Raw genomic sequence first — 57,671 nt, 5'->3', positions numbered from 1 at the left:
GGTGGACCTGGGCTGATGGCCGAGTACGGGGAGATGAGAGCGGCGATGGTCGAGGACGTCCGCGGGTTCATGGCTGAGGCGGAGGCGCTGGGGATCCGGCTCTTCCTGGAGGACGACCGACTTCAGTGCCGGGGGCCGCAAGAGCTGTTGACGTCGGATCTGCTCGCCCGGGTGCGGGAGCGCCGGGACGAGATTGTGGCGCAGCTCCGTCGGCAGGCCGGACCGGACTCGACCGGCCTGCTCACCGCCGGTCAGCGCAGCCTGCTCCTGCACCAGCGGCTCACCCCGGACAGCGTCGCCTACAACCTGGCCCTCGTCTTCCGCGCCGACGAGGTGCTCGACGCCGTGCGACTGGACGCCGCCCTCCGAGCGGTGATGGATCGTCATGCGATCCTCCGCACGAGCTTTCTCTGGAACGACGGCGAGCCGCGGCAGCGGGTCCGTGAGGTCCCCGAGTCGGTTCTCCGGGAGGAGACCACGGCGTCCGAGCTCGCGGAGGAGGTCGCCGAGGGGTTCGCCGACCTCCCATTCGATCTCGAACGGCACGTGCCGCTGCGGGCGGCGCTCGTCCGGACCGGCCCGGATGACGAGCGTCCGGTCGTGGTGCTGGTGCTGCACCACATCGCGGCGGACCTGCGCTCCATCGATGTGATCACCGAGGAGTGGCTCGCCACCTACCGGGCCGGCACGGCTGCGCCGGCGGCCGGTCCGGACGAGGAGGGTTTCGCGCGGCAGGTGCGACGCGAGCAACGGTGGTTGTCCGGTCCGGACGCGTCGAGGAGCCTGGACTTCTGGCGTGACCAACTCGCCGACCTCCCCGATGTACGACTGCCGTTCGACCGTCCTCGCCCGTCCCTGCAGACGTTCGGCGGTGGGCGCCTGACGCTGGTTCTGGAGCCCGGCCTCAGCGCCGCCCTCGGACGGATCGCTCGTGAAGCCGACGCCACGCCGAACATGCTGTTTCTGTCCGCCCTCCAGGTGCTGCTGCAGAAGCACACCGGATCCGACGACATCGTGGTCGGGACCCCGGCCGCCAACCGGCACACGCCCGGTACGGAGGACACGGTCGGCTTCTTCGCCGACCCGGTCGTCGTGCGCACCCGGCTCGGCGACGATCCCGGCTTCACGGGATTGCTTGGGCGGACGAGGCACACGCTGCTGAGGGCGCTCGACCACCCGTACCCCTTCCCGCTGCTGGTCGAGCACCTGAATCCGGAGCGGGACCCCCGTCGTTCGCCGTACTTCCAGGTGATGTACGTCTGGCAGCAGGCGAGGGCCGGTCGCCCTGCGCTGCCGATCGAGCCGCTGGCCGCCTCCGGACAGCGTGGAGCCCCTTACGACCTGGTTCTGGCGGTACAGGAGACCGGCGGGCGCTACGTCTGTACCTGGACCTACAACCTCGACCTCTTCGAGCCGACGACCGCGGCGCGGTTGGCCGAGGGCTTCCTGAGCCTGCTGGACTCAGTCGCCGCCGATCCGGACCGGCGCGTCTCGACGTTGCCGGTGTTGTCGTACGCCGCTGAACGGGCCCTGCACGCGGAGGCCGGCGGGCCGACGGTGGAGCTGACCGGGCTGTCCTGGCCCGACCAGTTCGACGCCCAGGTGCGGAGGACCCCGGACGCGGTCGCGCTGGTCTGTGGTGAGCAGTCGCTCACCTACCGCGCGTTGGGCCGGCGGGTGGATCGCACGGCCGCGGCGCTGCGGGGGCGTGGGGTCCGTGCGGAGGTGCGCGTCGGCCTGTGCGCCGAGCGCTCGGTCGATCTGGTGGTGGCCATGCTGGCCGTGGCCCGGGCCGGCGGGGCCTACGTGCCGTTGGACCCGGAGTACCCGGCCGATCGCCTCGGCTACATGGCCGAGGACAGCGGGATAGCCCTGTCCCTCGTCGACCGGGCCGGGGCGCAGGCCCTCCGCGAGTACGCGGGGGAGACCGTCGCCTTGGACGTGCTCGCCCGCGAGGCGGCCGAACACGAGGCCGCCGATGGCGCGTCGGAGTCGCCGGGGGCCGTCCCGGAGAGCGCGCTCGCCTACCTCCTCTACACCTCGGGGTCGACCGGTCGACCGAAGGGGGTCATGGTCACTCGGCGGAACGTCGCCAATCTGTTGGCCGGGATGGATCTTTCGGTGGGCGAGCGGCAGGCGGACTCACAGCCGACGTGGCTGGCCGTGACGAGCGTCTGCTTCGACATCTCGGTCGTCGAGTTGCTGTGGACCTTGTGCCGCGGGTACCGCGTGGTCGTGGAGACGGACCGGTGGTCGGCCCCCGCGCCGCACACCCGGTCGAGCGGCTCCGCGCCGTCGAGGCCGGTCGATTTCAGCTTGTTCTACTTCGCCTCGGACTCCGGCGAACGCCGTGGGCGTGACGTCTACCGCATGCTGCTCGAAGGAGCGCGGTTCGCCGACGCCAACGGACTGCGCTCGGTGTGGCTGCCGGAGCGGCACTTCCATGCCTTCGGCGGTTCGTTCCCCAACCCGTCCGTGCTGGCCGGTGCCGTCGCGGCGGTGACCGAGCGTGTCGCGCTGAGGGCGGGCAGCGTCGTGCTGCCCTTGCAGGACCCGCTGCGGGTCGCCGAGGAGTGGGCGGCCGTCGACAACCTCTCCGACGGGCGGGTCGGACTCTCGTTCGCCTCCGGCTGGCAGCCCGACGACTTCGTGCTGGCCCCGGACCGGTTCGCCGACCGCCGGGAGCGGCTGTGGGAGGACATCGAGACCGTGCGCAGTCTGTGGCGCGGCGACACCGTGCGCAGGGCGAACGGGCTCGGCGCCGAGGTGGAGGTGGCCACGCTGCCGCGACCGGTCCAGCCCGAGCTTCCGGTCTGGGCCACTGCCGCCGGGAGCGAGGAGACGTTCCGTCTGGCGGGTGCGGCCGGGGTCAACCTGCTCACCCATCTGCTGGGGCAGAACGTTCAGGAGCTGGCTCGCAAGATCGGTGTGTACCGTGCGGCCCGAGCTGCGGCGGGGCACGACGAGGGCGTGGTGACACTGATGCTGCACACCTTCGTCCACCCGGATCCGGACGTGGTGCGTGAGGTGGTCAGGGAGCCCTTCAAGAACTACCTGCGCAGCTCGATCGACCTCATGCAAGGTCTGGCCAAGGGGCTCGGGCTGGATCCGGTTCTCCACCGGGAGTTGATCGTCGAGCACGCGTACGAGCGTTTCGCGGGCAGCAGCGCGCTGTTCGGCACACCGGAGCACTGCGCCACCATGGTCGGCGATCTCGCCGGCGCGGGCGTCGACGAGATCGCCTGCCTCGTCGACTTCGGGGTCGACGACGAACTCGCGCTGTCGACGTTGCCGCATCTGGCCAGTGTACGGCGGCTGCTGGAACCCGCTGATTCCGAGGGTGTGGCGGCCTCCTTGGACCGGCACCAGGTGACGCACCTTCAGTGCACTCCGGCCTACGCGCGCGTACTGCTGGAGGAGCGCGCCGACTGCCTCGGCTCGCTCCGCACGGTCCTGGTGGGCGGTGATGCCGTACCGCCCGACCTGGCGGAACGGCTCCGCCAGGCCGGTGTCGAGCAGCTCTTCAACATGTACGGACCGACCGAGACGACCGTGTGGTCGGCGGTGCAGCCGCTGGAGGCCGGCGAGGCGGGCCGGATCACCGTCGGCGGTGCTCTGGCCAACACCACCCTCCACGTGCTCGACCGTCATCTGCGGCCGGTGCCGCCCGGGGTAGCCGGTGAGCTCTTCATCGGCGGCGCGGGTGTGGCACGCGGCTACTGGGGCAGGCCTGGACTGACCGCGGAGCAGTTCCTGCCCGATCCCTTCTCGGATCTGCCGGGTGCGCGCATGTACCGCACCGGTGACCTGGTGCGCCCGCTCGGTGCCGGGCGGCTGGAGTTCCTCGGCCGACTCGACCACCAGGTCAAGGTGCGGGGGTTCCGTATCGAGACGGGTGAGATCGAGGCGGTGCTCGGCGCGCACCCGGAGGTGGCCGAGTGTGCCGTGGTCGCCCCGCAGTCCCGGGACGGCGACACCCTGCTGGTCGCCTTCGTCGTTCCCCGGGCGGGTACGGCGTGCGACGAGGCCGGCGTGCGGACGTATGTCCGTGGCCTGCTGCCCGCCCACATGGTGCCCTCGCGGTTCGTCGAACGCGACAGCCTGCCGCTGACCTTGAACGGCAAGACGGACCGCAAGGCCCTGGTCCGGCTCGCGGCCGAGGCGCCCTCGGCAGCACCGGCCGAGTACGTGGCGCCGCGCAACCACGTCGAGAGCTCGCTGCAGCGGATCTGGACCGAGCTGCTGGAACGGGACTCGGTGGGCGTGAACGAGAACTTCTTCGAGATCGGCGGCCACTCCGTGCTCGCCGCCAAGTTGCACGCCCGCATCGGCGGCGTCGGTCTCGGCCCGATCGAGCTCGTCGACATCTTCACCTACCCGACCATCGCCGCGCTGGCCGGCCGTCTGGGCTCGGACGGCGGAGCAGCCGGCACCGAGCGCGAGCGGGTCGACGACCGGGCGGGCAAGCAGAGGGCCGCCGTCCGACGGCAGCAGCGCAGGAGGCACAACCCGTGAGTGAACACAGGATCGACGACATTCAGCACATCGCGGTCATCGGCATGGCCGGCCGGTTCCCGGGCGCTGGTGATCCCGACCGCTTCTGGCGCAACATCGCGGACGGGATCGAGTCCGTCACCTGGCTCACGGACGAGGAGTTGCTCGCCGCCGGGGTTGCGGAGGAGCAGTTCCGCGACCCCCGGTACGTCAGGGCGGCCACGGTGCTCGACGGTCTGGACCGGTTCGACGCGGGCCTGTTCGGACTGACGCCGATGGAGGCGGCGGTGCTCGACCCCCAGCACCGCATGCTGCTGGAGGGCACCCAGGCCCTGTTCGACAACGCCGGCTACAACCCGGAGACCCTGGACACCACCACCGGGGTCTACGTCGGTGTCGGCTTCCCCTCCTACCTGGTGAACAACCTGCTCGGCCGTCCGGAGCTCATCGAGCAGGTCGGTATGCAACGGATCTTCTTCGCCACGGACAAGGGCTTCGCCCCGACCCGGATCTCGCACAAGTTCGACCTCACCGGCCCGAGCGTCGGGGTCGACACGGCGTGCTCGACCTCCCTCGTCGCCGTGCACCAGGCATGCCGGGCGTTGCTGGGCTACGAGTGCGACCTCGCCGTCGCCGGCGGTGCCGGCGCGGTGCTGCCGAACGGTGTCGGCTACCAGTACGAGGAGGGAGGCATCCACTCCCCGGACGGACACTGCCGGGCCTTCGACGCGGCCGCCGCAGGGACGCGCTTCGGCAGCGGGGTCGGGCTGGTGCTGCTCAAGCGCCTGTCCGAGGCGGTCGCCGACGGCGACAACGTGCTCGCCGTCATCCGTGGATCGGCGGTGAACAACGACGGCGCGGCGAAGGCCGGCTTCACCGCACCGAGCGTGGGCGGGCAGGCCGCGGTGATCGGCGAGGCGCTCGCCTTCGCCGAGGTCTCGCCGGACACCGTCGGCTACGTGGAGGCGCACGGCACCGGCACGGTGCTGGGCGATCCGATCGAGCTCGCCGGCCTCACCCGGGCGTTCCAGGAGCACACCGACCGTCGCCAGTACTGCGCCATCGGCTCGCTGAAGACCAACGTCGGTCATCTCGACGTGGCCGCGGGGGTCGCCGGACTGATCAAGACGGTTCAAGCGCTGCGGCACCGCCAGCTCCCGCCGAGCCTCAACTTCGTGCAGCCCAACCCGTCCATCGACTTCGCACGCAGCCCGTTCTACGTGAACACCGAGCTGCGACCCTGGCCCGCGCCCGAGGGGGCACCGCGGCGTGCCGGGGTCAGTTCGTTCGGCATCGGCGGTACGAACGCCCACGTCGTGCTGGAAGAGGCGCCCGACCGGGCCGCCTCGGGGCCGTCCCGGGAGGAGCAACTCCTCGTCGTCTCGGCGCGCTCGCCCGAGGCGCTGGAGCGGTTGAGCGCCGAGCTGGCGGAGGCGCTCCGGGCGGACCCGGGTACGCCGCTGCCCGACCTCGCGTTCACGCTCAGCAGCGGTCGCCGGGGTCACGCGCACCGTCGTGCCCTCGTGTGCCGGGACCACGCCGGGGCGATCGGGGCGCTGGACGGATCACGCCCCGCGGAGCTGCTGTCCGGGCTCGCGGCGGACGCTCCCGGCGTCGCGTTCCTGATGCCCGGTCAGGGTGCCCAGCAGCTGAGGATGCTGGCCGACGTGTTCGCCGGTGAGCCGGTCTTCCGTGAGGTCGTCGACCGGTGCGCGGAGCTCGCAGCCGGCCCGCTCGGTGTGGATCTGCGCCAGGTGATCTGGCCGGGGGCCACCGACGAGGAGCAGGCCCGGGAGCGACTGGACCAGACCTGGTTGACCCAGCCGGCCCTGTTCACCGTGTCCCTGGCCGTCGCTCGGCTCTGGCAGGCGTGGGGTGTCCGTCCCTCGGTGCTCGTGGGGCACAGCCTCGGCGAGTACGTGGCGGCGACGCTGGCCGGCGTCTTCCGGTTGGAGGACGCGCTCGACCTGGTCATCGAGCGCGCGAGGCTGATGAACGAGGTTCCCGGCGGTGCCATGCTGGCCGTTTCGCTGGACGAGCAGGCCCTGGAACCGATGCTGGGCGGGTGTTCGCTGGCAGCGGTGAACGGCCCGCGGCAGTGCGTGGCCTCCGGCCCGTACCCGGCGATCGAGGAGTTGGAGCGCCAGCTCTCCGCCCTGGGCGTCGACCACCGCCGGCTGCGCACCTCCCATGCCTTCCACTCCGCCATGTCGGACGTCGTGGTGCGCCGCTTCGAGAAGACCGTGGCCCGCTTCGACCTGGGCGTGCCGCAGATTCCGATCGTGTCCTGCCTGACCGGCCAGGTGCTCACGGCCGGGGAGATCCGCTCGCCGGTGTACTGGGCGCGGCAGCTTCGCGGCACCGTCCGCTTCGCCGATGCGGTCCGCACGGCCGGTGAGTACGGGGCAGAGGTCTTCCTCGAGGTCGGCCCGGGGCGGACGCTCACGTCGATGGTCCGCCGCAACGGCGTGCCGGCCCGGCAGGCGATCGCCTCCGGGCGGGGCGTGGGCGAGGACGGCACGGACGCCGGGGCCGTGCTGTCGGCCCTGGGTGCGTTGTACTGTGCCGGCGTGTCGGTGGACTGGGAGGGCTTCTGGGCCGGTCAGCGTCGCCACCGGGTGCCCTTGCCCGGCTACCCGTTCGAGCGGGAGCGGCACTGGATCGACCCCGCCACCGCAGCCGTCACGACATCGGCACCGCACCCCCTCACGGCTGCGGCCGACGGAGCCGTGCAGGCCCAGGGATGGCTCCGTCGCTGGACTCCCGCGCCGCGTCAGGCTCCGGAGGCCGCCCCGGAGCAGTCCGGCACCTGGCTGGTCGTGGCCGGCGACGAGATCGGACAGGAGTTGACCGATCGCCTGGAGAAGGAGGGCGCGAGCCTGGTCCGGGCACGTCGCGGTGCGGTGTTCTCCGAGCAGGATGGAGGCTACGTCCTCGACCCGGCGCGTCCCGAGGACGTGGCGGCGCTGCTGAGTGCCCTGCGGACGCGGGGCCGGCTGCCGGACCGCATCGTGCTGGAGTGCGGGCGTGGAACGGCCACGGCACACGGGGCGACGGTGCTCGACGAGCTGCGGCAGGCGGGCGTGTGGGTCGAGGAGCTGCTCGCACACGCGGAGGACGAGGAGATCCAGCTGGCGCTCGTCGCGGACGGAATGCTGGGGATCGTCGAGGGCGACGAGCCGTCGCCGGACCGGGCCGTCCTGGCCGGTTTCTCCCGCGCGCTGGCAGCCGACCGCCCTGAACTGCGGGTCGTCTGCTTCGACGTGGACGATCAGCTGAGGTCGGCGGTCGACGGGATCGTCCGCGAGCTTCTCAACGGCGTGAGTCGGCCGGTCGTCGCGTTCCGCGCGGGCGTGCGCCACACCGAGTCCTACGAGGAGCTGCCAGCCGGGGCCGCCGTCTCCGGCCGGAGCTACCTGCTCACCGAGGGGCAGGCCGGAGCGTCTCGGGTCCTCGCCCGGCAGCTGGCCGAGCAGCCCGGGGCCCGGCTCGCGCTGATGGACAGGCGGCCGCTGCCGCCCGAGGCCCAGTGGCCGGTCTGGTTCGACGACATGACCGGACCGGAGCTCGCGTTGGCCTCGGTGTCCGGGAGCGGGAGTGCGTTCGGCCTGGACCGCGAAGCGGCCGGAATCGCCGCGTTCGAATGGGAGCTCGGCGCGGCCGCGGGCTCCGGCTGGGACCGGGACGAGGTCGGCGAGGTCCTGAACCGACTCTGCGGCAGCCACGTCTACCGGACCCTGCGGGACGCCGGCGTCGATCTGCGGGCCGGTGTGGTGCACCGGCGCGCGGAGATCGCCGAACGCATGCGCCTGCGGCCCGCCTTCCGGAGGTTCCTCGACTTCTTCCTCCGCGTGCTGCACGAGGACGGGGTGGTCCGTTGCACCGACGACCGAGTCGAGATCCTGCTCGGCCCCGAGCAGGTCGAGCTGTTCGACTCCGAGTGGGCCGCCACGCAATTGCCCGGGTTCGAACCGACGCTGTCGTTCCTCGACCACTGCGTGCGCAACTTCCCGGCGGCGCTCAGCGGCGACGCCGACGCGGTCGGGGTGCTCTTTCCGAACGGAGATCCCACGCGGCTGGAGCACGCGTTCCGCGTGCTGATCGACGCCAGCAACTACCGCGTCTATGCCGAGCTGCTCGGACGCGTGCTGGCGAAGCTCGCCGACTCGGTCGAAGGGAGGCCCCTGCGGGTGCTCGAGGTCGGCGGTGGCAACGGACAGCTGACCCGGATCGTCGGCCAGGCGCTGCACGGGCGTGAGGTTGAGTACTGCTTCACCGATCTCGGTGGCTCCTTCGTCCGGCGGGCTCGGCGATGGGGGGCAGGCTGCGGTTTCGCCGAGCTGGACTGCCGGGTCTTCGACATCACCGAGAGCCCGTCCTCGCAGGGCCTGGAACCGCATTCCTACGATGCCGTGATCGGCTTCGACGTGGTCCACGCGACGCCGCGGATCGCGCACACCGTCGAGAACCTGCGCGGGTTGCTCGCTCCGGACGGACTGCTGTGCCTGGTCGAGGCCGTGGTCTCGCTGCGCTGGGTCGAGCTGCTCTGGGGTCTCGCCGAAGGGTGGTGGCTCTTCGAGGACGAGGAGGTCCGGACCGGGTCGCCGCTGGTGCCGCTGGACTCCTGGGACCGGGTGTTGCGGGAGCAGCCGTTCGCGGACGTGGTGTCCTTCCCACGGGAGGGCGCTGCCCGAGGCGTCACCGACTACGGTCTGGTACTTGCCCAGCAACAGCCGACCGTCGACTCCCCGGATCGCGGTGCGCACCTCGCCCGACGGGCGGAAGCGATGCTGCACAGCACCCGCGAGCGCATCGAGGCGGTGCGGGAGCTGGAGGCCCTGGGCGCGGAGGTGTGGCCGGTCCGGGCCGACCCGACCTCGGCCGCCCAGGTCGCGCGGGCCCTGAGCGGCGCCGCCGCCCGGTTCGGCCGCGTGGACGTCATCGTCCACGGGCCGGAACTGCCGAGCGACGACGCCGCGACCGACTGGACGGCGGCCGATCTGCCGGCCCTGGCTGCTCCGCACCTCGCGGCGGCCCGGACGCTGCGGCAGGCCGCAGCGGAGGCCGGCGTCCGCAGGCTGGCCCTCTTCTCGCCCCCGGCCGACCTGACCGGCCGTCCGGGCGCCTTGCGTGCCGCGATCGCCGGTGGCGTCTTCGACGCCGTTGCCGGCGGGGAGGTCGTCTCGATCCGCTGGAGTGCGGACGGGAACCCGGCCGCACTGGGAGCGGCCCTGCGCCGGCCGGGTGCGATGATCCTGGCCGAGGCGGTGGCGGACCCCGAGTCGGCGGATGACCGACGCCGATCGGTGCCGCAGGCGGCCGGGACGACGGCGGACGGCGCCGCAGCGAACGTCCAGGACGGGGTCCTCGCCATCTTCCGTCAGCTGTTCGGCACCGACGCCGTGGCGCCGGATGACGACTTCCACCGGCTCGGCGGCGACTCGCTGCTCGCCACGCAGGTGATCGCGCGCATCCGGCGGCGCTTCTCCGTCGACCTGGCCGTCAAGGCGCTCTTCGACGTGCCGACGGCCGCCGGACTGGCCCGGAAGGTGGAGGAGGCGGGCCGGGCGCAGGCGCATCCGGACATTCCGCTCCTGCGCGTGCCACGGCACGACCTGATGCCGCTCTCCTTCGGTCAGCAGTCCCTGTGGCTGGCGGAGCAGTTCCACGGCCCCAGCGCCACCTACAACATTCCCGGGGCCATCCGCCTGCTCGGGCGGTTGGAGTTGGAACCGCTTCGGAGGGCGCTGCGCGAGGTCGTACAGCGGCACGAGGTGCTCCGTACGACGGTTCACGCCCCGGACGGCGTACCGGTCCAGCGGGTGCAGGAGGAGTTCGCGGTCGACCTTCCGGTGCGCGAGGTCGTCGAGGAGGAGATTGACGACCTCGCCCAGGAGCACGCCCGCAGCGTGTTCGATCTGGAACGGGGCCCGCTCATCCGGGTCGCACTGCTCAGAGTGGGGGCGGCCGACCACGTCCTGCTCGTCAACATCCACCACATCGTCTCCGACGGCTGGTCGCTGGGCGTGCTGGTCGAGGAGCTGGTGACGCTCTACTCCGCGTTCGTGCGCGGTGAGGAGTCGCCGCTGCCGCTGCTCGACCACCAGTACGCCGACTTCGCCGCATGGCAGCGACGGTGGCTCGACGGCGCGGTCTTCGACGAGCAGTTGGGCTACTGGCGGCGGAAGCTGGCCGGCGCGCCGAAGCTGCTCCGGCTGCCGACGGACCGGCCGAGGCCGGAGACCCAGCGGATCCGCAACGCGGTCCACCGGTTCGTGCTGCCGGCGGAGTTGGGGGACCGGCTCGGCGCGCTCGGTCGCGAGGAGGGCGCCACCCTCTTCATGGTGCTCCTCACGGGCTTCAAGGTGCTGTTGGGACATCTCGCCCGGACCACCGACATCTCGGTCGGGACCACGACGGCCAATCGGACCCGTGCCGTGTTCGAGCAGATGATCGGGATGTTCGTCAACAACCTGGTGCTCCGTACGGACCTTGACGGCGACCCCTCGTTCCGGGAGCTTCTCGCGCGCGTGAGGGTCACCTCGCTCGACGCCTACGCGCACCAGGACCTGCCGTTCCTGACGCTCGTCGACGAACTCCGGCAGGAGCGCAGTGGAGCTCATACGCCGTTGTTCCAGGTGCTGTTCCTGCTGCAGAAGCTCAACATCACCCTCGCGTTGCCCGGGCTCACCGCGCAGACCGTCGAAGTCGACGCGCTGCACACCAAGTTCGACCTGACCCTGTTCATGGAGGAGCAGGCGCAGGGAATCGTCGGCACCTTCGTCTACAACGCGGAACTCTTCGACGCGACCACGATCGACCGGTTGGCGACCAACCTCGTGCAGCTGCTGCGCGAGGCCGCCGAGGCGCCGGACACCAGGATCGGTGAGCTGCGCGTGGAGAGCGACACCGAAAGCGGATTGCGAGAGATGAGCGAGCAGAACTCCCACACCACCAAGCTTCAGTCGCTCCGCAACGCCCGGCGCCGTTCGGTGGACATCGGCCGGATCAGTCCGGTCAGGACCGCCTTCCTGCCCGGGCTGCCCCGGGCGCCCTTGGTACTGGAGCCGGCCGTGCCCGATGTTGACCTCGTGGGCTGGCTGCGGACGAACCGCGACGTGGTCGACGGCCAGCTGCACCAGTACGGAGCCGTGCTGCTGCGGGGCTTCCACCAGGGCTCGGTGGACCGGTTCGAGGCGGTGGCGTCGGCCGTGTGCCCGACGCTGTTCCGTGACTACGGGGACCTTCCTCGGGAGGGGGAGTCGAACCGCATCTACAAGTCCACGCCGTACCCGGAGGATCGTTCGATCCTGTTCCACAACGAGAGCTCGCATCTGCACACCTGGCCGATGCGGCAGTTCTTCTCCTGCATCGTGGCGGCCCAGGCGGGGGGCGAGACGCCGATCGTGGACTGCCGACGGGTCCTGCAACGCCTCCGTCCGGAGCTGGCCGAGGAGTTCACGCGTCGCAAGCTGCGCTACGTCCGCAACTTCATCGACACGGTGGATGTGAGCTGGTCCAGGTTCTACGACACGGAGGACCGCACGGAGGTGGAGCGCAAGTGCGCCGAGGCGGGCGAGAGCTTCGTCTGGCTGCCCGACGGTACGCTGCGGACGTGGCGCGTCGCCGACGCCGTGCTGGCGCATCCCCGCACCGGGGAGACGGTCTTCTTCAACCAGCTCGCGCTGCATCATCCGTCGTGCCTCGACCCCGATACCCGGCAGTCGTTGGAATCCCTCTACGGCGAGGCCGGTCTGCCCAGGAACGTCTCCTGGGGCGACGGTGCCGCGATACCCGACGAGGTGGTCGCCGAGGTCCGCGAGGTGATGGACCGTGAAGCGCTGGTCTTCACCTGGCAGGAGGGTGACGTACTCGTCACCGACAACATGCTCGTGGCGCACGCCCGTCGCCCCTTCGTCGGGCCGCGGAAGGTCGTGGTCGCGCTGGGCGACATGATGCGCGGCCACCAGGCAGCCGCGGCCGACCACTGATCCGGACCCGAGCAGCAACCGCCCTCATGGCTGACAATGGAGAGTCACACACGATGTACGACGCCGAGCTCGACACCACGGCGGAGGCTGGATTCCGCCTGTCACCGCCGCAGCTGCTGGCTTGGCCGCACGCTGCGGGACGGCGGGTGCAGGCCCGGATTCTCGTCGAGGGTCCGGTGGCGCCCGACCAGCTCGAACAGGCGCTGCTGAAAGTGATGGAGCGTCACGAGTCGCTCCGTACCCGCCTCGTCGATGTGCCGGGCCTGTCCGCGCCGCTGCAGTCGGTGGAGGACGCCCCGGAACTGGCGTGGTGCGAGGAGCGCCTGCCGGGCGACGCCGCGGCGGCAGGGGCGTCGATCGACAGCGCGGCTGCGGCGGACCTGGACGAGCCGTGGACCGGCACCGTGCGGGCGCGTCTGTTGTCCGGCGCCGACGGAGCGGTTCTGCTGGTGACGGCGGACGGGATGTTCGCCGACCGCAGGTCCCTGGTGGTGGTCCTGGAGGAGATGGCCTCGGTCCTCGGCGGCACGGGGTCGCCGGAGACGCCGCTGCAGTACCTCGACGCCGCGGAGTGGCTCAACGAGCAGCTCGCTACCGACGAGGCGAGGTCGCGCATGGACGGTTGGCTCGCCCGCGAGCTCGTCGTCGCCGACGGGGTGAGGCTGCCTTCGGAGTCGGGCCCGGCAGGTGAGCCCACGCGCCTCGTGACGGAGCTTGAGCCCGCGCTCGTGGCTGCCGTGGACCGGACGAGCGGCGAGCTCGGGGCCGGCACGGCCGCGGTGCTGCTCGGTGCCTGGCAGTTGCTGCTCGGGAGGCTGACAGGACAGGAGGAGATCGTCACCGCGGTCCGGTCCGACACCCGAGGCATGGACGAACTGGACGACGTGGTCGGCCCGTTCGAGACGGGGGTGCCCGTGCTCGGTGCCCTGTCCGGCGCGCTTCCGTTCGCCTCGCTGGTCCGGGAACTCGACCGGGCCCTCGCCGCCGTCCCTGCCGGGCAGTTCGCCTTCGACGGCACGCGCGTCGCCGAGCCGGTTCCGTTCGGCTTCGCCTTCACCGCGTTGCCCGCCGGTGTGCGGGTCGGCGGCGTACGGCTGAGCATGACGGGCCTCCTCGCCGGGCCGGGCGGCTTGGCCCTGGACCTCGGCGCGGCGCGGACCGCCGACGGCCGTCTGGTGGTCTCGCTCGCCAGGAACGAGCAGCAGGTCTCCCACCGCCACGTGCAGGTGATGGCGGACCAGTACCTCTCGGTTCTGCGTGCGGTGGTCTCGCACCCGCACGCCCGGCTCGGCGACCTCGGCCTGGCGGATGACCCGGAGACCGCCGGCTTCCCCGGGCTGCGGGCAGCCGCGGGGGCATCGGCAACCGGCCCCGCCCTCGCTCACCTTCGGTTCGAGCGCCGAGCGGCCGAGCGGCCCGAGGCGCTCGCCGTGATCTGCGGCGAGGACGCGCTGACCTATCGTGAGGCGGAGACGCGGGCCAACCGGCTGGCGTGCGCGCTGCGAGCGCGCGGCGTGGGCCCGGACGTACCGGTCGGCCTGGTGCTGGAGCGCTCCGTCGACTACGTCGTCGGGCTGCTCGCCGTCCTCAAGGCCGGAGGGGCCTTCGTGCCGGTCGATCCGGGGCTACCGGCCGCGCGGGTGCGCGCCATGCTCGACGAGCTCCGGCCGGCGGTTCTGGTCACCCACCGTGGTCTGCTCGATCCCGAGGTGGTGGGGACGACGTCCGTGCTCGACCTGGACCGGGATGCCGCAATGCTGGGCGGCCTGCCCGACACTCCGGTCGAGCCGGCGGTCCGTCCCGAGCACACCGCCTACGTGATCTTCACGTCCGGCTCGACCGGCCGGGCCAAGGGCGTGGCCGTACCGCACCGTGCCATCTGCGCCTACGTGGACGGTGTGCTGCCGACATTGGCCCTGCCCGAGGACGAGCTGTTGGGCACCCTGGCGACACCGGCGGCCGATCTGGGCCACACCGCTGTCTTCGGCGCCCTGTGCACCGGGCGCTCGTTGTTCCTCGCCAGGCCAGAGGAGGTGCTTGACGGCGAGGCCCTGGGCGCACGGTTCCGTGATCGACCCCTGGGCCTGCTGAAGGTCGTGCCGTCGCACCTGGCCGCGTTGCTCGACGCGCCCGGAGCGGAGGCGCTGCTGCCGTCCCGGTGCCTCGTGCTGGGTGGCGAGCCGCTCCCGGAAGCGCTGTTGGAGAGGATCCGCGCGCTGCGCCCGGGGCTGCGCGTGGTGAACCACTACGGCCCGACGGAGTCCGCCGTCGGCGCCCTGGTCCACGAGGTGGGCCAGGACGAGCGGGGACCGGTCCCCATCGGCCGACCGCTGCCCGGCTACCGCGCCTACGTGCTCGATGCCGGGCTCCGGCCCGTGCTCCGGGGAGCGGCCGGGGAGTTGTACCTCGCCGGTCCCGGTCTCGCCCGCGGGTACCACGGCAGCCCCCGGACCACGGCTGAGCGCTTCCTGCCCGACCCGTTCGGCCCGGAGCCCGGTGCCAGGATGTACCGCACCGGAGACCTCGTCCGGCTGCGCCCCGACGGTGCCGCGGTCTTCCTCGGTCGTACCGACCACCAGGTGAAGATCCGAGGTCACCGGGTCGAGCTGGGCGAGATCGAGTCCGAGCTGCGCCGGGACGAGAACGTCGCGGACGCCGTGGTGGTGGCCGACGCGGACGGGACGCGCCTGACGGCGTTCGTCGCGGCGCGGCGCGGCTGCTCCGTGGACACCGACGGGCTGCGGCAGAGGCTGAGTCTCCGGCTGCCGGAGTACATGGTCCCCGCCGCGATCGCCGCACTGCCCGCGCTCCCGCTCAGCCCGAACGGGAAGGTGGACCGGGGCGCCCTGCCCACGGTCGACGCGGACGCGTCCCGCTCGGCACGGTACGTCGCCCCCGCGACGGAGACCGAGGTCCTCCTGGCGGGGCTGTGGGCCGACGTCCTTGGCCGCGAGCGGGTCGGCCGAGACAACTCCTTCTTCCAGGAGCTGGGCGGCAATTCGCTCGACGCCACCCGCGTGGTGGCCCGCATCCGTGCGGCGACCGGAGTCGGTCTGCACGTCAGCGCCCTGTTCGAGGCACCCACGGTGGCGAGCCTGGCGGAACTCGTCGACCGTTCGGCCGCGGACGCCGGGACCGAGGCGATCGTCCCGGCCGAGCGCACCGGTCCGATGCCACTCTCCTACGCCCAGCGTCGGCTCTGGGTCCTCTCGGAGGTGGACGGGGTCCGAGCGGCCTACAACATCCCGGCGGCCATTCGCATCCGGGGTGACCTGGAGCCCGACCTCTTGGTCCGCGCCCTGCGCGAGGTGGTGCATCGTCACGAGGCGCTGCGCACGAACATCGTCCTGGTCGACGAGACGCCCTGGCAGGTGGTCCGCGAACCCGCCGAGTTCGCGGTCCCGACGAGGGAGACCGCCGAGGCGGACGTGCCCGAGCGGGCGCTCGCCTTCGCGTCCCGGCCCTTCGACCTCGAGCGGGACGAGTTGTTCCGGGCCGAGCTGCTGCGGGTCGGACCCCAGGAGCACGTGTTGCTGCTCTGTCTCCATCACATCGTCTCGGACGGATGGTCGACCGCCCTGCTGTGGCGGGAGACCGTGACGCTGTACAGCGACCATCGCGCCGGGCGCGTCCCGGCCCTGGCCCCGCTGCCGATCCAGTACGCCGACTACGCGGTCTGGCAGACCGGGTGGCTGCACGACGGCGGCATGACCCCGCAACTGGACTACTGGACGCAGCAGTTGCGGGATCTGCCCGCTGCGTTGGAGCTGCCGACCGACCGTCCGCGGCCCAAGGTCCAGGGCTACGACGGCGCGTCGGTCCCGATCGAGATCGGACCTGAGACCGTCGCCGGACTGCGCGCGCTCTCCCATGAGCACCGGTCCACGGTGTTCATGGTGCTGCTGGCCGCCTTCAACGTGCTGCTGGCACGGCACAGCGGTCAGCAGGACATCGCCGTGGGCACGCCGGTGGCGAACCGCACCCGGGCCGAGGTGGAGAACCTGATCGGCTGCTTCTTCAACACGCTGGTGATCCGGACCGACCTGTCGGGTGACCCGGACTTCGCCGAGCTGCTCGGCCGGGTCCGCGAGGCGGTGCTGGGCGGGCAGGCGCACCAGGAACTGCCCTTCGAGCGGCTCGTGGAGGCGTTGAACCCGCCTCGTGACGCCGGCCGTTCCCCGCTCTTCCAGGCGCTCTTCGTCTACCAACCGGCGCCGGACGAGGGGCTGACGATGGGCGGCCTGCAGCTCGATCCCCTTTCGATCGGGGGAGACGTCGCCAAGTACGACCTCACCCTCGACCTGACGGAGCACGCGCACGGGGTGTCCGGGCGGATCGAGTACCGGACCGACCTCTTCGACGCGGAGACCGTCCAGCGGCTCGGCCGGCAGTTCCTGGAACTGCTCGACTCCGTCGTGCGGACCCCGCAGGCGCGCTTGGGCGAGCTGACGCTGCTGCCGGACTCCGAGCGGGACCTGCTGCTGCGAGGCTGGAACGCCGGGTACCGCGGCCGGCCGGAGGCTCCCCGGGCGGCCGACGCCTTCGAGGAGCAGGTGCGGCGCGCCCCGGAGGCCACCGCGCTCGTGCACGGCAACCGCAGCCTGAGCTACGGGGAACTCGACCGGGCCGCGAATCGGCTGGCTCACGTCCTGCGCTCCGAAGGAGCCGTCGGCAACGAGCTCGTGGGTCTGTGGCTGGACCGTTCGGTGGAGATGGTCGTCGCCATGCTCGCCGTGCTCAAGGCCGGTGCCGCCTACCTCCCGCTCGATCCCGCCGCCCCGACGGCGCGCAACCAGGACCTGATCGCGGACGCGCGACTCGGCTTCGTGATCACGACCCGGGAGCGCTCGGCGGACCTGCCCCCCGGGGTGATCCCCGTCGACCCGGTCCAGGACACCGGCGAGGACTCCGCCCCGGTCCGCCGGAGCGGCTCCGACGACCTCGCCTACATCATCTACACCTCGGGCTCGACCGGTCGTCCCAAGGGTGTCATGGTCGGGCAGCAGAACCTCGCCGGCTTCTTCGCGGCCATGGACGAGCAGCTCGGCGGGGATCAGCCCGGCACGTGGCTGGCGGTCACCCGGTACACCTTCGACATCTCGGTGCTGGAACTGCTGTGGACTCTGACGAGGGGCTTCAAGGTCGTCCTCGCTGACGACGAGTTGGTGCTCAGCGCCGGGAGGCCCGGGCCGCGGCGCCGGACGCCGGACTTCAGCCTGTTCTACTTCGCGAGCGACGCCGGAGACCGTGAGCCGGACAAGTACCGCCTGCTGCTGGAGGGCGCGCAATGGGCCGACCGGCACGGCTTTGCCGCCGTCTGGACCCCGGAACGCCACTTCGGAACGTTCGGCGGCCTGTACCCGAATCCCGTCGTCACCTCGGCCGCCCTCGCCACCGTGACCAGCCGGATCGGCCTTCGCACCGGAAGCCTCGTCCTCCCGCTGCACGATCCGATCCGGGTGGCGGAGGACTGGGCGGTTGTCGACAACATCTCGGTCGGCCGGGTCGGGCTCTCGGTCGCCTCCGGGTGGCAGCCGCACGACTTCGCCCTCGCGCCGGGCAATTTCGCGGACCGCAAGGAGATCATGTTCCGTGATCTCGAGGTGGTTCGCAGGCTGTGGCGCGGTGAGACCGTGCGCACGGTCTCGGGGACGGGTGAGGAGATCGAGGTGCGCACCCTGCCGCGCCCGGTTCAGTCGGAACTCCCCGTGTGGGTCACCGCAGCCGGCAACCCCGAGACCTTCCGCCGCGCGGGTGCCGTCGGTGCCAACGTACTGACGCATCTGCTGGGTCAGTCGGTCGAGGAACTCGCGGAGGCCGTCCGGGTCTATCGCACCGCGCGTGCGGAGGCGGGGCACATCGGCTCCGGCCACGTCACGCTGATGGTGCACACCTTCGTCTCCCAGGACGACGACGTCCGCCGCACCGTGCGCGAGCCGTTCAAGAACTACCTGCGTGAATCGGTGGACCTGGTCCGTCCGTTCGCCCGAGCACGCGGCCTGGAGCTGGAGGACTTCGACGAGGGCGACCTCGACGCGCTCCTCGACCACGCCTTCCAGCGTTACTACGAGACCAGCGGGCTGTTCGGCACCCCCGACGGCTGTGTGGCGATGGTCGACCGCCTGAGCGAGGTCGGCGTCGACGAGATCGCCTGCCTGGTGGACTTCGGCGTCCCTGCTGACGAGGTGCTGGCGGCTCTGACCCACCTGGACGAGCTGCGCCGACTGGCTGGATCCGCGCACGACGAAGCCCCGCGGGACATCGCGGGGATGATCGAGCGGCACGGCGTCACCCACCTGCAGTGCACCCCCTCGTTGGCGTCCGTGCTGATCGCCGACGAGCAGGTGCGGACCGGACTCGCTTCCCTCGACCAGATGCTGGTCGGTGGTGAGGCCCTGACGCCGGTGCTGGCCGAGAACCTGGCGCAGATCGTCGGTGGGCGCCTGCTGAACGTCTACGGGCCGACGGAGGCGACGATCTGGTCCACCGCACACCTCGTGCACGACGGCGGCAACTCGATCGGTCGCCCGCTGTCCAACACCAGGGTCTACGTCCTGGACGACCGAAGGGCCCCCGTGCCGATCGGCGTGCCCGGCGAGCTCCACATCGGCGGCACGGGCGTCGCGGCGGGCTATCTGCACCAACCGGAGCTCACCGCGGAGCGCTTCGTCACGGATCCCTTCGCCGCCGACCCGGCCGCCCGGATGTACCGCACGGGCGATGTCGTCCGCTACCGGTCGAACGGCGAGCTCGAGTTCATCGGGCGCCGGGACGAGCAGGTGAAGATCCACGGCTTCCGGGTGGAGCCGGGGGAGATCGAGGCGGCGCTGGCCGCCGCACCGGGTGTCCGGTCCGCGGCGGTCGTCGCGGTGGATGACGGACGAGGCGGGCAGCGGTTGATCGGCTACGTCGTCGCCACCGGGCCGCTGGACGACGAGGCACTCCGCCGGCACCTCGAGGAGCGCCTTCCGCGCTACCTGGTCCCGGCGCAGTTCGTCGGCCTGGACGCCATGCCGCTGCTGCCGAGCGGCAAGACCGACCGGCGGGCGCTGCCGGAGCCGCCGTCGCCCCAGCGGCCCGCGCAGTCGGCCACGGCGCCCTCGACGGCGACCGAGCAGCGCCTGGCCGGCATCTGGCGTGACCTGCTGCGCTGCGAGGAGATCGGGGTCGGGGACAACTTCTTCGACCTGGGTGGCGATTCGATCGTCGCCATCCAGATGGTCTCGCGCGCCCGGCAGGCGGGGATCGTCCTGACCGCACGGGACCTGTTCCAGTACCAGACGCTGGGCAAACTCGCCGCTGCGGCACGGCAAGGCGGCCGGACCACAGCCGAACAGGGCGTGCTGCTGGGCGAATCCGGGCTCGCCCCGATCCAGCACTGGTTCTTCGAGCAGCGGCTGGCGGATCAGCACCACTACAACCAGGCCGTGCTGGCGGACGTCGTCGGGGATCCGCTCGACCTGGAGCTGCTGGCCCGGACGCGTGACGCTGTCGTGCGCCACCACGACGCACTGCGCAACACGTTCCACCCGGACTCGGCCGGGTGGATCCAGCGGACCGGCGCACCGGAGACGGAGGGGTCGCCCATCGAGCACGTCGACCTGAGCGCACTGCCTGCGGCAGCCTGGCCGGCGGAGCTCGCGGCCCTCCAGAACCGCGCGCACCGCGCCCTGGATCTCGACCGCGGGCCGCTGCTGACGATGGTCTCCGTCGGTTACGGCGGACGCCGCACCGATCAGCTCTTCACCGTGATCCACCACACCGTGGTGGACGGTGTCTCGTGGCGGATCCTGCTGGAGGACCTGCAGCACGCCTACCGTCTCCTGCGGGACGGACGCCGGGTCGAGCTGCCCGCCAAGACCACCTCCTACCAGGAGTGGGTCGGCAGGCTCGCCCAGGAGGCCGCGTCCGAGCAGACGCTCGCAGAACTCGACTACTGGGCGGGCCAGGTCGAGGGCGCGCACGTGGCACACTCCCTGCCGCGGGACCGCGCCGGCGACAACACCGAGGCCGACGCGCGGACCACCACCGCGGAGTTCACGGCGGAGGAGACCGAAGCGCTGCTGCATGAAGTGCCTCGGGCCCACCGTGCCGATCTTCATGCAGTGCTGCTCTGCGCGCTCGCGGAGGCCTGCGTGCCGTGGACCGGTTCGAGGTCCCTACTCCTGGACATGGAGGGGCACGGACGCGAGGAACTCTTCGAGGACGTCGACGTGTCACGCTCCGTGGGCTGGTTCACCGCCCTGTATCCGCTGCGCATCGACCTTCCGGCCGCTCCTGCGGAGCGGCTGGCCTCCGTCCGGGAGCAGGTGCGCCGCATCCCGCGCCGGGGAATTGGGCACGGTCTGCTGCGTCACCTGCACCCCGACGCATCGGTGAGGTCCCGGCTCGCCGCAGGACGACAACCCGAGATCATCTTCAACTACCTGGGGCAGGCGGACACGTCGCACAGCGATGACGCCCTGCTCGCCCTGGCCGCCGGATCCGTGGGCGCGCCCCACGCGCCCACGCAGACCCGGCGGCACCTGCTCAACGTCAACGGAATCGTCGCGGGCGGCCGACTGCGCGTGGACTTCACCTTCAGCGAGGCGGTGCACGACCCGGCGACGATTCGCGGCCTCGCCGCCCGGTTCGGTGACCTGCTGCGCCGGCGGGTCGAGGACTGCCGGGCGGGCCTGATCCGGCTCGCCCCGTCCGACTTCCCCGACGTGGAGCTGACCCAGGAGTCCCTGGACGACCTGCTCGGTGAGATCCGGGACCAGGAAGGAGAACCGGCGTGAGCCGAACTGACGACATCGAGGCCATCTACCCGCTCTCGCCGATGCAGCACGCCATGCTGCTCCGGTCGCAACTCGCACCCGGCAGCGGGGTCTACATCCTGCAACTGTCCTTCGAGATCGGCGGAGCCTTCGACGCGGTCGCGTTCCGCCGGGCCTGGGAGCAGGTCACCGAGCGGCACGCCGCACACCGGACCTGCTTCCTGCGGCTGGACCAGGAACAGCCCCTGCAGGTCGTGCGCCGCACGGTGAGCGTGCCCTGGCGGGAGGAGGATTGGACCTCGCTGCCGTCCGACGAGCAGGAGGCCCGGTTCGCCGCGCTGCTGGAGCAGGACCGAGCCGAGGACTTCGTGCCCGCTCGGGCTCCGCTGATGCGGTGTGTGCTGGTGCGCACCGCGTCGGATCGCCACCGCTTCCTGTGGACCCGTCACCACGCGATCTCCGACGGGTGGTCGATGCCGACCGTCCTGTCCGAGGTTGTGCAATGCTACCGGGCGATCGGGGAGGGCAGCACGCCGCAGCTCGGTCCGGCGACCCAGTACCGCGACTACATCGCCTGGCTGCGGACACAGGATCCGGCCGGGACGGAGGAGTACTGGCGGCGCTCCCTTGCCGGGGTGACCGGCCCGACCCTGCTGGGCGTCGGCCGGCCGCGGACCGAAGGCGGGCCCGGCCAGGGACTCCACGGAAAGCGGCGGGTGCGGCTGAGCCAGGAGAGTACGTCCGCGCTGCTCGCGGCCGCCCGCCGGGAGCGGATCACCCTGAGTACCTACATCCAGGCTGCCTGGGCGCTGTTGCTGCGCTGCTACAGCGGTGAGCGCGACGTCCTGCTCGGCATGGTCGCATCCGGGCGTCCGCCGACGCTGGCCGGGGTGGAGTCCGCCGTCGGCTGCTTCCTGAACACTCTGCCCGTGCGCGTCCGGGTGGACGACGACGCGCTGGTCACCGACTGGCTGCGGGCTCTGCAGAGCGCGCAGGTGGCGCGCGAGGAGCACGGGCACGTCTCGCTCGCGCAGATCCGCCGCTGGGCGGGGCTGCCGGGTGATCAGCCGCTGATGGAGTCCTTGGTGGTCTTCGAGAACTTCCCGGGCGGCCCGGCACTTGCGGCGCAGGGAGGAGCACTCCACGTCGAGAACGTGCGGATGGCAGAGCAGACCAGCTTCCCGCTCACGCTCACGGTCGCCCCCGGTGAGCACCTTTCACTGCAACTCAGCTACGACCAGGGCCAGTTCGAGGAGGAAGCCGTCGAGCGGATGCTCGGGCACTACGAAGCGCTGCTCGTCTCGCTGGCCTCCCCGCCCGCCCGGGTCGGTGACCTGACCGCGGTAGGAGCCGCCGAGCAGGCCACCTTGCTGGCCCAGTCCGCAGGTCCGCAGATCGAGCTTCCGATCGCGGGAGCGGGCGGGGTTCACCGCCTCTTCGAGGCGCAGGCGGCAGCGACCCCGCACGCGACGGCCGTGGTCGTCGACGAGGAGCGGCTTTCGTACGCCGAACTCGACGCCCGGGCGAATCGGATCGCGGCGCGGCTGCGCCGGGCCGGCGTGGTGGCCGGCGCCTTCGTCGGAGTGTGCCTCGAGCGGGCGGCCTACCTGCCCGCGGCTCTGCTGGCGGTGTGGAAGACCGGGGCGGCCTACCTGCCGCTGGATCCGGCCTACCCCGCCGCCCGGATCCGGCACATCCTCGACGACGCGGCGCCGACGGTGGTCCTGGCGCAGGACTCGACCAGCGGCGTGCTGGCGGGCTCCGCCTGTCCCGTGCTGTCGCTCGACGCGACCGGTGACGACCCTCCCTCCGCCGCCGACGACACGCCCTTCGTGCCGGCGGACGCCGACGCCGACGCGGTCGCCCTGACGATCTACACCTCCGGCTCGACCGGAACACCCAAGGGTGTACTGATCACCCATCGCAACGTCCGTGCCCTATTGGCCTGGGCATCGGGAACCTACTCGGCCGAGGAACTGTCAGGGACGCTGGCCTCGACGTCGATCTGCTTCGACCTCTCCGTCTTCGAACTCTTCCTGCCGCTCACCACCGGTGGCACCGTGATCCTCGCCCGGAACGCGCTGCTCCTGCCGTCGTTGCCGGCGCGCGGTGAAGTGACGCTGATCAACACCGTTCCGTCGGCGCTCGACACGCTGTTGCGGCTCGGCGCGCTGCCGCCACGGGTCGCGGTGGTCAACCTCGCCGGTGAGCCACTGCCCGAGGAACTCGTGGACCGGGCCTACCGACAGCCGGGACTGCGCAAGGTGTACAACCTGTACGGGCCGTCGGAGGACACCGTCTACTCGACGTTCGCCCTGGTCCCGGCTGGCGGCGGCAAGCCCCTGATCGGACGGCCCGTCGCCAACTCGCAGGCGTACGTTCTCGATGCGCGGCTGCGACCGGTACCGACCGGCGTCGCCGGCGAGTTGTACCTCGGCGGAGAGGGCGTGTCACGCGGCTACCACGAGCGGCCTTCGCTCACCGCGAGCCGTTATCTGCCGGACCCGCTCAGCGGGCGCCCGGGCGCCCGGCTCTACCGCACAGGGGATCTCGTCCGCCGCCTTGCCGACGGCCAGTTGGAGTACCTCGGCCGGACGGATCACCAGGTGAAGCTGCGGGGTTTCCGAATCGAGCTCGGCGAGATCGAGGCCACGCTGCGGGCCCTCCCGGGCGTGCGCGATGCCGTGGCAGCGGTGCACACGGACCCGCAAGGTGGCAGACGACTGGTGGCGTACGTGGTCGACGAGCCGGGGCGGGCGTTCGACCAGTCCGACCTCGTACGTGTGCTGCGCGCCGTGCTTCCCGAGCACATGGTGCCGTCGGCTTTCGTCGGACTTGCCGCGATCCCGCTCACACCGAACGGCAAGGTCGACCGAGGGGCCTTGCGGGCTCCCGAGTCCTTGGGAGTCAGGCGTACGTACCGGGAGCCGACGAGCGAGACCGAGCGGGTCATCGCCGCTGTCTGGACGGCGGTGCTCGGGATACCGAGGCCCGGAGTGGACGACGGCTTCTTCGACCTCGGCGGCGATTCCCTGCTGCTGGCCCGCGTCTTCGGCGAGCTGAAGGTTCGCTTCCCCGGCGGCCTGTTGATGACCGACCTTTTCCGCTTCCCGACCATCGCCGAGCTCGCCCGCCACATCGAAGGAGGCGGCCGGCCCGGCTTCGCGGACGTGCAGAGCAGGCTGGAGCGCCGCAAGGCGGCCCAGCTGGCGGCGCCACGGGGAGGGGCCGCGTCGTGAAGTGAGCGGCCTCGTCCGCTCGCCGAACTCTCCCCGCACTACGCCGAGATCGCCGACCAGCGGCTGCGCGCAGAGCCGACCCAGGACGACTTCGTCCTCGCCGGACCGGAGGCGTGACGGTGAGAGCCCTGGGCTGCCGACACCGAACGGGCCGCAGACGGAGAAGGGCGGCTGGAGCACCATGCTCCAGCCGCCCTCACGCCTTCGTCAGGCCGCCTGCACCGCCAGCCGGATCAGCGGCACCGCCTTCTCCAGGTCGGCCGCCCCGCCCATCCGCACCTCCAGGCCCCCGGTGCCCAGGCGCCCGATCCCGCGCATGTCGCGCGTGAAGCAATCACCCTGAGATCGCTCACCCTGCCCCCTTCGCACGATCGTACGACCGGTCGGCTACTCGTGCAGCTTCTTCAACGATCTGCTCAGCCTGCTCAAGGAGGACCTGCGGGTTGCTGCTCGCAACGAAGATCGGCCATTTTCCCCCTGCTCGTCGCCTCCTGGTGCTCATGATGCTCCGCCTCCCGGCGGCCGCACGAGTGGATCGTGGACGTGAGCGACCCAGCGGCGGGCAGTTCACTCAGGAGGGGGCGCCGGCTGCGACCGGCGCCGGCCCTGACCGGTCAGTCGGCCGTCGACCAGCCACGCGCAGCGGGTCGATGCCGTGGTCTGGGTTTCCCGAGGCCAGTGGGAGCGGCTTCGCTGTCGGCGGGGCTCGCGTGACGGTCAGATGCCGGCGGCGGTCCGGATGGCTCGTACGGTGCCGTCGGGGGTCCGCGTCTGGGAGGGACACCCGGTCGGCGAGCCCCCGGCCGAGACGGAGTGGTCACGTGAGTAGTCGGACGAGTCACAGTCGGTAGGGCGGGCTCGGCTCGCCGCGTCACCGGTCCTGCACAGGATGTCCCTCCGCGGGGCGGATCCGGTCGTCCCGTGCGAGGCCGGCGAGGAGCAGGGCTTCACGGGGAGCGGCGGCACAGTCACCTGGACCCGACACGAAGAGAGTCGGAGCCGGCGGCGAACAGCGTGGTGCTGTTCGCAGCTGGCCGGCGTTATCCGCCTGCCTGCGGTCGGTCTGCTGTCGGAACACCTGCCGCTGTCAGGAGGGCGGTGCCGGTGCGCGTGTTGGCCGGGTCGGACGCCGTTGTCATCAGCCACTCGGCGGCGGAGGCCTCGGCGTCGGGGGGAATCACCAGGAGCTCCAGGCGCAGGGGGATGAAGGAGCACACCATCACCTCGTCCGCGTCCTGTTCCTGTTCGAACCATCCGACGTGGATGACGTGGCCTGCGACCGGGACCCGCTGGGGGATGACCGGCCAGTGCGTCGGATTCACGGTGACCCGGGTGATCCGCCCCCACTTGGGGTCCAGCGCCGCCGCCAGCGAGGGAAGTTCGCGAAGGAGGTCGTGCGAGCGGGGCCACCAGGCCCCGTCCAGCCGGCCGGGGGTGGCGCCCTCAGGTGTCAGCGAGAGTCGGAGCGGCGGTTCCGGCCCCGATGGCTGGCCGGCGGCGGTATCGAAGGTCGCGGTCATGTCGAACACACCTACCCCGGGCAGTTTCTGGACGGCCATGCGCTGCAGCCGGGGCACCCCCGAAGCAATCCGCATGCCGCCGACGATGAGCACTTTCACCGTACTCCGGCCAGGGCCAGGACCAGGGCCAGGGCCAGGGCCCGCCCGGGAGCAGAGGGCGGCCGGTGACGGCTTCCCGACCGGGTGGCACTAGGCCGGCGTCCCGCTGTCAACGGTTGCCGGAGACGTACAATTTCATGTGGTCCCCCGTGCAGGGTCTGCACCCTGGTCTACAGCTCTGGGCTGGCGAGATGGTCGGCGGTGCCGCCGCGCCACTCGACCAGGAAGAGGCTCGCGTCGTCGGTTGTGGTTCCGCCCCGCTCTCGCATCAGGCTGTGGGAGAGGGCCCGCACCATCTCCCGCACGCCTCCACCGGCGGGGCCGACGCGCTCGATGGTGGCGATCAGGCGTTCCTCGCCGAACTGTTCCCCGCCGCTCTGGTGTTCCTCGACGAGGCCGTCGGTGTAGAAGAGCAGCCGGTCGCCGCGACGGAGCTGCCGCATGCTGATCTGCGGTGTGTCACCGCCGAAGCCGACCGGCAGGGTTCCGGGGCTGTCCAGGGCCTGGATGACCCGGTGGTCGCGGATCAGTAGCGGTGCCGGGTGACCGGCGTTGACCCACTGCAGGTGGCCCGTACCGATGTCCAGGCGCATCATCTGCGCGGTGACGAAGTGGTCGGGGCCGAACTGCTCGTCGATGGCGGCATCCATGAACGCATAGAGCTCGGCGAGCCCGACATCGGCGCGCCTGGCATGCCGGTAGGCGCCGACGGCGACGGTCGCCAGTACGGCGGCGTTCAAGCCGTGGCCCATCGCGTCGATCATGGCCAGATGCAGGATGTCGTCGTTGAGGGCGTAGTCCAGGCTGTCGCCGGCGACGTTGTAGGCGGGCTCCAGGATTCCGGCGACCGCGACCTGCGGGGTGTCCATCGACAGCGGGGGCAGCAGTGACCACTGGATCTCCGCCGCCACACTCATCGGCTCGCGACGCCGCGCCTGGAAGAACCGGTCCGTGTAGCCGCTCTTGGTGACCAGCATGTCGGCGACCAGCCCCGCGAGCCGCCGTAGCAACCGGCGGTCATCGTCATCGACGCTGTCCAGGGTGATGGCCAGCACCCCGACCTCGTCACCGCCGTCCAACAGCGGCAGGAACATCCGTATCCCGTCGGCCTGAGCGTGCTCGGCCGGGGTCGCACGAAGGAAGACCTCGCCGGCCAGGGAACCGTCGATGGGCACCGGATCTTCACCGGTGAGTCCCCTGCCAGGGAGGGGCACCAGCACGAGTTGGCCATAGTCCTGAAGGAGGATCGAGACGTCCCGGCCACCGATCGCGCGCACCTCCTCCGCCACCAGCGGAGCGATGAGCTGCGGCGGCATCTCGTGAGCCCGGTCCAGCAGCCGGCCCAGCAGCCGCTCACCGAATCCCTCCGACCGGTTCACCGCAGCCCTGCGGTTCCCCGGTGCGAATTCCGCCATGGGCACCTCGGTTTCCCGCAGCGGCCCTCTTCTTCGGCCGGCTTTCCTGCCTTGCCCTGCGCAGCCGGGCGAGCGCCTCGCCGGCGTCCTCTCCGTCTCAGCATCGCACCGGCTCTCACCCCGCGACACCCGAGCCAGATGGATCTTGTAAGCATCGGCTGTGGCTCCCGGCCTGCCTTGGCGGCAGAGAACCGCCCGGGAAGGGGTGAGGTGTTCTGGCGGTTCTCACGGCCGACCTGCGGCACCGTGCAACGCGGAGCGACGACGGGCTCGCTCCAGGAGCTGGTTGGCCTGGACCCCGTGGGGCGGTCGGCCTCACGGCCAGCGCCTGTCCCGGGCGGCCCGGCAGCTGCGTTGGTGAACTGACGCGACGGTATTCGTGCACCTGACGTGCCTGAATTCGCGCTTTACCGGAGTAGCCTGGAGAGTGCCGGAGAACTTACCGGCAGGGCGATCACGAGGAGGTGCATATGCGGATCAGAGAAACAGGAGCCCTGATTCTGCGGCTCGTGATCGCGAAATCTTAACCCGGCTTTTCGGGCGGGAGATAGCGGGAGCACTTAGGTGTCGGGGGCGCAGGTACAAATCCTGTTGTTCAGATCAGCGTTTATGCAGGGCGTGGGCCGTTTCCGCAGAGATGCGGGGGCGGCCTTTTTGCTTTTCCGCCAAGTGGCAGGCGCAGTGCGATCCCATCACATCGCCATAAGCCCTTGGGTCGTTCTCGACCGCGCAATCTGGCAGATCTCTGAGGGGCTCGGGAATACCTTCGCCGAGAGATCCGCGCAGGCGGGCACGTCAGCTGGTCCGGTCGCCACCGCCCGGCCCTGCACGACTTCCCCGCCCCGCCCCCAGCAGGACGCGCTGCCCCTGTGGATCGGCGTCGGCGGCAGGCCCCCGCACATGGTCAACAACTCCGTCGAACTCCTCGCCACCGAAGTCGCCCCGACCATCCGCAAGGAAACGGGGCAGAGCTGAACGCCTCGGGGACAGCTCCCACAAACGACCCTTGCCGGGGAAGCCGGGGGACTGCCGCTTCGGTCGCACGGAAGGCGTTCGGCGTGTGAGAGGTGGGGAACGCGCCGGTGCGGGAGGCGGACGCCACTGCGCGAGAGCATGCCGTCATGGACATCGAATCGCTTGTACGCACCCGCCGCGCCTTGCACGCGGTCGCGGAGCTGGTCCTGGCCGGGCCGCAGTTCCGAACCAGTGGCACGATCAGGCTACGCGCCTCCCTCGGAGGCTTCGCCACCCGAGCCGAGCCGAACGTGCAGGTCGTCGGCGCGGATCTGGTGGCGCCCGGGCAGCGCCTCTTCCTGGAGCGGACCACCTGTGCCGCGCTGGCGGCTGCGATCGGGGTCACGGTCGGTGCGCCCGCGGGGCTCTACCAGGGCGGATCCGGTGTCGGCCCCGAGGACGTGATCGAAGCCGATCCGCAGCCGGCGCACTGGATCGCGCACTGCTTCGCGGCCGGTGATGCCGCACTGCGCCGGATGTTTCCCGGCGCGGATCCGGTCATCTGGCCCGAGCACTTCGACATCGGCGTGACCGTGGCCGCAGTCAACTACGGGGTCTCTCCGGGCGACGACTTCCAGGCGGAGCCGTACGCCTACGTCGGCCCGCACACCCGGCAGCAGGGGAAGTACTGGAACGCGCCGTTCGGTGCGGTGGCCACGATCCGCGAACTCGGCGGCGTGGACGGTGTAGTGACCTTCTTCAAGCGGGGCAGTCGGTTGGTTGATTGATCGTCACTGGCGGCCGCCGCGCCGATCGCTCCTGAAATATCAGCCACCGGCGAGGAGTAGGGCCGGTCGCCGGTCGCCGGCTGGCGACCGAGGGTCAGAGTCGGGGGGCCAGGTCAGCGGGGGCAAGGGGCGCTTGGAGCGGGTTGAACGCGGGGTCGGCGGCGAGGGCCCGGGCGAGGCGGGTGAGGGCGTCCGGGGCGTGGCCGAGGGCCGGTCATCCGCGGGCTGCGTCGACGAGCGCGAGGGAGACGTCCCCACAGGCGTCGGGCGGGGTCGGGGTCGAGGGCCCAGGGGCGTACCCCGTGGAGTCCGTCGATGATCTCGTCGACGGGTTCGGCCTCGGTGCAGTCGTCGAAGTAGCGGCCGCTGACGCCTTCGACGAGCGGGGAGGCGGCGAGGAGCACGCTGGTGGCGGCTCCCTGCTGGGGTGTCTTGCCGGGGGTGGTGGCCTTGAGTCGGGCGAGGTGGTCGGGGTCCCAGTGGCGTTGCAAATTGGTCCAGATGCCGCCGGGCATCAGGGCGTTGGTGGTGACGCCGTGGTCGGCCCAGCGGCGGCCGATTTCGACGGCGAAGAGGATCTGGGCGGTTTTGGATTGTCCGTAGGCGTGCCCGGGATCGTAGGGGCGGCGGCGGAAGAACAGGTCGTCGAAGCGGATGGGTGAGTTGCCGTGTGGGCTTTGCCCCGAACGGTGGACACTTCTGAGAAGCGGATCTGGGGGTCCGTGGAGAGGATGTCCTCATGGGTGCTGCGAAATACTCGGGGGCAGCCCTGGGGGCCGAATGGGGGCCACCTCGGGGCCGCGCGCGATGAGCGCCCATGGGCGACGACGGGCGCTTGGGCTCCAAGCCGAAGTGGATCTCGACCAGGTCGACAGCCTGGCCGCGAACCGGCGCGACGGTGGCCCAGAGCAGCCCGTCCTGCTCTGCCACGGCACCGCCGACGCACTCGTGCCGTACGCGAGCAGCGCCCAGTTCGCTCGCGACTGGGGCCGGACAAGGTCCGCCCCGTCGCCGTCCCCGGGCCGGCCACACCGGCTCCTGGAACGCCGACCCCGCCCGGTACGGCAGCGACCGGCCGCGTTCCTCGATCAGCACGCATGACCGCGCTGCGGATCTCGCAGGGTGGGGCTCGACCCGTCTCCGGGCCGAGCCCCACCCTGCCCTTTCGGCGTGGCGTACGGCTGAGCGGGTGACCCCGGCCGGACCGCGTCGGAGGCCGCCGGTGCTGCGGAACCGTGAATCACCGTGAACCCGTGTGAACGGTCCGATAAGTCGCCGTCCGGTGCGTTGACGGCCCTGACGGCGGCGGATAGAACACTCAGCACATAGGTGATTCTGCACATAGGGGGCTCGATGCAGTTCGAGTATGTCCTGCTGGCCCTGCTGGCCGGCCGCCCGCTCAGCGGGTACGACTTGCGCAAGTGGGTCGAGACGGAGGGCCAGTTCCTTCGTTCGCGGGCTCATCACAGCCAGATCTACCGCCTGTTGGGGCGGATGGTGGCCGACGGCTGGGTGGCGTTCGAGGTCGATCCGCGCGAGGGGCGTCCCGACGCCAAGGTGTACCGGCTCACGCCGGTCGGGCGGGAGGCGCTGATGGAGTGGGTGCGCTCCCCGTACGAGCCGCCCAGCCGGTTCCAGGACGCGGACTTCCTCTCCCGCTTCGCCTTCGCCGCGGTCCTGGACCGCGAGGCGGCGATCCGCCTGATCCGCACCGAACTGGACCACCGGCGCGAGCAGATCACCCGCAACCGGCCCCGTGACCGCACGGTCCATTTCGAGGACCCGTTGCCCGAACTGGACCAGGAACTGGCGCGCGAGGTCTACGAGGAACTTCACCAGTACGGCGCCGGCGCGATGGACGCGTGGGTGGCCTGGCTGGAGCGCATGCTCCGGCGTCTCGAACAGTGGCAGCCGGGGCCGAAGGCGCCACCGGCCGAAGAGGAGAGCACCCGATGAAGGCGATCATGGTGATGTTCGACAGTCTCAACCGGCACCTGCTGCCGCCCTACGGCGGGGACTGGACGCACGCGCCGAACTTCGCGCGGCTGGCGGAGCGGTCGGTCACGTTCGACAACGCCTACGCGGGGTCGATGCCGTGCATGCCGGCCCGCCGCGAGATCCACACCGGCCGGTACAACTTCCTGCACCGCAGCTGGGGCCCGCTGGAGCCGTTCGACGACTCCATGCCCGAACTGCTCAAGCAGAACGGCGTGTACACCCACCTGGTCAGTGACCACCCGCACTACTGGGAGGACGGCGGCGCCACGTACCACGGCCGCTACAACACCTGGGAGTTCTTCCGAGGCCAGGAGGGCGACCCGTGGAAGGGCCAGGTCGCTGACCCGGAGATTCCCGAGGACTTGAAGAAGCTGCGGTTCGAGTCCTACCGGCAGGACTGGGTGAACCGCCCGCACATGGCGACCGAGGACAAGCACCCGCAGACGCTGACCTTCGACGCGGGCCTGGAGTTCGTGCGCACCAACCGGGACGCGGACAACTGGTTCGTCCAGATCGAGACCTTCGATCCGCACGAGCCGTTCTTCAGCCACCAGCGGTTCAAGGACCTCTACCCGCACGACTACGACGGCCCGCACTTCGACTGGCCCGACTACAAGCGCGTGGTGGAGACCCCCGGACAGGTCGAACACGCCCGCCTGGAGTACGCGGCGCTGCTGTCGATGTGCGACCACTCCCTCGGTCGGGTGCTCGACCTGATGGACGAGCAGAACCTGTGGGGAGACACCCTGCTGATCGTCAACACCGACCACGGCCTGCTGCTCGGGGAGAAGGGCTGGTGGGGCAAGGCCGTCCAGCCCTGGTACAACGAGCTGGTCCACCTGCCGCTGTTCGTCTGGGACCCGCGGGCCGGCCGGGCCGGGGAGCGGCGCCAGGCCCTGGCGCAGACGATCGACCTGGCACCCACCCTGCTGGAGTACTTCGGCATCGAACGCCCCGCGGACATGCAGGGCCACCCGCTGCCGGTCTCCGAGGACACCCCCGTGCGCGAGGCGGCGCTGTTCGGCGCTCACGGTGGCCACGTCAACGTCACCGACGGCCGGTACGTCTACATGCGTGCCCCCGCCACGGCGCGGAACGCGCCGCTGCTGGAGCACACACTGATGCCCACCCACATGCGCGGGCGGTTCTCACCGGCCGAGCTGGCGGACCTTCAGCTGGCGGAGCCGTTCACCTTCACCAAGGGCGTGCGCACACTGCGCATCCCCGGTCGCACCTTCATCAACCCCCACCAGCACGGCACCCTGCTCTTCGACCTGGAGAGCGACCCCGAGCAGCGCACCCCGCTCATCGACGACGCGGCCGAGCTGCGGATGGCGACCCTGCTGGTGGAGCTGATGCGCGCCGGCGACGCCCCGCCGAGCCAGTACGAGCGCCTGGGCCTGCCGACCGAGGGCCCGGTCGGCGCGGAGCACCTGCTGGTCCGCGCCCAGCGCGAGCAGGCCGCCCGGGCGGCCGAGCCGCTGCCCCGCCCGGAGGACTACCCCTCGGGACGCTTCTCGCTGCGGACCCCGCTCTTCGCCCTGATCTCCGACCCGGTCGCCGTGGAGGTGCTGCGCCGGCACCTGCCCGGCATCGTCGACTCCGAGTTCCTGCAGTTCCTCGGCCCCACCCCGCTGATCGACGTCGCCGCCCTGGCCGGTGGGCTCACCGACGTCTCCGCCCTGCACCGGGTGGCCGAGGAACTCGCCGCGCTCTGACCGGCCGCCGCACGACCTGCCGGTGACGGGGCGGCAACCCCGTCACCGGCGAGCACAACCCCCTTGGTTCCCCGCACTGCCCCTGTGACGAACGATGCGAGAGACGGAGTCGCGCATGTCCGACCTTATCGAGACCACGTCAAAACCCGCCACGAGACCCGGTCCACCCCCCGTCAGGGGCCGCTGGCGCCAGCTCTCACTCCTGGGCGGCGCCATGCTGGTCGACAGCACCGAAGCCGGCCTGGTCACCGGGCTGTTCCCCGTCATCCGACAGGCCCTGGACCTCACCCTCGGCGCGCTCGGTGTCCTGACCGCCGCCGGCAAGCTGATCGGCGTGCTCGCCGCCCCGCTGTGGGTCTGGGCGTCGCGCCGCTGGTCCCGCAAGAGCGTCCTGGTCCTGTCCACCGGCCTGTGGGGAGTGTGGGGAGTGGCCGCCGGCTTCTCACAGAACTTCGCCCAGTTGCTGCTCTTCGTCACGGTCCTCGCCGCCGGATACGCGGCCGCCCAGCCGCTGGTCTCCGAACTCGTCGGCGACCTGTTCGACTCGGCGTCGCGCGGCCGCGCCGTCGGTGCCCTCTACGGCTCCCTCGCGCTGGTCGGCTCGGTGCTCGGCCCGCTCATCGGACAGCTCGCGGGAGTCCGCGACGGCTGGCGCTGGGGACTGTGGGGCGTCGGCGTCCTGAACATCCTCTTCGGCGTGGTGCTACTGCTCTGCTTGCGCGACCCCGGCCGCGGCGCGGCCGAACACCAACTCGCCGACCTCGACCAGGCCACCCGCGAAGCCCGGACGAAGATCGACGTGGCCACCGTCGTCTCGCTGCTCAAGATCCCCAGCTTCGCGATCCTCCTGGTGTCACGACTGCTCTCCGGACACCTGCTGCTCTCCTCGTTCGCCGTCGTCTACCTCGTGGACGTGTTCGGCTTCACCACCCAGCGAGCCGCCATCGTCCTGATGCCGCTGGGCATCGGATTCCTGCTGGGAACCCTGTCGGGCGGGTTCCTCGCCGACTGGGCCGCCCGCAAGAGCCCCCGCCACGGACTTCCCGGCGTGCTCCAAGGTGCCCAGATCGCCTTCGCCGTCCTCGCCTTCCTGGGCACCCAGGTCCACTACAGCGGCATCGGCACCTACGCCCTGCTCTTCTGCCTCATGGGCATCACGCAGGGCGTCAACCCCACGGTCAACCGCCCGATGGTCATGGCCGTCACCCCGCCCGAACTACGGGCCACCGCCTTCACGATCTACGTCTCCGTCTTCGAGGCCATCGCCTGGGCCGCCTTCGGCCTGGGCGCCGGCTTCCTCAGCCAGACGTACGGCCTGCAACCGGTGTTCCTGGCGGTCCTGGTGGTCCTCATGCTCGCCAACGGCGCCTTCCTGACGCTTCTCCACCTGCCCTACGCCAACGACGTACAGCGGGTGCAGCGCGAACTCGACCTCAGGCGCCGAACCGCCCTGGCCTGACACCGGGCCGGCCCGGACCCGGCGCACAGCCAGGCCCGCGAACACCTTCTGGAGGAACCATGCCCCTGCTCCCGACTCCCTGCTGCACCCCCTCGCGCGGCGCCGGACCGGGCCGGCCGCTCACACTCACACCCGCGCCTCGACGTGCCGACGGGTCCCGGGACGGCATGCTCCTCCTGCCCGGCGGCGAGTTCCTGATGGGCACCGACGACCGCGAAGGCTTCCCCGACGACGGCGAAGGACCCGTGCGCCGGGTCCGGCTCGACCCGTTCCTCATCGACGCCTGCGCGGTCACCAACGAGCAGTTCGCCGCGTTCACCGCCGACACCGGGTACCGGACCGACGCCGAACGCCTCGGCTGGTCCTACGTCTTCGCGCAGTTCCTCCCGGCCGCCCTGCGCCGCACCGCCGCACGAGTGGAGCGAACCCCCTGGTGGTGCGCCGTGACCGGGGCCGCCTGGGACCGCCCCGAGGGCCCGGGCAGCACGGTCGCCGACCGCGGCGACCACCCCGTCGTCCACGTCTCGTGGAACGACGCCCACGCCTACACCGCCTGGGCCGGCAAGCGCCTGCCCACCGAAGCGGAATGGGAGTACGCGGCCCGCGGCGGACTCGAACAGGCCCGCTACCCGTGGGGCGACGAACTCGACCCCGACGGCACCCACCGCTGCAACATCTGGCGCGGCACCTTCCCCACCAGGAACACCGCCGCGGACGGCTACCGCGCCACCGCCCCCGTCGACGCCTTCCAGCCGAACGGCTTCGGCCTGTACAACATGTCCGGCAACGTCTGGGAGTGGTGCGCCGACTGGTGGACCACCGACCACCCCACAGCCCGCCCCCTGGCCGGCCCCACCGGCCCCGCCACCGGAACAGCCAAGGTCATCCGCGGCGGCTCCCATATGTGCCACAAGTCCTACTGCAACCGCTACCGCGTCGCCGCCCGCAGCTCCAACACCCCCGACAGCTCCAGCGGCCACGCCGGCTTCCGCTGTGCCCGCAACGCCGCGCAGGCCCACTGACACACCGGTCCGCTCCACCCCGAAGCGCCGGAACGGAACCCATCACCGGGACAACCGAGACCCGCACCCACGACACCTCCCCGAGGGGCGGCAACATGGCGCGTCTGCTCAGCGAGCCCACGCACAGCAGCTTGAGCGCCGCTGTCCTGCTCCTCGACGGAGGCGGCCGGCAGCTGGGATTGCCCGAACGGTTCACCCCCCAGCGCCAGGCGCTCGCCTCCCACGGCGTCCTCGCCGCAAGCGCCGCTACCGGCTCATCGGCCACCGCGCCGACACTCTCCGACCGGCTTGAACGCAGACGCGGCCGCTTCCCTCTCGCCGCAGCACCTGGTCCGCCCCGGCGCGCCGCCCGCGATCGTCTTCCACGGAACGGCCGACACCCTCGTCCCGATCGACAGCATCCGTAGGTGGGCCTTGGTAGAGCGGGGCGGCGGTCGGCGGGGAGGGACGGCGTCCTGGTTGCCGAGGCGCTCGACCACGAAGTCCCGTATGTCGTCGCGGACTCCGTCGGCGTCCCAGGACGCGCGGCTGAGCAGGTGCTGCATACCGGCCGGACTGCTGTCACCGGCATGCTCCGCGATCGTCCAGCAGTTCTTCCGCGGCAACTCTGACAGCAGGCCCAGCACGAAGGCCCGTGCACTGCGACGTGGCTCGACCCGGGCGAACCGCCTCGCCACCCTCGCCATCAGGTCGTCGAACACCGGCTGCCACTGGGCCCGGTCTACCTGCCGGCGGCCAGCAGAAGCCGACCTGCCGACCCGAGATGCTGTCCGCCCACAGGCCGAGATCAAGATCTACAGCTGGTACTAGGTTCACCATGAGATCGGGTACAGGTTTCATGGCACCGTCCTCCTGCGGTGCCTTAGCGTCGTGCCATGACGATTCCAGCTGGACTGAGACGCACGGTCCGCCGGGCGCGGCGGGACACCGGCTTTCTTGCCGCTGGTGTGCTGCCGCACCTGGCGCTGGTGCCCGTGTGGGCCTGGGCGGCGGCGACTACCGCCAGGACGGGGAACTGGCTCCTTACGGTTTCCATGTCGGCCGCCCTGGTCCTGCTCGGCACCCCGGTGCTGACGGCCGTTCAGCGGGCTCGCTACCGGGTGCTCATCGGTGTGGACGTCCCCCGGCTCACCCCCACCGCGCCGGAGCAATGGACGTGGGCCTCGACCGCCCGGTGGCTCGCGGCGACGCGGCCTTGGCGCAAGATCGGCTACCACCTCCTGCTGGGCCCGCTGCTCGCGCTGCTGGAGCTGCTGGTGCTCGCGGTGGCAGCGGCGTGCCTGGCGGGCGTCATCGCCTGCGCCTGGTCATGGGCGCTGCCAACCGGAATCCGCCAGGACTGGTTCGGCTACCTGACCCAGCTGGCGGCTTACACAGCGGCTGGACTCCTCCTCCTGTGCGCCCTGCCCTGGACCGCGCGGGCAGTAGCCCGGGCCGAGGCGCGGCTGGCGTTGGTCCTGCTCGGGCCCAGCCGGGCGCAGCGGCTCCAGGAGCGGGTCGATCAGCTGGCCGTGAGCCGGACCGACTTGATCGAGGCCGTCGACGCGGAGCGCCGCCGGATCGAGCGCGACCTGCACGACGGCACCCAGCAGCGGTTGGTGTCTCTCGCGGTCAACCTGGGTCTGGCCATTGCCACCCGCCCGGACCTGCCGAGTGATGCCCGCGAGGTGATCGCGATTGCGCACCTGGAGGCGAAGGAGGCGATCGCCGAACTCAATGACCTGGTGCGGGGGCTGCACCCGGCCGTGCTCGAAGACCGAGGTCTGGACGCGGCGTTGTCCGGGCTGGCTGCCCGCACGCCCCTGCCGGTGCGGCTGCGGGTCAATCTGGAGGAGCGGGTGGCGCCCAAGGTGGAGTCAGTCGCGTACTTCGTGATCTCTGAGGCGCTGACCAATGCAACGAAGCACGCCAACGCGATGCATGCAGAGGTGATAGTCCGTCAGGTCGGCGAGGTGCTGCGAGTGCGCGTTACCGACGACGGGCTGGGCGGTGCCGACGCCACCGCCGGCACGGGGCTGACCGGGCTGGCCAAGCGGGTCGGCTCCCTCGACGGGGCCTTCCACGTCAGCAGCCCCGTTGGCGGGCCCACCACCATCACCGCGGAGCTGCCGTGCGCGCGGTGATCGCCGAGGATTCGGTGTTGTTGCGGGTCGGCCTGATCAAGGTGCTGGAGATGGGCGGGTTCCAGGTCGCCGCGGAAGCCGGCGACGCGGAGGGGCTGTTGGCGGCAGTGGCGGAGCACCGGCCCGAGCTCGCCTTGATCGACGTCCGGATGCCGCCCGGCTTCACCGACGAGGGGGTGCGGGCGGCGTTGGAGATCCGTCGGCGCTGGCCGGGGACGCCGGTGATGCTGCTTTCGCAGTACGTGGAGGAGCGGTACGCGGCTGACCTGCTGTCCGCGAACACCAGCGGTGTGGGCTACCTGCTCAAGCAGCGGGTTGCCGATGTCGCCGACTTCGTGGCGGCGGTCCGGCGAGTGGCGGACGGGGGCACGGCCCTGGACCCGCAGGTCGTCGCCCAGTTGCTGCTGCGGCGCGACAGCGACCCGTTCGCGCGGCTGACCCCCCGCGAACGGGAGGTGCTCGGCCTGATGGCCGAGGGGCGCTCCAATGCCGGCATCGCGCAGGTGCTGGTGGTCAGCGAGAGCGCCGTGGCGAAGCACATCAACAACATCTTCGCCAAGCTTGACCTGCCCGTGGTCGACGCGGACCACCGCCGCGTCCTGGCCGTGCTGCGGTTCCTCGGAGCGTCCCGGGCGTGACCTTCCCATCCGCGATCACGATCTACGGCTGGAGTACCGCCGCCGGGCAGCCCATGCCTACGCTGCCCGGCGCACTGATGGTGGGTCCCGTCCTGCTCACGCCGCCTGTCCGAAATTGCGACCGACGGCGGGGCCCGTCCAGCAGGCTGCCTGGGCGTCCGCGTGGTCGAGGGCGGTGGAGCGCCTTGACGGCTTCGTCGGCGGAGTCCTTGAGGAGGCGGCCGTAGAGGTTGATGGTGATGGCGAGGGTGGAGTGGCGCATGGTCTTGGAGACGACGGCGACGGGGATGTCTTCGGCGATCATGATGCTGGCGGCGGTGTGCCGCAGATCGTGCAGGCCGATCTTGGGGACGCCGGCTTCGGCGGTGCGCTTGCGGAGCTGGTCGAGGACCCACTGCGGCCGCAGGGGCAGGCCGTCGGGGCGGGCGAAGACGCGGCCTTTGCAGGGCGAGGATCTGGCCGCGGCACATTCCGGTGCCGAGCATGACCTCGGACAGGTCGGTGAGCCGGTCGGCGCCAGCACCTCCTTCTTCGCCGCCAGCCACTCCCGCAGGAAGCTCGCCACGGCGGTCCGGCGGTCCTCGTAGACCCCGCGCAGCTCACCGTCCAGCACAGCCCTCATCTCCCGGACCGCCTCCGCCCGGCTGGCGAAACCACCCCGACGGTGAGTACGGCGCCTCCCGTCCTCCCGCGCCAGGTCCACGCAGTACGTCCACCTCCCGTGATCCGCCTCCTCCAACAACCGCACACACCACGGACCCAACTGCCTCCCGCTCCCGTCCGTACAGCCACATCGCCGGTAGACCCGGTCACGCTGCGCACGCTGTCCCATGAGCTTCCTCCGTCTCCGAGTGGGGTGATCCCGGATTCAGGACTCGCCGGGCAGCTGGGCGTGGCGGCAGAGCGCGTGGGAGGGGGCGAGGCACGTCAGAACCAATCGGTAAGGACACGCTCAAGACGAGACACCGCCTGGAAGATCACCATCCGTAGCCGATGGGTAGTCGACCTTGATCCGCGCGAAGCGCCTCGGACAGAAGGCGGCGCTGCTGGAGGATCGTGGGGCGCTTCAAGCCGGCGCTGCTGGAGGTCCGCCAGATTGGTGTCACTCGCCGTGACCGGAGCCCTGGGGACCACCCAACAACCTCACCCCGGTGTGGCCCGCCTCCTCCTCGGAGGCCGACCTCGCCGCCGCCGAGGCCCACGACGCCCTCGCCGAGGCCGTCGCCCAAGGCGTCGACGTTCGCGGCTACTTCACCTGGTCCCTGATGGACAACTACGAGTGGGCGGAAGCCCGTCGAACGTACTGTCATTCGACGGCCGCGCCCAATCGCGGTCCTCCCGGAGGATCCGGTCCACGCCCGCGTACAACTACGAACCACCGATCAAGCACCCGTCGACGGACCCCGCCGACTGGCCCGAGGCGGATCTCTACCTCCGCAAGTCCAAGGTCGTCCGGGAGGGTGACAAGCGGGACATCACGTCGATCCGTGCGCAGGAGTCGGAGGGCCGGGAGTGGGCTGCGAGGAACCACTACCGCGTCCGCAAGGTCTGGGTCGACAACCTGTCCGCCTGGTCGGACGTCGCCCGTCCCGGGTTCGACAACGCGCTCACCGCCGTCCTCGACGACCAAGTGCCGGCCCTGTGGTGCTTTGCCCTTGACCGCTTCACGCGCAAGGGCATCGACGACATCGGACCGGTGCTGGGCAAGGCCCGGGTCATCTTCCACGGGGAGCGGCTCGACAGCTCCGACCCCAACGACCGCCGCTGGATCATCGACCGGGCCGAGCAGGCGCGGGAGTACTCGGAGCGTCTCATCTACAACATCCGTGTCACGAAGAAGAACCAGCTGAAGAACGGGCAGTGGTCGAGCAGTCCGCCGTACGGGACCGAGGCGACCAAGGACCGCAAGCTGACGACTGGGACGTACTGGTCGGTCGTGCTGCACATCTTCCGCAGCCTTGCCGATGGGATCAGCGCGCGCCTGCTCTGCAAAGCGCTGAACTCCGGGCCGAGTCCGATCTTGTCGCCCTCGGGTGGTGAATGGGGCGTGTCGACGATCTCCTACATGGTTCACAACCCCGTGTACGAGGGCTGGCAGACGATCAAGCATCCGAACGACGCTCGTACCCCCATCCCGTACCGGGATCAGAGCGGGGAGCGCGTACGGGTCTGGGCCGACAGTGCAGAACCCATCCCACGCGAACTCGCCGAGAGGGCACGGCGGATGCTCACTGCGGGCAACTTCCCGAACCGGGACGCCGTGGACAACCGCAAGCGGCACCTACTCACCGACACCACCCGGTGCGCCGGCTGCCGTAGCGCCGCGTCGGCCGACGGCCGTAATCACCTCTGCAACCGCCAGAAGGCCGGGCAGAGCTGCCCGGCGCCGGTCTCCGCCAGTCGCCACCTCCTGGAGGAGTGGGTGGTGGAAGCCTGGTTCTCCAGGTTGAACAGTGCAGACATCGAAGACCCCCTGCTGGTCATCGCAGCCGAGCGGTGGACCGGCTATCAGCAGCCGGAGAATGCCGCGAAGCTCGCCGACGCCGTCGCCGGCCTCGCGGAGGCGGAGGGCGTTGTCCGGCGTCTGGCAAAGCAGCAGGCCGACGGCTTCTTCGATCCGCCCTTCGACACCCACCTTCCCAAGCTCCAGAGTGAGGCCAGGGCCGCCTTGGTCGCTGCCAAGCAGAAGGTGGCCGATGTGACACCGAAGCGCCTCGATGTCAGCTGGCTTCTGGAGGACGAGGCCATCCGCAACGCGTGGGCAGACGCCGGCCACGAGCTGCGGCGGGAGTTGATCCGTCTTCTGGTACGGCGAGTGGTGGTCTCGAAGGGCCACCGCGGGATCCCGTTCGACGGCAAGTCCCGGGTCGAGATCCACTGGCTGGACGAGCCCGACCCCTGGATAGCACAGGAAGACCTGGCAGGAGCGCGAGGCTGACGAGCCGGTCACCGGCGGGCAGGACCTATTCGAGCGGGGCAGCGCGGTCGATGACTGCGCTGCGCGGTCCAGTGCCGGTGGTCGAGAGCCGGGCCGATCTATCAGCGAAGTCCGGCCAGGCCAAGCTGCGGCCTCTCCGGATCATTCGTGAGTCCTGCTCGACGGATTCTCGGAGGTCCCGATGCCCCTCGCTTCTCACCTTGGCCTTGGTCCTTCCTCCCGTCGTGAGGGTGTTCCTTGCGACCGACATGCCATCCCTGTGGTGGGACGGTTCCATTTGGGCGGACCTTCAACTGATCCAACCGCCGTAGAAGAGGGCTGGCGAGTCTCGATGTCATCAAGGTCGGCGGCAACGGCTCTGGCGCGATCGCTCGGTGCCGGCGCGGAGTCGACCTTGTCCTGGACCTCAGAGGCCTGCGAAGTGGTGACTCGCCGGGACCACTTCCCGATTGAACTCGACGGACCGGAGTCCCTGCATTTCAGGATGATCGCGCGAGGAGGACAAGGCGCGGATGCGTGTGACGGAACGCGGATGCTGGAGCCGGAGAGTGCCGCAGGGGCGATGTGCGGTTGCCCGCCCACCTGGAAGGAGCGCCGTGCGGCATCCAGGGCCGGCCGGGGCCCGAAGCCGGCGATCACCGTGAGGTTCCGTCTGGTCGAGGCGCCGGATGTCGGTTGGTTCGACCTGGAGTCATCTTCCTGGGCGTTGGTGGAAGAGGTCGAGTCGATGGCTGCAGCGCTGAAGGGGCATGGATGGCCAACGACAGCTTGTCTGAGTGTGGACCGGCTGGCGTTCACTACAACGAAGGGCGTGGACGTCGCTGGCCGACGCCCAAGGCTCCAGATTCCGCAGCCCAATCCGTGAACTGCGGGTCCCCGGCGATCGCCGGGGACCCCACACGGCGAGCCCTCGCCTCAAAGGCGAGTGGTCTGTAGGTAGCTGGTGATGTGGTGGGACTTCATCGGCCGCTCCGGTGATGAGATCGTACGGGCACGAAACGACTGGGAGAAGAGCTCGCGCTTCGGTGAAGTGCACGGCTACGACGGCGCCCGGCTGCGTGCGCCAGTGCTCCCCGACATCCCGCTGAAGGCACGTGGACGAGTGCGCTGACCTGGGAAGATGCTTCGAAGAAAGTATCTGTGCCCGTTATTGTCGATTGGACTGTTCCGGCATCGGAAGGGCAGCGGCAGAACGAGTTCCGCTTCCCGTGCTTGCCCCCTCGGGAGGCAAGGCGCGGGGCCCGTTGATTCTCAGGTCTACGCGCGTTTGGCAAGGTCTGCTCGTATCGATGCTGACCTTTTGCTGACTTTTCTGACTGATCGTCAGTGTCGAGTTGGCCTGGTTGGCCACCGCTTGACTGAGCCAGCCTCGCCCGAACTGACCGGGGAGCAGCCCAGTGGGGAGGAACACGGGGAGGCCGGCCGGATCGTGCGCCGAGTGCCTGGACTGGGGACCGGTCCCGGCGAGCGGGGTGTGCCCCGAGTGCGCGCAGGCGCGGCACCGGACAGGAGAGGGCGGCCCCTGGACGACTGGCAGGTGTCGGCGCTGCGGATGGCCGCAGGTCGTCGCTCGGGACGGAACCTGCCAGGCCTGCCTGCTTGCCCTGCGGCTCGGCGGAGACAAGGACCGGATGTGGGCGGAGCTTCGGCACACCCGCCTGCCGACCGGACGGGCCCGCCAGCTGGCGTTGCGCCTTCCCGGCCTCGCTCTGCCTGACGCCCGGCCGCTGCGCGGTGAAAGCCTGCGCCCACGTCGTGACATTCCCGTGTGGGTCCGAGCCCGATTCCTCGAACCCCGGCGGGACGACCCGATGCTGTGCCCGCCCCAGCTGCCGGGCCGGCTCGGCCTGTTCCACCCGCTGCGGCGGACGTTCACTGTCCGAGACGGCTCCCGGATCCGCGACCGGGACATCCCTGACCTCGCGGATGCCTTCGCCGCGCTGGAGGCGATGGCGGGCGAACGCCGGGCCGGTCATGGCCGCTTCGACCGCAAACGCCGTCTCGGGACGGCAACCCCACCATCTACAAGGCACGCATCCACGACGCGACACCCGGCTGGCCCACCGCGGCCGAGTCCCCCTGAACCCGCAAGGACAGGAACGGCCGTGCCAGGAGAATCCCACCACGAGCACTGCCCGTGCCGTGGCTGCTGACGATCCGTCCGCCTCGGACGCCTTCGCCAGCCGCGCCGGCAGGACGCTGTCCGAGGCGGCGGGCGTGGGGCGCGTCCCAATCGCCCGAGAGGGGGCTCGGCCGTGCCGCGGAACGGTGTGGCGCGTTGAGCAGATCCGCGGGCGCCTGCTGCGGTACCTGCGGCACCTCACCTCCCGTCCCCCGGAGCCTTGAATGAAAGCGGTCCGCTCGCGCCTGCTGCCCCTCGCCGTCGTGCTCCTGGCCGTGGTTGCCGCGCCCCCGGCAGCCGCGGCCCGGGCGAGCAACCGGGCGCCGGCTCCGGGCGCGCTCGCGCTGCGGGACGGTGAGATTCTCTACTGCCTCACCGACGGCGCCGCGGCCGCGTTGGACGGGGCGGGGATCGTCCTGGACGCCGTGGCCCCGGCGACCGTCCAGGGCGAAGGCGGCCGTGCGTGTGTGCGGATGCCGCTGCGTGCGGGCTACGTGCGGCTCGACCTGACGGGAAGGGTCGAGGCCGAGGGCGGCTTCGTGCTGCGGCGCACCGGTGACGGCAGGGCTGCGGCCTTCGAGGAGATCACCGGGACGGTAGGCCTCGACGGGGCCGGCACCGTCACCGCCCGCAGCCACGGCGCTGTCGCGCAGGTGCTGACCTTCACGAACGCCGGGATGGCGCTGACCCTGACCGAACTGCGCGGCCGCGACATGCCCCTGGCCCTCACCGCGGCGGGCGCCGACTCCCTCGCCCGCGACTTCGGCACCAGCCCCCTGCCCGCCGGCGCCGACCTCTTCACCGCCTCCGGGACCTTCCGCCTCCTGCCCGCCCTCACCGGCCCCGGCAGCGTGCTCCCGCTCTGACACCGGCGCACCCGCGCCGGCCTCCCCTCCCAGGGGTGACGGCCTCGTTCGGGTGATCCGCCCCCGGGGGCCCTTGTCCGCGGACGATGCGACGCCGATGTTCTTCGTGCCGGAACGGCTCGCCGTGCCCGTCCGGCGCCCCATCGGCATCCGCGCGGCACTTTCCGAAGGAGACCCACGATGGCGAACCAGGAACCCGCCCTGCAGCTGTGGAGCAACGTCGGCCGCACCGGTGACCCGATCCACTTCACCCCGGGCGACGACCAGGAGTGGTCGCTCTCCACCCCGTTCAAGGCCCACGCCGCGGTCAACGGCTCCCAGTACACCGCCGAGCTCTACACCCGCGCCGACGCCTCCGGGGAGCCCGCCGAGACCCTCGGCCAGGGCGAGGTCGCCGTCTTCCCGCTCGGCCACGAGGTCGGAGCGGTCCGGTTCATCGAGGAATGGCAGCGGCGTGGACTGACCCTCCGGGTGTGCGCGACAGCCCTTCGGCGACCGCGCACACCCGTCTCCCTTGCCCCGCCGACCGCCGTGCGGCCGTCATCGGCCACCGCCCCAGAACTCCGCCGCCCGGCCGGTCAGGCGGAGAGGAACGGGAGCGGGGGGATCTCCGGGATGTCCGGCGGGTCCGGGATCGGAAGAACTGTGAACGACGGGGGATCAGCGAGCCGGGCCGCTGCCGAACCAGCCGGCACGGCAGCGGCCGAACCGGCCGCGGTCAGGAGGCCAACCACCGTAAGGCAGGCAGCGGCGACCGCAGTACTCATATGCATGGCACTCCAGGAGATCTCGTCGAGGACAGCCGTGGCGGTCGCCCCGGCACATTCCCATGCGACCACAGCTGCCCGGAGGCACCGCTGCGCGACGCGCACTGCGCGGCCCGGTCCCACCGGCCGGCTGCACACGACCAAAGTGTCCGTCCACGCAATCAAGCAACTCGTAGGCGGACGGCAACAACTGGAAACCCGTTGGTGCCATGGTGCTTGGAAGCTGCCTTGGTCCAGCGGGTTTGCCGTGAGCATCCTTCAAGATGATACGAACTCGCCGGTTTCCCTTGGCCGGGGATGCGGTGGTTGTGGTTGCCGACTGCGGGTACGGCCTGATTCCGTGGATGGAGGGGAGCCACCAGCCCAGTCCGGCTCTCTCGATCGGTCAGGCTGCCGCGCTCGGCGTTCTTCTGGGGCGGATTCATCGGAGCTTGAACGGTGAGCGGATGGCCGGCTGGCAGGCTACGACGCCGTCCTGCTCGGTGACGGCGTTCACACACCGGCCAGCGCGCATGGAGCGATCACCGTCGGGGACGACGGCAGCCTTCTCTTCAGCGACCGTGGACTGAAGAAGGACGTCATCCCGGTCGACTGGAGCCGATAGAGGTGCGCGTCTTCCGCCGCCGCTCCCGGACGGCTGACCACAACACCCCGACTCGTCGTCCGGCCGGAGCGCGGGAGAGTGGCGCGGTGACCCCGGTCAGTGCGGTCAACGGCTTCACGGTCCTGGAGACCGTGGCGGCGCTGCCCGTCAGCACCTGGCGCTACCTGTGGGAGTCCGAAGACGTGCGCCACCTCGGGCCGATGGCCCAGGACTGGCACGCCGCTTTCGGCTTCAACCGGGACGACACCACCATCCCCGTCGTCGACGGTCTCGGCGTCTCCCTGGTGTGCATCCAGGCCCTCAACCGCCGTATCGACGAACTGACCGCCGAAGTCGGCCGCCTCGGCGAGAGCGCCGAAGGCTCACCACAGGACGGTGCGCGCGCGGACACCGGCCGGCCCTGCGCGTCCTTCGCCGACCCGCCCACGTTCGATCATCCCGCTGGAGACACTGTGAGGTTCCCCGCAGGCAGGGCCATCTCGGCCGTTGCCGTCGCGCTCGCGCCGGCGGCAGCCGGCCCCGCTCCCCGCCGGGCGCCGGCACGACGGTCGTGAACAGCGCGCTCGAACCTGGCGGACAACCTCAGGACCTTCCCCTGTTCCCGGGCCCAGAGCTGATGGTGGCTTCCGTGACGATCGATCGATTCGTCGTCGGGGTGCGCGTGCACCAGGAGCAGTCGTCGGCTCGGAAGTCGGGGAGCTGCGCTCTTGTCTTCCGGCATGTTGTCGATGTCCTGCCCTGACTGTTGACGGGATCCACCCGGATCGGAGTCCGGGTGCGGCCGGGGTCACTCGGTGGGCCGGTTCTTCGGGATGCTGCCGTGTGGCGCATCGAAGGGCCGGCCCCGTGTCCGTCGGCGGGATTCCGGTGAACCCGGCCCGGACGCGTTGCGCCCAGGCCGGGTTCAGGACTTCGGGCGCTCCTGCGACGGCCTGCCCTCGTGAGCCTGGATCGCCAGGACGAGGGCTCCGGCAGGCCCGGCCAGTGGGCCGAGTGCCGCAGGGGCGACGAAGTCGTCCGAGGCGTGCTCGGGCAGCGTCGGGTACCCCGCCAGTTCCTCGGACAGCTTGGAGCGGAGCAGCGGGAACAGGCCCGGCAGCGCGGCGACGCTGCCGCCGACGACGATGCGCTGCGGCGCGATCGTGTAGACGATGTTGCGCAGCCCCGCTGCCAGGTAGGCCGCCTCAAGTTCGAGCGCCCGGTCCAACTCGTCGCCGTCCAACTGTTCCGCGGGTCTTCCCCAGCGGGCGGCGACGGCGGCTCCGCCGGCCAGCCCTTCCAGGCAGTCGCCGTGGTACGGGCAGGCACCCGGGAAGGCGTCGCCGGGCCGGCGGCCCACCACGAGGTGTCCCATCTCCGGATGGCCCAGGCCGTGGACGACGCTTCCGTCGATCACGGCACCCGCGCCGACGCCGGTGCCGACGGTCATGTAGACGTACGAGTCGAGGCCGGCGGCGGCTCCCCAGCGGCCTTCGCCGAGTGCTGCGCCGTTGACGTCGGTGTCGAATCCGACCGGCACACCGAGCGCGTCCCGTACGGGGCCGACCACGTCGACGTCCTGCCAGCCCGGTTTGGGGCTGGTGGTGACGAATCCGTACCGCTGGTGCGATCGGCGCAGCTCCACCGGGCCGAAGGACGCGATTCCGATGGCGTCGAGCGGGCCCGCCTCCTCCACGGCTTCCTGGAAGAAGGAGATCACCTGGGCCAGGGTCTCCTTCGGCTCCCCGGTGGTGATGCGGGTGCGGGCGGTGATGTCGTCGGGGCTGGATCCGATCAGACAGACGGTCTTGGTGCCGCCTGTCTCGATCGCCCCGAACCGCTCTCGTCTCACGTGTTCTCCCGGGTTTCGTCGACGGGCCAGCCCTGCGCGTCCAGGCGGCCCGATGAGGAGCGCAGCACGGTCTTCATGGCACGGTAGCCGGGGCCCGCCGCGCCGCCGGGCAGGACGCCGTCCAGTGAGGCGAAGGCCTCCGGGTACGCCTCCAGCGGGAACTCGTGGGTGACCAGCGACTCCGGTCGGAGCTCGGCGGCGTGGGCGATGGCCGAGGGGAAGACCGCCCCGCGGTAGTCGCCGGCGCCGATGATGCTGATGCCGTGGTTGGTCAGGTGGAGTGGTGAGAGGGTCGCCCGGTGGGCGTTGTTGAAGCCCATGACGACGATCCGGCCGCCGTCGTCCACCAGCCTGATCGCGTCTTCGAGGGCGACCCCGGTGGTGTCGATCACCAGGCTCGGAAGCTGCCCGCCGGTGGCGGTCCGAACCGTGTCCGGGGTGGCACCCGCAGAGGTGTCCAGGACGTGCCGGAACCGCCGGCCCGCTTCGGCCAGGCGGTAGGCGTCGGTTTCGCAGACCACCGTCCGCCGGGCGGTGCGTTCGGCCAGCAGGGCGCACAGGCTTCCGATGGGGCCTGCGCCGAGGACGAGCACCACGTCGTCGGCGGTCATGGCGCCGGCGCGCAGATTGCTGAGGCAGCAGGCGATCGGCTCGATGAGCACCGCGTCGCGAAAGCCCAGGGTCCGGGGCAGCGGGTGGACGAACCGTTCGGGCAGGACGGTGTAGTCGGCGAAGGTACCGTCGCGGTCGACGCCCACCTCCGTTCCGCGCTTGTTGCGGCAGTGGTTGGTGGCGCCGCGCCGACACTGTTCGCAGAGGCCGCAGTAGAGGGTCGGGTCGATGACCACCCGGTCGCCCTCGCTGACCGACCGGACGGCCGGGCCGCAGGCGTCGACGATGCCGACCGACTCGTGGCCGAGGATCACGCCGGGTTCGGCCGGGAAGTGCCCGAGCAGGATCTTGCGGTCGGTCCCGCAGATTCCGCTGCCGATCACGCGGACGCGGACATCGTCCGGTGCCGTGAGCGTGGGAATGGGACGTTCCTGGAGCTCTGCCTTGCCCGGCCCCAGATAGACCAGTGCGCGCATCTCACCCTCCCGTGCCCTGTGCGGCGGCGCGGGCCGTCGCTTCCTTGGGGTTCCAGTCGATTGCGTCGAGCAGCTTGCGGTGCAGTTCCGGTGTGGAGGCCGCCACGCAGGAGCGCTGGTTGCCGACGCCGAGGTCGGTCAGGTAGGTGTCGGCCAGTGAGTTCCCGTAGGCGTCGGTGATGACCACCCCGGCCTTCTCGGCCAGCAGGACGGAGGCGGCGATGTCATAGGGGAACAGGTGCAGGACATGGCCGTTGCCGACCTGCCGGAATGCCTCCAGCAGTTGTGGGTGGTCGCGCAGCAGGCGGTTGCCGATGTCGACGTAGGCGTCGAGCTGTCCGGTGATGAGCCGGGAGATGGAGTACGAGGCGCTGCTGAAGACGAACACGGCGCCGGTGTTGGCGGAGGCATCGATGAGATGGCCGTACGCGCCGGTCATCAGCTGCGCCGGATGGCCGTTGAACTCGATCGACCAGAACATCCGGGACAGCTCGGTGGTGCCGCTGAGTGCGGGGACGGGGTGGTCGTAGCCACCCGCGACGATGCCCGGCCGGTCGCGCTCCGCGTAGAGGAATGCGCCGCTCTTCACCTCGGTGAGCAGTGCGTACTCCACGTCGGCGATGCGCGGGCGGTCGGTGAGGCGGGCGACGGCGATCGAGACGGTGGCCATCTCCAGCCCGGCCGCGGCGGGGCGGGTTCCGTCGATGGGGTCGACGATGAGGAGGTGCTCGGGGTGGTCGCCGTAGTGCTGCAGACCGCGGTCCTCGGAGTAGACGGCCATCGGCAGCCCGTGCTGTGCGACGTAGGTCCGGACGGCTTCCTCGGCCACTTCGTCGATGCCGAACTGGGCGTCGCCGCCCGGTGAGTGGCCGGTCGCCCGCCGTCGCGCGGCCAGGCCGTCGCCGGCCGTCGCCTGCCGCCTGACGTGTTCGGCCAGTCCCAGGAGATAGTCCTTCATTCCCTCATCCCGTCACCGTGCTGAGAAGCTGGTCGAGTTGGTCGCAGAGCACATCGGCCTCCGCAGGTGTGATGATCAACGGGGGCCTGATCTTGATGACGTTGCCCCGTCCGTAGCGCGAACTGCGCAGGATCAGGCCGTGTTCCATGCTGCGGGTGACGAGAGCCTGGGTGAGTGCCGCGTCGGGGCGTCCCGCGGCGTCCTCGATCTCGATGCCGATCATCAGGCCGAGCCCGCGGATGTCGCCGATGCAGGGGTGCTTGGTCTGCAGGTCGGCCAGCCGTTCCATGATCTTGGTGCCGACGGTGCGGACGTTCTCCAGGAAGCCGGGCCGGCCGATGACCTCCAGCGTCTTGGCGGCCGCGGCGGCGGCCAGGACGTTGGCTCCGTAGGTGAACGAGTGGTGGTTGCCGTCCAGGCCGTCCAGTCGGCTGCTGGTGAGGATGGCCGCGACCTGGGCGCCCGAGCCTCCCAGTCCCTTTGCCGTGGTGATGGCGTCCGGTTGCACGTCGAAGTGCTCGGCGGCGAACATCCGGCCGACCCGGCCGATCCCCGTCTGGATCTCGTCGAAGATCAGCATGATGCCGTGCTCGTCGCACAGTCGGCGCAGCGCCTGGAGGTAGCCGTCCGGGGGCACGATGTTGCCTCCGCTGCCGGACACGGGCTCCACCACGATGCAGGCCACGCTGCCCGAACTGGCGTGCTCGATGAAGTCGTTGATGCGTTCCGCGCACATCAGGCCGCAGCGGTCGGGGTGCTGGCCGTAGAAGCAGCGGTGGCAGTACGGGTCGGGCACGTGCAGCACGCCGGGGTACAGGTGGGGGTAGGGCTCTTTACGGTATGCCTCGCCCGCCATGGACGCCGTCATCAGGCTCTGCCCGTGGTGGCTCCGGAACAGTGTGATCACGTCCCGTCGGCCGGTGGCCTGCTGGGCCATCTTGACCGCGCCCTCGACTGCGGTGGAGCCGCCGGAGACCTTCAGGTGCACCTTGCCGATGTTCTCGGGTGAGACGTCCACGAGCCGCCGGACGAGCTCGTTCACCGGATCGGACTGGAAGGAGGAAGTGACATGGATCAGTCGGTCGGCCTGGTCCTTCATGGCCGCGACGACCTCGGGATGCGAGTAGCCGAGGCTGAGGTTGAAGGTCCCGGATGCGCAGTCGAGGTACTTTCGCCCGTCGGTGTCGTAGAGGTGTATGCCTTCCCCGTGGTCCATCCGGTGATCGCCGACCTGGTAGTAGATCAGGTCTCGGGCGCTGGCGGAGTCTGTCATGTGCCGTTTCGTTTCCCTTCCCTGCGAGTCCGTCCGACGCTTCACCCCGAGCAGGTGGTCAGCGATCGGTTCCCGGACTCTGGCGGTGGCCCGGAACGTCCGGACACGACGGCGTGCAGATGCTTGAGCGCGGAGGCTTCCAGGAGGTCGGGCAGTGACTGGCGGTGGCCGGCGAGGCGTTCCAGGAACGTGGCCAGCGACAGCAGGTGGATGGAGTCCCAGCCGGGAAGCGCGTCGAGCGGCCGGGCGGTGTCGTCGTCCGCGGCAGGACTCCGTGGCCCGTGACGGCGACGGTTGCCACGGGAGTTCCGGGATGATGACGCAGGACCTCGTCTGCGGAAACCCCGGCCAGTAGTCGTCCGGCGCGCATCAACTCCGTTCTGTCCAGGCCGGCCAGGCGCTGTTGGACGGCCGGGTACTCGGCAGCGACCCGTCCTGTGCGGTGCGGACCGAAGAACTCCGCGGTGCCCGTTGGCTCGGGTGTGTTCACGGACCGATTCCTGGCCAGGCCCGGGGCGGGGCAAACCCGGCCCCGCGCTCGCTGGTCGAACGGCTCTACTGTTCTGGCCATTTGGCATTTGCCGTGCCGCCGCCTGTGCGTCACCGGAACGGCGCATCGCCGCCGAGGGCGGCCATCAGCAGTGTCGGTGCGGTGGGGGCGGCGCCCGGTGCCGCCTCGATCAGCTGTCGGGGGCCGTGGCGAGCGCTTCGGCGGCGGCCGCGATCCACGGGCCGGGGTCCGGGCAGTGGCGGGCGAGTGAGTCCGCCGCTTCGGTGATGCCTGGGGCAATGGATGCCTGGCGGACCAGGCCGAGTACTGTCTCGGCGGCTCGCTGGTCACCGATCCGACCGAGCGCGAGTGCGGCCTCGGTCCGATGGAGCGGGGCATGTCCTCGATGGTGTGCGGAGACCCAGGCTCGGTCGGTGTCGGTGATCTCATCGTCGACCCAGGCGAACGAACGCCCTGCTGCCCAGTGGGCAGGAGTGCGGGTTTCCCAGTGCAGCCCGCTCCGCTCGTCATGCTCATCGGCGTCGGACGGCTCCGGCCAGTGCACCACGGCCAACTGCGGCAGCCCGATCCGTGGCGCGATGCACTCGTTCGCGTCGGCCGTCCATGTGGTGGCCCGGACCGGCTCGGTACGGTAGCGCCGCCAGCCGGGGCCCGTGCTCGGGATTGATCCGTCCCGGTCGACGTCGTGGACACCACCGGGGCCGGAGACTGCTTCGACGCCGGCTTCGTGCATGCCCTCCTCGCGGGCAAGCAGCTTCCCGACTGCCTCGCCGCCGCTGTCGCCTGCGGTGCGGCCGCCACGGCCGGCCCGGGCTCCAGTCGCGCGCTCGACTCCGCCGGGCTGCGGCAGTGGCTGGCCCGCGTCCCTTGTCCCTGACCGCCCCAAGCAGCCGGCGTACCGTCAGAGGCCGCTTTCACGTCGGGTGGTGGGCAGGAGAACCTGCGTGTCACCCACGGTGGCAATCCCCATTCACTCGGTGATCTGTTCGTGTTAACGTCCGATGATCCTGACCTGAGATGCGCTCCGGCCCAGCTGCTGGGGCGCATCTCCACGCGGAGACGGCGAGGGGGCGCAGGTGCGGCAGGGGCGGCGACGAGCGGACCCAGGACAGCTTCAGCCCCACATCGCCGAAGGGGGCATCGGATGAGAATTCTGGTCACCGACCTGGACGGCACGCTGCTGGGCGGCGACCGGGCCGACCGTCGCCGCCTGCACGCCGCGCTGGCCCGCCACCCGGAGGTGGCCGTGGTCTTCGCGACCGGCCGCGGGTTGCCCTCGGTGCGCGAGGTGCTGCGGGACCCGCTGGTGCCAAGGCCGCGTTGGATCATCGCGGAGGTGGGGGCGAGCGTCATCGACGGCGCGGACCTGACCCCGGCCGAGGCCCTGCAGAGCAGGCTGCGCAACGGCTGGCCCGGAGCACGGCGGGTCCGCGCCGCGTTACGCCACCTCCCAGGCCTGGCATACCAGCACGGCGTGGCCCAGGACGGCCGCTGCTCGTTCCACCTGCGCCCCGAACAGCTCACCGAGGAGATCACCGACTCGGTGCGTGCACTGGGCTGCACCTGGCTGTACTCCGCGGACCGCTACTTCGACGTCCTGCCGCCGGGCGCGAGCAAGGGCGCCGCGCTGGCGGCGCTGGCCGCCGAGCAGCACTGGCCGATGTCGTCGATCCTGGTCGCCGGCGACTCGCTCAACGACCTGTCGCTGTTCGGCCTCGGCGCACACGGTGTGATCGTCGGCAACGCGGAGCCCGCACTGCTCGAAGCCCTGCCCGAGGACGCCACAGTCCACCGGCCCGACCGACCGGGCGCCGCCGGCATCCTGTCGGCCCTTCAGGAACTCGGCTGGGTGGAACGCGAGTACCCGCTCGTCGTCGGCTACCACCGGCCACCGGTGCATTGGACCCCCGGCGGCTGGCGACCACCCGCCAGCCCCAACGGCATCCTGCCCACACTGCGCAGCCTGTTCACCGCGAACCCGCAGGCCGTCTGGAGCACCGCCGCAGTCCTTGACCCTGACGCGCACCCGGCTCCCCTGGAGCGGCACGACACCGGACTGCCGCTGTCCTTCGTGCCGTTGAGCCCCGCCGAGTGGGCCGGATACTTCCATCGGGCCTGCAAGGAGACGCTCTGGCCGGTGCTGATGTCCCAGCCGCGGCGGCTGCGTTTCGACCCCGAGGCCTGGACCCGCTACCGCGACGTCAACGCCCGCTTCGCCGACCACATCAGCGCCCGCGCCGCACCGGGTGCCACTGTCTGGCTGCACGACTACAACCTGTGGCTCGTCCCCGGCCTGCTCCGCCCGGCCCGTCCCGACCTACGGGTCGGCCTGTTCCACCACACCCCCTTCCCGCCGCCGGACGTCTTCGCCGCGCTCCCCACCGCCACGGAGATCCTCGCTTCCCTGGGCTGCCTGGACTGGGCCGGTTTCCACACCGAGGCCTTCGCCGAGCACTTCCGCCAAGCCCTCGCCGAAGCGCCCAGCCCGCCTCGGGTGGGCGTGCATCCGCTGGGCATCGAACCGCGACGTCATCGCGACGATGGCCCGTGCCCGCCGGCCCCAGGCCGGCCCGGCGGACGGGGCGTTGGTGCTCTCCGTCGAGCGCCTGGACTACGCCAAGGCCCCTGTACAGAAGGTCGAGGCCATCGCGGCGCTGCTCGGCCGCCGCCCGGAGCTGCGCGGACGGCTGCGGTTCCGCCTGGTGTGCCCACCCCCCGAGGCCGGCATCACCTCCTACGACACGACCCGGCAACTGCTGGAGCGCCGCATCAGCGAGGTGAACCGCGCCTGGGGCGGCGGCGGTTGGCAGCCCATCGAGTACCTGCCCCGCAGCCTGCCGTTCACCGAGGTGATCGACCACTACCTGGCGGCCGACGTGTTCTGGGTGACCTCCCTGCAGGACGGGATGAACCTGACCGCGAAGGAGTTCGTCGCCGCCCAGCGCGCTGCCAACCGCTCCGGCGTGCTGGTGCTCTCCCGCCACACTGGCGCTGCCTCCCAGCTCGGCACCGCGGCACTGCTCACCGATCCCCACTCACCGGCCGACCTCGTCGACACCCTGCACCAAGCCCTGACGCTCGCTCCCGAAGAACGCCGGATCCGGCTGGAACGCCTCGCCGACCTCCTCGGACACCACCACCTCGCAGACTGGGCCGCCGACATCACCACCGCCATCCGCAGCCACGGTGACCCTCGGCGAGGCCCACAGGACCCTGACCGATCCCACTCGAGTGACACCGACGCGCCGGCTGCCGGACGGTTTCCCGTCGGCGGGAGGGGCGGGCGATTGCGTGGGGCACGGCAGGGGCCGGGGATGGGGACTCACGTGCTGGCGAGCAGTTGCGGGGCGAGGGTTTCCCGGCCCGCCGTCACTGGCCCTGCGGGTCGACTCCGATGCACCCACGGGAATGATCTTGTTGATCGGGGTTTGTTTGGCGTGTTCCTGGCAAACCATTTCAACCATGGACTTGTTGCCGGTCGCCGGTCATCCTGCTGTCGCTGTCTTCCGTGAGCCCTGCGGCGGGCGGCCTGTTCCGGGGCTGGGCCCGGGGGTCGATGCCGCGGCGAGGCGGGCCGCGCGTGTGCTCGCCGCGGTGGCGACCCATGCCGGACCCGTTGAGCGGGCCGTTGGGCTGCGCCAGGCGGCCGCGGTTTCCGGTGAGTTGGTGGCCGCGCTGTCGGCGCTGGCTCCGGCCGTGGCCGGTGAGAGTCTGCCGGCGGAGTCGATCAGTCAGTCGTACTTCCGGGTCCGTGAGGCGGAACTGTCGGACCAGCAGGCCGCCCTGCACGGCGCCCTGGTCCTCCACCGCGGCCTGGAGGACCTCTGCGATGCCCCGCTGTCCGGTGCCGATCTGGCGCTGGAGACGGCCGCGATGCAGCAGTCGGTGTTCGATCTCACCGGCGCGGCGCCGGATGCCGCCCCAGGCACTCTCCCGTCGGTCGCCGCCTCCGAGCCCGGTGCGGGGGCCTCGTCGGAGAGTGTGTGGAGCGCCCGGTGGCTCATCGGGCACCAGGTCCATGTCCTGTTCAACATCGGCGCCGCGGTCGCCGTGGCCGACGCCACCAACCATCTGCGGCACGGCGACCGCGATGCCGCTCTGCTGCGGCTGGCGGACGCGACGGTGTATGTGCGCGGATTCCCGGCGGCCATGACCCACGCCAGCACGATCCCGGCCGACCACTACATGGCGGAGATACGCCACACCATGGCACCCCCGTCGGTCGACGTCCCGTTGAGCGGACGCCAGCACCGCGGATACAAGCTGTTCCGGGCCGCGATGAAGGACCTGCTGTCGGTGGTCCCCGAATCCTACGAGCAACTGGCTTCCCATGAGCCTGAGTTGGCCGAGGCGCGGGGTGCTCTTCTGGAAGCCGACATCGTCGACGGTGAACGGCACGTCACCCTCGCCTACTCGATGGTGCATCTGCGTCGTTCCATCGCCCAGAAAGCCGAGGGCCCCGACAACGCCGTCGCCGAACTACGGCTCATGCGCCACCGCCGCGCGGCCCAGTACGCTCCCCTGATCCGATTCGGGGACCACTACGTCGCCGACGCGGTGGGCCGCCTTCGCCACACGTGAGCCCGTACCTCCGCTGCCCACACCCCGGCAGGAGACCCCCATGCCCGAGACAACACCCGCCGCCACCGCAAGCCCCACCGCCGCCGACTGGACCCTGGACCCGGCCGACGCCGACACCTGCGAGCAACTGGCCCGAGACCTGTGCACCGGCGGGCCCGACCACGTCGACAGCCCCGAGTGGGTGGCGCGCGCCCGCGACGCCTGGGAAGACCTCCCGCCACGGCTGCGCCGTGGGATGAGCCGGTTCCGAAGGCACTCCGGCCCGCACGGCGCCCTGGTGATCGGCGGCCTGCCCGTCGATCAGGCGGCCCTGCCCGCGACACCGACCGTACCCGGCTCGGTCCAGCGCCGGGCCGCCGTCCCGGCCGCGCTGCTCACCATGGTGGCCTGCGGGCTCGGCGAGCCGCTCGCCTACCTGGCCGAGAAATCCGGCGCCCTCGTCCAGGACGTCGTCCCCGTACCCGGGCAGGAGACCTTTCACGGCAACGCCGGAGCGGTGCCGCTGTCCTTCCACACCGAGAACGGCTTCCACCCCCACCCACCCGACTATGTGATCTTCCTGTGCCTGCGCGCCGACCACGACCGGATCGCCGGCATGCGCGTCGCCGGCCTCCGCCAGGCCCTGCCGCTCCTCTCCCCGGCCGCCCGCCAGGCCCTGTTCGCACCGGAGTTCATCACCACCCCACCACCCTCCTTCGGCCCGGACGCCACGAGCCGGCCCGCTGCCGAGCCCCGGCCCGTGCTGTCGGGAGCAGCCGAGGACCCCGACATCCGCATGGCCCAACTCGTCACCACCCCGCTCACCTCCCGGGCCACCGCCGCCTTGACCGAATTCGGCCGCGCCTGCGAGGCGACCGCGCGCACGCTGCGCCTCACCCCCGGCGACCTGGTCGTCATCGACAACCGCGTCACCGTCCACGGCCGCACCGCCTTCCGCCCCCGCTACGACGGAGCGGACCGCTGGCTGCAACGCACCTACGTGACCACCGACCTGCGCCGCTCCCGCGACCACCGCCCCCACGACGGCCACGTACTCGCCCGCTGAACAGCCTGGAGAGCGGGAACCGCCCCCTTGGCGCCGTTCCATGGGGATCGTGGGAGAGGGCCGGTCGGGAGAGTCGGCTCTGCGGGAGCCCGCGTGACGCCGTGTGCCTGACCCGGCCGCACCGCCGTCGCGGGCGCCGCCGAGGTCCGCGACCGCCCGGTCCAGCATCGCGGTCACGAAGGCTCCGGGTTCCACCAGGCACACCCGCACTCGCCCATGAGGATTCTGGTCCTGGGCGGCGGTTGGTTCCTGGTCCGACCATCGTGACAGGTGCACTGGGGAGGGGCTGGGAGAGGTGGCCACGTTCACCCGGGGTCGGTCCGGTAGCCCCGTGCCCGGAGCGACCGCGCTTCACGGTGATCGGGAGCAGCCGGAGGACCGCGCCCGGTTGGCCGCGCACGGCCCCTGGGACGCGAGGATTGACACCTGCGCCTCGTCGCTCGGCCCGCGCGACGTGTTTACCGGCGCCGGGCCTTGGAACCGGTCGTCGGCCGTTATGTGTACGTCTCGACGGTGGCGGTGTACGAGGGCTGGCCCATCGAGCCTTTGAGTGGCGACTCCCCGGTGTGGAAGACCTCGGCCGATGCCGTTCTGGATCCCGGCCGGCTCTCGCACGCAGGGTCGGGGGTCAATCCCGACTACGGGAGAAGGAAGGCCGGGACCGGGCGCGCGGTCACCGAGACCTTCGGGCTCGCCAGAACGAGCCTGCTTCGCCCGGGAGTGCTGCTCGGCCGGGAGAGTACGTCGGCCGGCTGCCGTGGTGACGGATCTTCAGAGCGCCTGCGGCGGTGCCCGGCAGGGGTTTGTCCGCTCCGCGAGGGCTGATGCATGATGGGGACGACCCGGAACGATCAGAGCCCGGACCTTGAA

At 71.0% G+C, this 57,671-nt stretch carries 29 protein-coding genes and 4 pseudogenes (1 of these 33 running past the window's edge); 24 read left to right on the top strand and 9 right to left on the bottom strand.

Annotated features, from left to right (window positions below; genetic code table 11):
• The 5 genes in view from ACFVYI_RS15775 to ACFVYI_RS15755 are tightly spaced (at most 53 nt apart) and all read left to right on the top strand, a layout consistent with a single transcriptional unit that may run on beyond the window.
• Window positions 1-16 carry the 3' portion of an AMP-binding protein gene (locus ACFVYI_RS15775; RefSeq protein WP_387885463.1) on the top strand. It extends 2,012 nt beyond the left edge of the window, so the window shows 16 of its 2,028 coding nt (coding positions 2,013-2,028); its start codon lies beyond the left edge, outside the window; its stop codon occupies window positions 14-16.
• Window positions 16-4,515 (top strand): MupA/Atu3671 family FMN-dependent luciferase-like monooxygenase, encoded by a 4,500-nt coding sequence (locus tag ACFVYI_RS15770; RefSeq protein WP_387885460.1) that lies wholly within the window; start codon window positions 16-18, stop codon window positions 4,513-4,515. The genes ACFVYI_RS15775 and ACFVYI_RS15770 overlap by 1 nt, the downstream gene beginning before the upstream one ends.
• Window positions 4,512-12,485: a condensation domain-containing protein gene (locus ACFVYI_RS15765; RefSeq protein WP_387885458.1), complete on the top strand. Its 7,974-nt coding sequence runs from the start codon at window positions 4,512-4,514 to the stop codon at window positions 12,483-12,485. Before ACFVYI_RS15770 ends, ACFVYI_RS15765 begins: the two co-directional genes overlap by 4 nt.
• A gap of 53 nt (window positions 12,486-12,538) precedes the next feature.
• Window positions 12,539-21,265 (top strand): amino acid adenylation domain-containing protein, encoded by an 8,727-nt coding sequence (locus ACFVYI_RS15760; protein WP_387885455.1) that lies wholly within the window; start codon window positions 12,539-12,541, stop codon window positions 21,263-21,265.
• Window positions 21,262-24,483 (top strand): amino acid adenylation domain-containing protein, encoded by a 3,222-nt coding sequence (locus tag ACFVYI_RS15755; RefSeq protein WP_387885454.1) that lies wholly within the window; start codon window positions 21,262-21,264, stop codon window positions 24,481-24,483. The genes ACFVYI_RS15760 and ACFVYI_RS15755 overlap by 4 nt, the downstream gene beginning before the upstream one ends.
• Before the next feature lie 1,040 nt (window positions 24,484-25,523).
• Here the strand turns inward: ACFVYI_RS15755 and ACFVYI_RS15750 are convergent.
• Together ACFVYI_RS15750 and ACFVYI_RS15745 are read right to left on the bottom strand one after the other, a co-directional pair.
• On the bottom strand, window positions 25,524-26,096 hold the full coding sequence (locus tag ACFVYI_RS15750; RefSeq protein ID WP_387885451.1) for a DUF5994 family protein: 573 nt from the start codon (window positions 26,094-26,096) through the stop codon (window positions 25,524-25,526).
• Window positions 26,097-26,272: 176 nt separating this feature from the next.
• A complete protein-coding gene (locus ACFVYI_RS15745) occupies window positions 26,273-27,517 on the bottom strand; it encodes a PP2C family protein-serine/threonine phosphatase (protein WP_387885449.1) in 1,245 nt (414 codons plus the stop codon).
• A 564-nt stretch (window positions 27,518-28,081) separates the two neighbouring features.
• On the opposite strand from ACFVYI_RS15745, the gene ACFVYI_RS15740 reads away from it, so the two are divergent.
• The 7 genes from ACFVYI_RS15740 to ACFVYI_RS15710 all read left to right on the top strand — a co-directional run bounded on the left by ACFVYI_RS15740 (window position 28,082) and on the right by ACFVYI_RS15710 (window position 35,456).
• Window positions 28,082-28,492 (top strand): hypothetical protein, encoded by a 411-nt coding sequence (locus ACFVYI_RS15740; protein WP_387885447.1) that lies wholly within the window; start codon window positions 28,082-28,084, stop codon window positions 28,490-28,492.
• Between the two features lie 146 nt (window positions 28,493-28,638).
• On the top strand, window positions 28,639-29,259 hold the full coding sequence (locus ACFVYI_RS15735) for a hypothetical protein (RefSeq protein WP_387885446.1): 621 nt from the start codon (window positions 28,639-28,641) through the stop codon (window positions 29,257-29,259).
• 302 nt (window positions 29,260-29,561) lie between these two features.
• Entirely contained in the window at window positions 29,562-29,921 is a 360-nt protein-coding gene (locus ACFVYI_RS15730) for a hypothetical protein (RefSeq protein WP_387885444.1), read from the top strand.
• 691 nt (window positions 29,922-30,612) lie between these two features.
• Window positions 30,613-31,215 carry a helix-turn-helix transcriptional regulator gene (locus ACFVYI_RS15725; protein ID WP_387885442.1) on the top strand — a complete coding sequence of 201 codons (603 nt, stop codon included), beginning with the start codon at window positions 30,613-30,615 and terminating at the stop codon, window positions 31,213-31,215.
• Window positions 31,212-32,975, top strand: coding sequence for a sulfatase (locus ACFVYI_RS15720; RefSeq protein ID WP_387885441.1), 1,764 nt, complete (start codon window positions 31,212-31,214; stop codon window positions 32,973-32,975). The genes ACFVYI_RS15725 and ACFVYI_RS15720 overlap by 4 nt, the downstream gene beginning before the upstream one ends.
• 115 nt (window positions 32,976-33,090) lie before the next feature.
• Entirely contained in the window at window positions 33,091-34,434 is a 1,344-nt protein-coding gene (locus ACFVYI_RS15715; RefSeq protein ID WP_387885439.1) for an MFS transporter, read from the top strand.
• A gap of 167 nt (window positions 34,435-34,601) precedes the next feature.
• Window positions 34,602-35,456, top strand: a complete 855-nt coding sequence (locus tag ACFVYI_RS15710) for a formylglycine-generating enzyme family protein (RefSeq protein ID WP_387885437.1) — start codon at window positions 34,602-34,604, stop codon at window positions 35,454-35,456.
• A 446-nt stretch (window positions 35,457-35,902) separates the two neighbouring features.
• On the opposite strand, the pseudogene ACFVYI_RS15705 reads toward ACFVYI_RS15710, so the two are convergent.
• A pseudogene (locus ACFVYI_RS15705) lies at window positions 35,903-36,142 on the bottom strand (transposase); the annotation flags it as partial.
• A gap of 189 nt (window positions 36,143-36,331) precedes the next feature.
• On the opposite strand from ACFVYI_RS15705, the gene ACFVYI_RS15700 reads away from it, so the two are divergent.
• Together ACFVYI_RS15700 and ACFVYI_RS15695 are read left to right on the top strand one after the other, a co-directional pair.
• A complete protein-coding gene (locus ACFVYI_RS15700; RefSeq protein WP_387885435.1) occupies window positions 36,332-37,579 on the top strand; it encodes a sensor histidine kinase in 1,248 nt (415 codons plus the stop codon).
• A complete protein-coding gene (locus ACFVYI_RS15695) occupies window positions 37,567-38,217 on the top strand; it encodes a response regulator (RefSeq protein WP_387885433.1) in 651 nt (216 codons plus the stop codon). The genes ACFVYI_RS15700 and ACFVYI_RS15695 overlap by 13 nt, the downstream gene beginning before the upstream one ends.
• A gap of 22 nt (window positions 38,218-38,239) precedes the next feature.
• Here the strand turns inward: ACFVYI_RS15695 and ACFVYI_RS15690 are convergent, their stop codons facing one another.
• Window positions 38,240-38,839, bottom strand: a complete 600-nt coding sequence (locus tag ACFVYI_RS15690) for a tyrosine-type recombinase/integrase (RefSeq protein WP_387885431.1) — start codon at window positions 38,837-38,839, stop codon at window positions 38,240-38,242.
• A 574-nt stretch (window positions 38,840-39,413) separates the two neighbouring features.
• Here ACFVYI_RS15690 and ACFVYI_RS15685 point away from each other — a divergent pair.
• The 5 genes and pseudogenes from ACFVYI_RS15685 to ACFVYI_RS15665 form a co-directional block, all read left to right on the top strand.
• A pseudogene (locus ACFVYI_RS15685) lies at window positions 39,414-39,506 on the top strand (family 1 glycosylhydrolase); the annotation flags it as partial.
• Complete coding sequence (locus tag ACFVYI_RS15680) at window positions 39,497-41,155, top strand: recombinase family protein (RefSeq protein WP_387885428.1); 1,659 nt, start codon at window positions 39,497-39,499, stop codon at window positions 41,153-41,155. The pseudogene ACFVYI_RS15685 and the gene ACFVYI_RS15680, both read left to right, overlap by 10 nt.
• Before the next feature lie 940 nt (window positions 41,156-42,095).
• Window positions 42,096-42,266: pseudogene (locus tag ACFVYI_RS15675) on the top strand (pirin family protein); the annotation flags it as partial.
• Window positions 42,267-43,501: 1,235 nt separating this feature from the next.
• Complete coding sequence (locus ACFVYI_RS15670) at window positions 43,502-44,143, top strand: hypothetical protein (RefSeq protein ID WP_387885426.1); 642 nt, start codon at window positions 43,502-43,504, stop codon at window positions 44,141-44,143.
• 1,457 nt (window positions 44,144-45,600) lie between these two features.
• The gene (locus ACFVYI_RS15665; RefSeq protein ID WP_387885423.1) at window positions 45,601-46,068 is read left to right on the top strand and encodes a tail fiber domain-containing protein; all 468 of its coding nucleotides are present in this window, start codon (window positions 45,601-45,603) and stop codon (window positions 46,066-46,068) included.
• 350 nt (window positions 46,069-46,418) lie between these two features.
• On the opposite strand, the gene ACFVYI_RS15660 is transcribed toward ACFVYI_RS15665, so the two are convergent.
• From ACFVYI_RS15660 to ACFVYI_RS15640, 5 genes are all read right to left on the bottom strand, one after another.
• The gene (locus ACFVYI_RS15660) at window positions 46,419-47,345 is read right to left on the bottom strand and encodes an ROK family protein (protein WP_387885421.1); all 927 of its coding nucleotides are present in this window, start codon (window positions 47,343-47,345) and stop codon (window positions 46,419-46,421) included.
• A complete protein-coding gene (locus ACFVYI_RS15655; protein WP_387885419.1) occupies window positions 47,342-48,433 on the bottom strand; it encodes a zinc-binding dehydrogenase in 1,092 nt (363 codons plus the stop codon). The genes ACFVYI_RS15660 and ACFVYI_RS15655 overlap by 4 nt, the downstream gene beginning before the upstream one ends.
• Before the next feature lies 1 nt (window position 48,434).
• Window positions 48,435-49,391, bottom strand: a complete 957-nt coding sequence (locus tag ACFVYI_RS15650; protein ID WP_387885418.1) for an inositol monophosphatase family protein — start codon at window positions 49,389-49,391, stop codon at window positions 48,435-48,437.
• A gap of 4 nt (window positions 49,392-49,395) precedes the next feature.
• Window positions 49,396-50,664 (bottom strand): aspartate aminotransferase family protein, encoded by a 1,269-nt coding sequence (locus ACFVYI_RS15645; protein ID WP_387885416.1) that lies wholly within the window; start codon window positions 50,662-50,664, stop codon window positions 49,396-49,398.
• 680 nt (window positions 50,665-51,344) lie between these two features.
• Window positions 51,345-51,908 carry a hypothetical protein gene (locus ACFVYI_RS15640; protein WP_387885489.1) on the bottom strand — a complete coding sequence of 188 codons (564 nt, stop codon included), beginning with the start codon at window positions 51,906-51,908 and terminating at the stop codon, window positions 51,345-51,347.
• On the opposite strand from ACFVYI_RS15640, the gene ACFVYI_RS15635 reads away from it, so the two are divergent.
• From ACFVYI_RS15635 to ACFVYI_RS15615, 5 genes and pseudogenes are all read left to right on the top strand, one after another.
• A complete protein-coding gene (locus ACFVYI_RS15635; protein ID WP_387885414.1) occupies window positions 51,861-52,052 on the top strand; it encodes a PfkB family carbohydrate kinase in 192 nt (63 codons plus the stop codon). The two genes, ACFVYI_RS15640 and ACFVYI_RS15635, sit on opposite strands and share 48 nt — an antisense overlap.
• A gap of 267 nt (window positions 52,053-52,319) precedes the next feature.
• Window positions 52,320-53,582 (top strand): annotated as a pseudogene (locus ACFVYI_RS15630) (HAD-IIB family hydrolase); the annotation flags it as partial.
• A 181-nt stretch (window positions 53,583-53,763) separates the two neighbouring features.
• Window positions 53,764-54,687, top strand: coding sequence for a trehalose-6-phosphate synthase (locus tag ACFVYI_RS15625; RefSeq protein ID WP_387885411.1), 924 nt, complete (start codon window positions 53,764-53,766; stop codon window positions 54,685-54,687).
• Window positions 54,638-55,756, top strand: a complete 1,119-nt coding sequence (locus ACFVYI_RS15620) for a hypothetical protein (RefSeq protein WP_387885408.1) — start codon at window positions 54,638-54,640, stop codon at window positions 55,754-55,756. The genes ACFVYI_RS15625 and ACFVYI_RS15620 overlap by 50 nt, the downstream gene beginning before the upstream one ends.
• A gap of 40 nt (window positions 55,757-55,796) precedes the next feature.
• The gene (locus tag ACFVYI_RS15615) at window positions 55,797-56,801 is read left to right on the top strand and encodes a TauD/TfdA family dioxygenase (protein ID WP_387885405.1); all 1,005 of its coding nucleotides are present in this window, start codon (window positions 55,797-55,799) and stop codon (window positions 56,799-56,801) included.
• Window positions 56,802-57,671: the final 870 nt, after the last annotated feature.

It is taken from the genome of Kitasatospora sp. NPDC058218 (assembly GCF_042882445.1).
Taxonomy (GTDB): Bacteria; Actinomycetota; Actinomycetes; order Streptomycetales; family Streptomycetaceae; genus Kitasatospora.
Note: the sequence above shows the minus strand (reverse complement) of the source record. Positions and strands in the feature narration are given on the sequence as shown.

Coding starts and splice junctions, on each gene's coding strand:
- ACFVYI_RS15710 (WP_387885437.1), top strand. CDS start 34,602: ATGCTCCTCCTGCCCGGCGGCGAGTTCCTGATGGGCACCGACGACCGC.
- ACFVYI_RS15745 (WP_387885449.1), bottom strand. CDS start 27,517: ATGGCGGAATTCGCACCGGGGAACCGCAGGGCTGCGGTGAACCGGTCG.
- ACFVYI_RS15725 (WP_387885442.1), top strand. CDS start 30,613: ATGCAGTTCGAGTATGTCCTGCTGGCCCTGCTGGCCGGCCGCCCGCTC.
- ACFVYI_RS15670 (WP_387885426.1), top strand. CDS start 43,502: ATGAAAGCGGTCCGCTCGCGCCTGCTGCCCCTCGCCGTCGTGCTCCTG.
- ACFVYI_RS15715 (WP_387885439.1), top strand. CDS start 33,091: ATGTCCGACCTTATCGAGACCACGTCAAAACCCGCCACGAGACCCGGT.
- ACFVYI_RS15735 (WP_387885446.1), top strand. CDS start 28,639: ATGGACATCGAATCGCTTGTACGCACCCGCCGCGCCTTGCACGCGGTC.
- ACFVYI_RS15655 (WP_387885419.1), bottom strand. CDS start 48,433: ATGCGCGCACTGGTCTATCTGGGGCCGGGCAAGGCAGAGCTCCAGGAA.
- ACFVYI_RS15640 (WP_387885489.1), bottom strand. CDS start 51,908: ATGCACGAAGCCGGCGTCGAAGCAGTCTCCGGCCCCGGTGGTGTCCAC.
- ACFVYI_RS15650 (WP_387885418.1), bottom strand. CDS start 49,391: ATGAAGGACTATCTCCTGGGACTGGCCGAACACGTCAGGCGGCAGGCG.
- ACFVYI_RS15700 (WP_387885435.1), top strand. CDS start 36,332: ATGACGATTCCAGCTGGACTGAGACGCACGGTCCGCCGGGCGCGGCGG.
- ACFVYI_RS15690 (WP_387885431.1), bottom strand. CDS start 38,839: ATGAGGGCTGTGCTGGACGGTGAGCTGCGCGGGGTCTACGAGGACCGC.
- ACFVYI_RS15760 (WP_387885455.1), top strand. CDS start 12,539: ATGTACGACGCCGAGCTCGACACCACGGCGGAGGCTGGATTCCGCCTG.
- ACFVYI_RS15615 (WP_387885405.1), top strand. CDS start 55,797: ATGCCCGAGACAACACCCGCCGCCACCGCAAGCCCCACCGCCGCCGAC.
- ACFVYI_RS15620 (WP_387885408.1), top strand. CDS start 54,638: ATGGACTTGTTGCCGGTCGCCGGTCATCCTGCTGTCGCTGTCTTCCGT.
- ACFVYI_RS15720 (WP_387885441.1), top strand. CDS start 31,212: ATGAAGGCGATCATGGTGATGTTCGACAGTCTCAACCGGCACCTGCTG.
- ACFVYI_RS15770 (WP_387885460.1), top strand. CDS start 16: ATGGCCGAGTACGGGGAGATGAGAGCGGCGATGGTCGAGGACGTCCGC.
- ACFVYI_RS15645 (WP_387885416.1), bottom strand. CDS start 50,664: ATGACAGACTCCGCCAGCGCCCGAGACCTGATCTACTACCAGGTCGGC.